Genomic DNA, 57,064 nt, shown 5'->3' with positions numbered 1-57,064 from the left:
CGACTGGTTTCGGCGGGGCACCGGGCACAGTCCCGGTTTCGTCCGAGGCGCGAGGACGGCCTCCGACGGACCGTCACTCCTCGATCGTCAGACCCTTTCTGAGCCGCACCAGCGTGCGCGACAGCAGACGGGAGACATGCATCTGGGAGATGCCGAGCTCTTCGCCGATCTCGGACTGCGTCATCCCGGCGACGAAGCGCAGGGAGAGGATCTTCCGGTCGCGCGGCGGGAGTTCGGCGATGAGGGGCTTCAAGGAGGCGACGTACTCGATGCCCTCGATGCCGTTGTCCTCGTAGCCGATCCGGTCGGCCAGCGCGCCCTCGGCGTCGTCCTCCTCGGGCTGGGCGTCCAGCGAGGAGGCGGTGTAGGCGTTCGACGCGGCCATGCCCTCGACGACCTCGTCACGGCTGAGACCGAGACGCTCGGCGAGCTCGGCCACCGTGGGGGCGCGGTCGAGCTTCTGGGCGAGTTCGTCGCCGGCCTTGGCCAGGTCGAGCCGGAGCTCCTGCAGTCGGCGCGGGACGCGCACGGACCACGAGGTGTCCCGGAAGAAACGCTTGATCTCGCCGATGATGGTCGGCATCGCGAACGTGGGGAACTCCACGCCGCGGCTGAGCTCGAAGCGGTCGATCGCCTTGATCAGGCCGATCGTGCCGACCTGGATGATGTCCTCCATCGGCTCGCTGCGCGAGCGGAAGCGGGAGGCGGCGAACTTGACCAGGGCGAGGTTCAGTTCGACCAGCGTGTTGCGGACGTACGCGTGGTCGTGGGTCCCTTCCTCCAGCGACTCCAGCCGCTCGAAGAGGGTCTTCGACAACGCCCGCGCGTCCACGGGTCCCACCTCGGCGTACGGGGGGATGTCCGGGAGGTCGGCGAGTACGTCGTCCGGGGCGAAGTCGTGAGCGAGGTCCTGGCCGAGGGCCAGTTCGGCGGGTACGTCGCCGCGCTCGATGGGATCCAGATGTTCCGGTCGGGGTGCCGACGTCGCGACATGGGTATGCGATGCGTCGAGCCGGGGTGACATGATGTCCTCCATCGTTCTCGGCATATGGCTGCCGAAGCCTTTGCGTGCACTGCGGTGTGCGGCGCCTCCAAAGCCGGCCGAGTCGGTTGCGTGTCTCTACTAGCCCTATCGGCTTTCCGGAGCCCACCGCAAGTGCGCTCTGTTCTGAAATGTCCGTTTGTGGGTGGATGTTCGGGTGTTGGAGGGCGTAGGGAAGGCGTAGTGTTCGACAGCGTCAGTCAGCAGCCACGACGTCGGGAGTGAGAGACGGCATGGACCGCGGGACGGTCGGCAGCGCACAGTCTGGCCGACTTCTGGTGGAGGTTCGCGAAGAGGGCTCCAGTGCCGTCGTGACCCCGGTGGGTGAGTTGGACCACCACACAGCCGATTTGTTGCGTGAGCCACTCGAGGAGTGCCTCACGAAGGGCTTCAGCCGGCTGGTGGTCGACTGCTCCCGGTTGGAGTTCTGCGACTCCACGGGTCTGAACGTCCTGCTCGGGGCGCGCCTGAAGGCGGAGGCCGCCGGCGGTGGCGTGCACCTGGCCGGGATGCAGCCCGTTGTCGCGCGCGTGTTCGAGATCACAGGTGCCGAGGCGGTCTTCACGGTCCACGACACCCTCGAGGACGCCCTCGCGGACGGGTCCGCCGGCTCCGGCTGACCCCGTATGTCGCCGGCGCAACGGACGTCACATCATTCGGCCGAAGAGAAGGGGTGTTCCCCCGCCCGGGTCGGGCAGGAGACATCCTGGAACAGTCGGCTGTGACGTCGGCCACCTGCGCTGGAGCGGTGACCGGGCGCCCCGGGCGAGGATCGTGTACTGGTGTACTGACTCTGCGTGCAGACCAAGAAGAGTGAACGTTGAACTGGTGAATCGGTGAGGTGAAGCGCTGATGAGCACCACCCGGCCTTTCTCGCCGGGCGACCGCGGCCCAGAGCCCAGCGGCGCTTCCGGGGTGTCCGGGGCCGCCGCTCCGGCGCCGGAGGGCTCCTCGGGGGGCTCGGCGGCCGCGGAGGCGTCCACGGGGGGCTCCGCGCCGCCCCTGGCGCCCGTGGAGCCCGCACAGCCGTCCGGTGGGCGTCAGGTCCGCACCCTGGACTTCGCGGACCAGAGCGGCGTCGTCCCGCTCGCCCGTGACTTCGCCCGTCAGGCGCTGTACGCCTGGGGCTGGCTGCCCGCCGCCTCCGCCGACAAGCGGGCGGCCGCCGAGGACGTCCTGCTGGTCGTCTCCGAGCTCGTCACCAACGCCTGCCTGCACGCCGAGGGCCCCGACCGGCTGCTGATCGCCTGGGACAACAAGGTCATCCGCGTCGAGGTGGCCGACAAGGGCACCGGCCAGCCCGCCCCGCGCACCCCGCACCGCGCGGGCCGCCCCGGCGGACACGGCATGTTCATCGTGCAGCGGCTGTGCCTGGACTGGGGCGTGCAGCGCACGCCGGGGCAGGTCGGCAAGACCGTGTGGGCGGAGCTGGGCGCACCCGCCTAGCCCTGTGAGGCCGCGGGAAGAATCGGTTCCTCCCGCGGACGGCGGCCGGCCTCCGCCCTCGCCTCCATTCTCCGACCGGACCCCCCGGCTTCCCTCTCCCGAAAAACACCCCCCTTCTTCGACCCCGCGTTACCCGGGGTCACCCCCTTCATCCGGCGCACCCAGGATCGCCACAACTCCGGTGTGCGCCGTGTCTTCCTTCCTCACGGCCCCGGGCGTACCTTGACGGCCGATCTGATACGCCGTCAGGAATGAGGGGACCGTGTCGAAGCAGAAGCGAACCGCCGCGCTCGCGACGGCCGCGGCCCTGGCCGGCTCGGCGGTGCTGCTGGCCGCCCCCGCGGCCCGGGCCGAGGTCGTCGACGTCGACTACGCCTGCAAGACGCCGATCGGCGACAAGAGCGCCGTCTCACCCATCGACATCAAGGGTGTCCGCAGCGGCTCCGGTTACCGGATCACCATGTCGTGGCAGAAGGGCGTCTCCTCCAGCCCGGTGGAGCTCGGCAAGGGCGCGATGAGCCCGAGCGCGACCATCAAGGTGGGCGGCGCGGACAGCGGCACCCTGAAGGTGACCGGCCCGGCCAACCAGGAGGCCATCCCGGCCAACACCCCCATCAAGATCAACGACCTGACGGGCACCTACACGCCCGGCAAGAGCGGCAAGGTCACGTTCACCGCGGGCGTGCTCACCATCAAGGCGCTCGGCACGACCACCACCTGCACGCCCACCAACAACCCCGGGCCCTCGCTCACGCTCGACGTGAAGGCGGCGGGCGGCGGGGGAGCGGGCGCCACCTCCGGGGGCACCTCGTCCGGCGGCTCCTCGTCCGGCGGCGACAGCGCGGCCGGGCTGCCGCGCACCGGCCCGGAGGACTCGGCGATCGCCCTCGGCACGCTCGGCGCCACCGTCCTGCTGACGGGCGCGGCGGGCGCCCTGTGGCTGACGCGGCGGCACCGGCCCGCCGGCCGCTGACCGGCTCGCCCGAGAGGCCCGGAGCCCCCGATGCCGTCAGCCGTCCGCGTCCTGTGCCTGTCCCTGCTCGCGCTGACGGCGGCCACCCCGCCGGCCGCCGCCGACACGTCCTGGTCGGTCGCGCCCTCCGGCGGCGGACGGCCCTCCTTCTACGCCGAGGGCGCGCCCGGCACGGTCCTGGAGGACACGGTGTCGGTGACCAACCGGGGCGGCCGGCCGCTCACCGTCCGGCTGGCCGGCGACGGTGTCCCGCTCGCGTTCGCCGGGCGGACGGTACGCATCCCGGCCCGCACTCGCGCCGACGTCCCGTTCACCGTCACGGTCCCGGCCTCCGCCGCTCCCGGTGTCCGCTCCGGCGCGGTCGTCGCCCGCGACCCGGACGGCCGTACCCGGACCGTCCCGCTCCGGCTGCGTACCACGGGCCCGGAACTGACCGCGCTGACCGTCGAGCGCGTGACGGTGGACCGCGACGGCATCACGTACGACCTGGTCAACCGGGGAACCGTCCCCCTCGCGCCCCGCCTGGCGATCCACGCCGACGGCGTCTTCGGCCCCCTCCTCGACCGCCCCGCACGCCCCGTCGACACCACGTTGCCCCCGGCGAGCCGCACCCGCCTCACCGAGCCGTGGCCCGACCGCCCTGCTCTCGACGCGGTCGACGTGCGGCTGACGGTGACGGCGGAGGACGGGACGGCCGACACGGCGAGCGCGTCCGCCCGGTTCGTGCCGTGGGGCGCGGTGACGGGGGTGGCGGGGGCGCTGACGGCGGGGCTCGCTCTGGGGGTCGTACGTCTGCGGGGGCGCGGGTGGGCGAGGCTGAGGGGAGTGAGGGGATGAGCGGCACAGGGCGGTGGGCCTCGGTCGTGGTGGTGCTCGCGCTGCTGCTCGGGCCGATGGTGGGGGCGGTTTCGGCGGCCGACCCGCCCACCGTGCGGCTCTCCGCGTCGCAGGCCGGCACCGGTGGATCCGTCACCGTCACCGGCAGCGGGTGGCGGCCGCGCACCCTGTTGATGCTCCTCGTGTGCGGGCAGGCCGTGCCGTCGACCGGGGTGCGGGGCGGCACCAACTCCTGTGCCAACGCCGACGGCAGGGCCGTCACGACGGACGCCGAGGGGCGCTTCCGGCGCAAACTGCCGGTGGCCGAGCCACCGGTGCCGTGCCCCTGTGTGGTGCACGTGGCCACGGCGACCGGGCCGAAGGCCGAGGCCGACGCCGTCTTCCAGGTCGCCGGGCACGCCGTGGAACCGCTGCCCGCCGAACCGCTCGGCGGGCGTCTGTCCGTGCTCACCGACACCCGTCTCGACGGCTCGGACGGGCTGCTGACCTGGTTCGGCGCCCCGGCGCAGCGCACGCTGGTCTTCACCGTCGGCAACGTGGGCACCACGCCCGTGCGCGACCCGGTCTTCCAAGTGGGCACCTCCCACGGGGTGTTCGCCCCGCAGTGGGAGGAGCAGCGGTGGCGCGGCACGATCCGGCCCGGCGCCAAGGCCCGGATCGAACTGCCCGTGGAACTCGCCGCCGGGGCGCACGGCGCCTACACCGTCTCCCTGAAGTACGGCGGCCGGGTGCTGGCCGAACATCCCTGGGACGTGGGCCGCCCCTGGGGCGTGACCCTCTTCTGGATCCTCACCGCGATCGTCGTACCGGCCGCGCTGTTCCGGGCCGGGATGGCCGTCGTGGACCGGGTCCGGCCGCGGCGGACCACCCGCCGGCCCCAACTCGCCCTCCACCTGCCAGTGTTCCGGCCGCGCGCACAGGCGCGGCACTCCTCGCATCCGTCCTCGGCCCTGCCGTGGTTCACCCCGGACCGCGATCCGGGCACGGCCGGCCGGCGGCTCTCCGCACCGCGCGACGACAGCCCGACGAGTCCTGCGACTCCCACCAGGAAGGGACCCCCGTGAGCAAGCCGAGGAGAGTCACACCGGCCCGGCCCCGAAGAGCGGGCGCGGCGGGCGCCGCCCTGATGCTCGGCGGCGCCGGCCTGCTGCTGGGCGTGTCCGCCGCCCCCGCACAGGCGGCCGAGGTGTCCTACGCGACCGAGTGCGTCCCGCCTCCGATCTCGGGGCTGCCGCCGGTCCAGGGCACCACGACCGTGGCGATCAGCGCGCCCGCGCAGGCGAGGACCGGGGACGAGGTCGAGATCGTCTGGACGTTCGTCAGGGCGGCGTCGAAGAACCCGGACATCCTCGACCTGGGCGAGGACACCGTCCAGCCGACGGGCACCCTGAAGGCGGCCGGCGCGCAGACCGCGGACGTCGTCCTGCGCGGGCCCCGGGAGAACCCGCCGATCCCCAAGGGCGGCGAGATGAAGCTGTCCGCGATGAAGGGCACGCTGAAGCTGACGTCGCCCGGTGAGGTCACGCTGACCCCGGGCGCGTACACGATCAACGTGAACAAGCCGATCTCGACGGACACCGAGTGCGCGCCGAAGGAGGTCGTACGGCCCGCGGCGACGATCGCCGTGACCGACGGCGGCGACCCCACGGACGACCCGACCGACCCGACCGACGAGCCCACGGACGAGCCGACCGATCCCACCGACCCGACGGGCGAGCCCACCTCGACACCCAGCGAAAGCACACCGGACGCGGTCACCGGCAAAGAGGTGCGGGTCCCCTACGCCTGCAGGACGCCCATCGGGGACAAGAACGCCACCTCGCCGGTCCGCATCGACGCCAGGCGGGACGGCGGCGGCTTCGCCCTCACGGTCCGGTTCCGCGGATCGGTGATGGACAGCCCCGCCGACATCCCCAAGGGCTCGGTGAAGCCGTCGATGCAGGTGGTTCTGGGCGGCGCGGACCGGGGCACGGTCCGGGTGGAGGGGCCCGCCAACGCCGAGGACATCAAGGCCGGCGACCCGATCGAGATCCCCGACCTGACGGGCGTGTACCGGCCGGGCGCGAGCGGGCGGTCGACGCTGTCGCCGGGTGTGCTGACGGTGGAGGCGCTCGGCACGACGACGACCTGCACGCCGGAGAAGTCCGAGGTCTCCCTGACCCTCGACACCACGCAGCAGGAGGGCGGCGCCTCCGGCGGCGGCTCGGCCGGGGGCACCGCGGGCGGAGCGGGCGGTGCCGGGGCGGCCGGCGGTCTCGCCGCGACCGGCGCCGACGACCACGGCACCCTGAAGGCCCTCGGCCTGGTCGCGGGCACGGCCCTGCTCCTGGGCGGCGCGGTGTTCACGTTCCTGCCGGGACGCCCGCGCTGAGCCGGGCGTTCCGGAAACGCCGGAGGGCCACCGCACGCGATGCGCGCGGTGGCCCTCCGGGCGGACTCGGGGACGGGCGTCAGTTGACGCTGCCCATGAGCTCCTTGACCTTCCGGCGGTACATCCAGACCGCGAAGCCCGCGACCACGGCGAGCATGGCCTCCAGGGCGACGATGCCGGTCTTGTTCAGGTCGACACCCGCGATGGAGAGCAGACCGGTGGTGGCGTCACCCGCGGTGACGGCCAGGAACCAGACACCCATCATCTGGGAGGCGTACTTGGCCGGGGCCATCTTCGTGGTGACCGACAGGCCCACCGGAGAGACCATCAGCTCACCGACGGTCTGCACGAAGTAGATGCCCGCCAGCCACAGCGCGGCCGCCTTGTGACCGCCGTCGGCGATCGACAGCGGGGCCAGGAAGAGGAAGAAGGACGCGCCGACCAGGATCAGGCCCATGGCGAACTTCGTCGCGGTGCTCGGCTCCTTGCCCCGGCGGGCCAGCGCGAGCCACGCCCAGGCGAAGACCGGGGCCAGTGCCATGATCATGACCGGGTTGACCGACTGGTACCAGGAGACCGGGAACTCCCAGCCGAAGACCGAGTTGTCGGCCGAGGACTCCGCGAACAGGGAGACCGTGGAGCCACCCTGGTCGTAGATCATCCAGAAAACGGCGGCGGCGACGAAGAACCAGATGTACGCGGTCAGCTTCGACTGCTCGCCGCGGTCGAGCTGCTTGTCGCGCTTCATCCGGCCGATGACCACGACCGGGATGATCAGACCGGCGACGGTGATCGGGACCAGCAGCCAGTTCAGCGTGTAGACACCGGAGAACCCGACGATCGCGTAGAACACGGCGGCGACGGCGGCCCAGAAGAACGCCTTGCGCAGCGTCGTGGCCTTCTGCTCGGCGGTCAGCGGCGTGGGGACGACGTCCGACTGGGGGCTCAGGTGACGGCTGCCCAGCAGGAACTGCGCCAGACCCAGGGCCATGCCGAGCGCTGCGAGCGCGAAGCCCAGGTGCCAGTTGACGTTCTCACCGATGGTGCCGATGACCAGCGGGGCGGCGAAGGCACCGAGGTTGATCCCGATGTAGAAGATCGTGAAGCCACCGTCGCGGCGCGGGTCCTCGGGGCCCTTGTAGAGGTGCCCGACCATCGTCGAGATGTTCGCCTTGAGCAGGCCGGACCCGATCGCCACCAGGCCGAGGCCGGCGAAGAAGCTGCCGGACCAGGGGAGGGCCAGCGTCAGGTGGCCGAGCATGATGACGGCACCGGCCACGGCCACCGTCTTGCGCGGGCCGAGTACACGGTCCGCGAACCAGCCGCCCGGCAGGGCGAGCAGGTAGACGAGCGAGAGGTAGACCGAGTAGATCGCCGTGGCCGTCGTGGCACTGAGGCCCAGGCCGGCGGGGGCGACGAGGTACAGCGGGAGCAGAGCCCTCATGCCGTAGTAGGAGAAACGCTCCCACATCTCGGTCATGAAGAGAGTGGCCAGTCCGCGGGGGTGGCCGAAGAAGGAGCGCTCGGAACCGGGGATTCCGGTGGGGGCCGAGTCCTTCGTCAGGCTGGACGCCATGGTCGTTCCTTGCTGTCGGGACGCGCATGCGACATGGAGGGGTCACGCGCCCGGTGGGGGGCGGCCGGCACCGGCGGACGAGACCGTCGCCCCCACGCCCTCGGGGGGTCCGCCCTGATGCGGAGCGGAAGACGGCGACCGCCGGGATCCACGCCCCCGCCTTCGGAGGCCCGGCCACAGGTCATCGTTGCTGCGGGGCCTGAGCGGCCCCGACGCAAGAGAGACCCCCGGCGTCAAGTGGCCGGAGGTCCCGCAGTGCTAATGCGTGGATTCACCATACGTCACGACACCGCCCCATATGGAAGGACTTGAGACGCGAATCACAGGTTTCACTGCAACCGGACAGCGGTTTCGAAGGTCTCTCAAGAGTCGCACCCCTATAGACGTGGTCTGTACCACGCCCCCGGGAAGGTAAGAAGTGCGACGGAGAACGGTAAGAACCCAAGGGGTCGATCCCGCACCGGCGCCCGACGCGGGCGGACTACCATCAGCTCATGACCCGAGTACTGCTCGCCGAGGACGACGCGTCCATTTCGGAGCCGCTGGCCCGCGCACTGCGCCGGGAAGGGTACGAGGTCGAGGTCCGTGAGGACGGGCCCACCGCCCTCGACGCCGGGATGCAGGGCGGCATCGACCTCGTCGTGCTGGACCTCGGGCTCCCCGGCATGGACGGCCTCGAGGTCGCCCGCCGGCTGCGGGCCGACGGTCACGCCGTGCCCATCCTGATCCTCACCGCGCGCGCCGACGAGGTCGACACCGTGGTGGGCCTCGACGCGGGCGCCGACGACTACGTCACCAAGCCGTTCCGGCTCGCCGAGCTGCTCGCGCGCGTCCGGGCCCTGCTGCGGCGCGGCTCCGCCGAGCCCCAGCAGCCGCCGGCCACGCACGGCGTGCGGATCGACGTCGAGTCCCACCGGGCCTGGATGGGCGACGAGGAACTCCAGCTCACCGCCAAGGAGTTCGACCTGCTGCGGGTGCTGGTGCGCGACGCCGGCCGGGTGGTCACCCGCGACCAGCTGATGCGCGAGGTCTGGGACACCACGTGGTGGTCCTCCACCAAGACCCTCGACATGCACATCTCCTGGCTGCGTAAGAAGTTGGGCGACGACGCGGCCAACCCGCGCTACATCGCGACGGTGCGGGGCGTGGGCTTCCGCTTCGAGAAGAGCTGAGCCACGGGCCCGTACCGGTTCCCGAGCCCGACAGGTGAGTAACACGCCATGCGCCGCCGACTGATCCAGTCCACCCTCGCCGTCGTCCTCGTCGTGATCGCCGTGTTCGGTGTGTCACTGGTGATCGTGGAGACGCGGACGATCACCAGCACCGCGCAGGAGCGGGTGGACACCGAGGCGGTGCGGCTGGCCAGCATCGTCGACAGCCGGCTGCTCGGCGACGAGACCGTCGACGCCTCCGTGCTGCGCGAGCAGATCCAGGGCGACCGCTACGCGGAGATCCGCATCCCCGGCAAGCCCGTGATCCACGTCGGCGACAAGCCCGACGGCGACGTCATCAGCGCCCGGGAGCGGGGCGAGGAGGGCGAGACCGTCACCGTCCAGGAGCCCCGCTCCTCCGTGACCCGTGAGGTCGGCCGGACGCTGATGATCATCGCCGCGGTGGCCCTGCTCGCCGTGATCGCGGCCGTCCTGCTCGCGGTGCGCCAGGCCAACCGGCTGGCCTCGCCGCTCACCGACCTCGCCGAGACGGCGGAACGCCTCGGCTCCGGCGACCCCCGCCCCCGGCACAAGCGCTACGGCGTCCCCGAGCTGGACCGGGTCGCGGACGTGCTGGACGCCTCCGCCGAGCGGATCGCACGGATGCTGACGGCCGAGCGCCGCCTGGCCGCCGACGCCTCGCACCAGCTGCGCACCCCGCTGACCGCGCTGTCCATGCGGCTGGAGGAGATCACCCTCACCGACGACCCGGACACGGTGAAGGAGGAGGCGACCATCGCGCTGACGCAGGTGGAGCGGCTGACGGACGTGGTGGAGCGGCTGCTGACCAACTCCCGAGACCCCCGCAGCGGCTCCGCCGTCACCTTCGACCTCGACGAGGTGATCCAGCAGCAGCTGGCGGAGTGGCGCCCGGCGTACCGCAGCGCGGGCCGGGCCATCGTCAGCTCGGGCAAGCGGCATCTGACGGCGGTCGGCACCCCGGGCGCGGTCGCGCAGGTGCTGGCCGCCCTGATCGAGAACTCGCTCATGCACGGCGGGGGCACGGTGGCGCTGCGCACCCGCGTCACCGGCAACCAGGCGGTCATCGAGGTCACGGACGAGGGGCCGGGCATCCCGGCGGACCTGGGCGCCCGGATCTTCGAGCGGGCCATCAGCGGCCGCAACTCCACCGGCATCGGTCTCGCCGTCGCCCGCGACCTCGCCGAGGCGGACGGGGGACGGCTGGAGATGCTGCAGACGAACCCGCCGGTCTTCGCGCTGTTCCTGTCCCGCACGGCCCCGCCGAAGAAGTCCGGAGGGGACTCGGGGTCGACGGTCCGGTAGCGGGCCGCGGGGGAGGGCCGGTCACCCGACGGTCCGGGCGCGTCGTCCCTCAGCGCCGGGGCCGGTCAGCCGACGCGCTGGCGGGCCGCCTTGTCCGCGCCGCGCCGGGTCTTCAGGAACGATTCCCCACCGGCCACGGGGTCCTCCCGCACCGGCAGGGCGCGGAACACCCAGGTGCGGTAGGACCAGAAGCGGAACAGCGTCGCGATGCCGATGCCGAGGAACTTGAAGATGTTGCTCTGCAGCGGGCTGTCCCAGCCGAACCCGTACGTCGCCGTGTAGAGCACGCCGTTCTCGATGACCAGGCCCGCCGCGCTGAACAGCAGGAAGAGGGTCATCTCCTTGGTGCGCCGGCTCTTGTCGCGGTCGCGGTAGGTGAAGTACCGGAAGCCGATGTAGTTGAAGATGATCGCGACGACGGTCGCGATGACGCTCGCCCGCACCACCTGCAGATCGGTGACCTGCCGTACGAGGTTGAACGCGAGCAGGTTGACCAGCAGCCCCGCCCCGCCGACCGCGCCGAACTTGGCGACCTCGCGGGCGAGGCGGTCCAGACGCTGCCGCACCGAACCGCGCGCAGCGGGCGCCTCCTGAAGCCCCGAGGAACCACGTTCCATGGTCGTGAAGGCTCCTGTCGGTCGGTGGTCGTCAACTCAGCCATGCTAACCACCCCCCTCCGTGATCGCCCGTGCGTGACGTCCCGGGTCGGGAAGAGCCCCGGAAAAGTCCGGTAAGAGGGGTCACCCCGAGCGGCCGATACCCTAGGGGCGTGACGTTCCCGGTAGTCGGCATGGTCGGCGGGGGTCAGCTCGCTCGTATGACACACGAGGCGGGCATCCCGCTCGGCATCAGATTCAAGCTCCTCAGTGACACCCCGCAGGATTCCGCGGCGCAGGTCGTCGGTGATGTCGTCGTCGGCGACTACCGCGATCTGGACACGCTGCGCGAGTTCGCGCGCGGGTGCGATGTGATCACCTTCGATCACGAACACGTACCCACCGAGCACCTCAGGGCCCTGGAGGCGGACGGCATCCCCGTGCGCCCCGGCCCCGACGCGCTCGTGCACGCCCAGGACAAGGGCGTGATGCGGGCGAGGCTCGACGCGATCGGGGTCCCCTGCCCCCGGCACCGCATCGTGAGCGACCCGCAGGACGTCGCCGCGTTCGCCGCCGAGGGGGACGGCTTCCCCGTTGTCCTGAAGACGGTCCGCGGCGGCTACGACGGCAAGGGCGTCTGGGTCGTCGACTCCGCCGAGGAGGCCGCCGAGCCGTTCCGCGCCGGCGTCCCCGTCCTCGCCGAGGAGAAGGTCGACTACGTCCGCGAGCTCGCCGCCAACGTGGTCCGCTCCCCGCACGGCCAGGCCGTCGCCTACCCGGTCGTCGAGTCGCGGCAGGTGAACGGCGTCTGCGACACCGTCATCGCCCCGGCCCCCGGCCTGGACGAGGGCCTCGCCCTGCACGCCGAGGAGATGGCGCTGCGGATCGCGAAGGAGCTCGGTGTCGTCGGGCACCTCGCGGTCGAGCTGTTCCAGACCCGCGACGGCCGCGTCCTCGTCAACGAGCTCGCGATGCGCCCGCACAACTCCGGCCACTGGAGCCAGGACGGCGCGATCACCAGCCAGTTCGCCAACCACGTCCGGGCCGTCCTCGACCTCCCGCTCGGCGACCCGCGCCCCCGTGCCAAGTGGACCGTCATGGTCAACGTCCTCGGCGGCGACTACCCCGACATGTACTCCGCGTACCTGCACTGCATGGCCCGCGACCCCCAGCTGAAGATCCACATGTACGGCAAGGACGTGAAGCCCGGCCGCAAGGTCGGTCACGTGAACACCTACGGCGACGACCTCGACGACGTGCTGGAGCGCGCCCGTCACGCTGCCGGCTATCTGAGAGGCACGATCACCGAATGAGCCCTGTTGTTGGCATCGTCATGGGGTCGGACAGCGACTGGCCCGTCATGGAGGCCGCCGCCAAGGCCCTCGACGAGTTCGAGATCGCCTACGAGGTCGACGTCGTCTCCGCGCACCGTATGCCGCGCGAGATGATCACCTACGGCGAGCGGGCGGCCGGGCGCGGACTCAAGGTGATCATCGCGGGCGCCGGCGGCGCCGCCCATCTGCCGGGCATGCTCGCCTCCGTCACCCCGCTGCCCGTCATCGGCGTCCCCGTCCCGCTGAAGTACCTGGACGGCATGGACTCCCTGCTGTCCATCGTGCAGATGCCGGCCGGTGTGCCCGTGGCCACTGTGTCGGTCGCCGGGGCCCGCAACGCCGGTCTGCTCGCCGCCCGCATCCTCGCCGCGCACGACGAGGAGCTGCTGCAGCGGATGAGCGAGTTCCAGCAGGAGCTGAACGACCAGGCCACCGAGAAGGGCAAGCGTCTGCGCTCCAAGGTCGAGGGCGCGGCCGGCTTCGGCTTCGGCTCCGGGAAGTGACGCCGATGAGCTCCCTGGAGACCGCCCGGGACCTGCTGCGCGAGTTCCCCGTCGTCGACGGCCACAACGACCTGCCGTGGGCGCTGCGCGAACAGGTCCGCTACGACCTGGCGGCCCGCGACATAGCCGCCGACCAGAGCGCCCATCTGCACACCGACATCCCGCGCCTGCGCGCCGGCGGTGTGGGCGCCCAGTTCTGGTCGGTGTACGTCCGCTCGGACTACGCCGGCGACCAGGCGGTCAGCGCCACCCTGGAGCAGATCGACTGCGTACGGCAGCTGCTCGCCCGCCACCCGGCCGATCTGCGCCCGGCGCTGACGGCCGCGGACATGGAGGCGGCCCGCGCGGAGGGCCGTATCGCCTCCCTGATGGGCGCCGAGGGCGGCCACTCCATAGCCGACTCCCTGGCCACCCTGCGGGCGCTGTACGCGCTCGGCGTCCGCTACATGACGCTGACGCACAACGACAACATCGCCTGGGCCGACTCGGCGACCGACGAGCCCGGCGTGGGCGGCCTGTCCGCCTTCGGGCGCGAGGTCGTGCGGGAGATGAACCGAGAGGGCATGCTGGTCGACCTCTCGCACGTGGCGGCCACGACGATGCGCGACGCGCTCGACACCACGGCCGCCCCGGTGATCTTCTCGCACTCCTCGTCCCGCGCGGTCTGCGACCACCCGCGCAACATCCCGGACGACGTCCTGGAGCGCCTGCCCGCCAACGGCGGCGTCGCCATGGTGACGTTCGTCCCGAAGTTCGTCCTCCAGGCGGCCGTCGACTGGACCGCCGCGGCCGACGAGAACATGCGGGCGCACGGCTTCCACCACCTCGACACCACCGCCGAGGCGATGAAGGTGCACCGCGCCTTCGAGGAGAGCAACCCGCGCCCGGTCGCCACCGTGTCCACGGTCGCCGACCACCTCGACCACATGCGCGAGGTCGCCGGGATCGACCATCTCGGCATCGGCGGCGACTACGACGGCACCGCGTTCACCCCCGACGGCCTGAACGACGTCACCGGCTACCCGAACCTGATCGCCGAGCTGCTGGACCGCGGCTGGTCCCGGGCCGACCTGGCCAAGCTGACCTGGCGCAACGCCGTCCGGGTGCTCGGCGCCGCCGAGGACGTGGCCCGCGACCTGCGGTCCACCCGCGGACCGTCCAACGCCACCCTCGCGGACCTGGACGCCTGAGCACGGGAGGGCGGGGCCGGCCGGCCCCGCCCGCTACCCCCGAACGCCCGCCCCACCAGGAAGCCCCCGCGCCCCCGTGCGACGGTGACCGTACTGCTGATCAGGACGCCGATCACCTACGGAGACCGCCATGGCAGAGCTCAAGTACGACGCCGGTGCCGGGGCCGCCGCGACGGACGATCTGCCCGCGCCCCTCACCGGGGACGGCCCCGCGCCCGCCCCCGGACCGGTCCACGACCCCGCCGCGGCCGACCTGCTGGCACGCGCCCGCACCCTGCTCGACGCCCACCCCGTCGCCGACGGCTACAGCGGCCTGCCATGGGCACTGCGGCACCTGTCCTGGTTCGATCTGGACCTCGGCGAGAGCGCCGTCGACACCGATGTGCCGCGGCTGCGCGAGGGCCGCGTCGGCGCGCTGTTCTGGGCGCTGCACCTGCCGGAGGGCCTGACCGGCGACCGGGCCGTCGGCGCCACCCTCGAGCAGCTGGACCTCGTCAGGACCGTCGTCCGCGCCCACCCGGACGGGCTGCGCCTGGCCTGCGACCCCGGGCCGATCACCGACGTCCACCACAGCGGCCGGATCGCCGTCCTGCCCGGACCCGCCGGAGCCGTCGCCCTCGGCGACTCCCTCGGCATCCTGCGCTCCCTGCACGGGCTCGGGCTGCGCGCCCTGACGCTCACCGGCGTGTCCTGGGCCGGTGAGACCGGCCTCACCCGGTTCGGCGAGGAGGTGCTGCGCGAGATGAACCGGCTCGGTGTGCTCGCCGACCTCTCCGGCGCCGGCGCCGAGACGGTCCGCCGGGCCTGCGCGGTCTCCAAGGCACCCGTGCTGTGCACACGCTCCGCGGCCCGCGCCCTGCGGCCGCACCCCGCCAACCTCCCCGACGACCTGCTGGCCGCGCTCGGCGCCGCCAAGGGGCTGTGCATGGTGCCGCTCACCGCCGAGCAGACCGGCCCGTCCGTCCGGGACGTCGCCGACCACCTCGACCATGTGCGCGCGGTGGCCGGGGCGGACTGCGTCGGCCTCTCCGGCACCTACGACACAGGACCCGCCCACCCCCAGGACCTGCCCGACGTCTCCGGCTACCCCCGGCTGATCGCCGAACTGCTGCGCCGCGACTGGTCCGAGGCCGATATCGCCCTGCTGACCTGGGGCAACGCCCAGCGGGTGCTGCGCGAGGCCGACTTCGCCGCCCGTGAGGCGCAGCGCCGCAGGGAGCCGTCGACGGCGACGATCACCGACCTGGACGGCTGACCGCCGGCCGGCTCAGCCCTGGATGCCTCTAGGTCGTGTCCGCAAAGTCCCGTCGTTCGCCCGTAGGGCGGGCGCCGGGCGGCAGGCGGGACTTTGCGGACACGACCTAGTCGATCCGGCACAGGCAGAAGGGGTGGCCCACCGGGTCGGCGTACACCCGGAAGCCCTCCTCGTCCTGGGCCTGGAGCAGCCGCGCGCCCAGCCCCAGCACCTTCTCCTGGGCCGCGTCGACCTCCTCCCAGGTCGCCCCGGCGTCGAAGTCGAGGTGGAACTGCTGGGAGTCGTGGTCGGCCCGCGGCCAGTCAGGCGGGGCGTACCCCGGCGCCCGCTGGAAGGCCAGCCGCGGCCCGTCCGGGAGCCGCAGCACGACCCAGTCCGGGTCCTCGTCCTCGGGGGTGCCGCCGCCGACGCCCGCGTAGAAGCGGGCGAGAGCCCGCGGGTCGGGGCAGTCGACGACGACGGAGCGCAGACGTGCCGCGGGTGCCATGAGGTCCTCCTCGCTCAGCAGGCGCACAGGCAGAACGGGTGCCCCGCCGGGTCCGCGTAAACCCGGAAGGTCCGCTCGCGGTCGTCGGTCTCCAGCGGGCGTGCGCCCAGCTCCAGCACCGCCTTCTCGGCCGCGTCCAGGTCCTCGACCGTCAGGTCCAGATGGAACTGCTGCGAGTGCTCCGCCGACGGCCACCGCGGCGGCACATGGCCGGGCGCCGCCTGGAAGGCCAGCGTCGGCCCGCCCGGCACCTTCAGGTCCACCCACTCGCCCTCGTCCACGATCGTGCCGTCCAGGACCTGGGCGTAGAACTCCGCGAGCGCGCGCGGGTCGGGACAGTCCAGGACGACGGAGCCCACTTCGGCGATGGCCATGACTTCCTCCTCGAAGCCTCGAGTTACCCGCAGACCGTGTTTACCGGTAACTGCGTTACCCCATGCTTGCCTATAGGAGGTAACGTCGCAAGGGGATATGCGGAAGCGGGGATAGCGTGCAGCCATGAGTGACAGATCGCCCGCGCCCGGGGCCCTGGAACTGGTCCAGGCCCTGGTCAACACGGTGGACCTGGAGTCCGGCGCCGACGCGCTCGACACGGCCGAGGGCAGGGCGCGCTTCGGGCTGGCCGAGGCCGACCTGGCGGGCGCGCGCGAACTGCGGGAGTCCCTGCGGGCGGTCCTCCTGGCGCACGCCGGGCACCCTCCGCACCGCGCGGTCACCCCGCTCGGCGAGCTGCTCGCCGCCGCCCCGCTCGTGGTCGCCGTCGACAGCGCCGACGGCTCGGCCGCCCTCACCGCCGCCGGGGACGGGCCCCTGGCCTCCCGCGTGGCCGCCGCCGTCGCCCAGGGCCTCGTCGACGGCACCTGGATGCGCCTCAAGGCCTGCGAGGCGGCCGACTGCCACTGGGCGTACTACGACCGCAGCCCGGCGGGCCGTGGCCGCTGGTGCTCGATGCAGGTGTGCGGAGCGCGCGCCAAGATGCGCCGTTACCGCGCGAGATGAGCCACCCGGCGCACCTTTTAGCAAGGTTGTTGAAGATTCATTCGGCAATGCGCGGTCGTGTGCGGCAGAATGCGAAGGACGCCGTTTCGGCCGACTGAGCCTCGGCCGAAACGGCGTCCTTCGTCTCCAGGTCGTGAAGGGTCAGGCCGTCGGCCGGCCCATCGCCCGGTACGTCCAGCCCGCGCCCCGCCACAGCTCCGGGTCCAGCGCGTTGCGGCCGTCCAGGATCAGCCGGGTCGCCGCGACCTCGCCGAGCTCCCGCGGGTCCAGCTCGCGGAACTCGCGCCACTCCGTCAGATGCAGCACCACGTCCGCGCCGCGCACCGCCTCGATCGCGGTGTCCGCGTACCCGAGCGTCGGGAACAGCCGGCGGGCGTTGGTCATGCCCTTCGGGTCGTACACCGTCACCTGGCCGCCCTGCAGATGGATCTGCCCGGCGACGTTCAGCGCCGGCGAGTCCCGGACGTCGTCCGAGTCGGGCTTGAACGTGGCGCCGAGCACCGCGACCCGCTTGCCCAGGAAGGGCCCGCCGCCCAGCGCCTCGCGGGCCAGCTCGACCATCTGGCCGCGCTGGCGCATGTTGATCGAGTCGATCTCGCGCAGGAACGTCAGCGCCTGGTCCGCACCCAGCTCGCCCGCGCGCGCCATGAACGCCCGGATGTCCTTGGGCAGGCAGCCGCCGCCGAAGCCGATGCCGGCCCGCAGGAACTTCTTGCCGATCCGGTCGTCGTGTCCGATGGCCTCCGCCAGCTTCGCCACATCACCGCCGGCCGCCTCGCAGACCTCCGCCATCGCGTTGATGAAGGAGATCTTCGTGGCCAGGAAGGAGTTCGCCGAGGTCTTCACCAGCTCGGCCGTCGGGAAGTCCGTCACGACGAAGGGGGAGCCGGCCGCGACCGGCGTCGCGTACACCTCGCGCAGCAGCTTCTCGGCCCGCTCGCTGCGCACGCCCACCACGATCCGGTCCGGGTGCAGGGTGTCCTGCACGGCGAAGCCCTCCCGCAGGAACTCCGGGTTCCAGGCCAGCTCGACCTCGGCCCCGCCCGGAGCCAGCTCCAGCAGCCGCGCAGCGAGGCGGTCCGCGCTGCCCACCGGCACCGTCGACTTGCCGACGACCAGGCACGGCCGGCTCAGATGCTTGGCGAGCGACTCGACGGCCGCGTCGACGTAGCTCATGTCGCAGGCGTACTCGCCGTGCTTCTGCGGGGTGTTCACGCAGACGAAGTGCACATCGCCGAACTCGGCGACCTCCGCCCAGTCCATCGTGAACCGCAGCCGCCCCGTCGAGCCCTCGATCCCGGCGACATGCTTGCGCAGCAGGTCCTCCAGGCCCGGCTCGAACATCGGCACCTCGCCGCGGCCCAGCATCTCGATCTTCTCGGGCACCACGTCCAGGCCCAGCACCTCGAACCCGAGCTCGGCCATGGCCGCGGCGTGCGTGGCGCCGAGATAGCCGGTGCCGATCACGGTGATCTTGAGGGCCATGGGGGACTCCGTAAGTGAGGACGGGCGATGCGCGCCCGAGCATAGTCAACGGGCCCGGCGGGCAGATTCCCCGCTGTCGCCAAGCTCACGTATCAGTCCTCGGGGGCGACCTCTAAAATTTGAGTTACTTAACGGTAATTAGCGTCGGCATCACCCTTGCCAACACGAGCGTCCCTGGAGCGTGAGAGACCTTGGCCGGATCGGCTGACTTCGACCTGTACCGCCCGACCGAGGAGCACGACATGCTCCGCGACGCGATCCGCTCGCTGGCCGAGGCGAAGATCGCGCCGTACGCCACGGCGGTGGACGAGGAGGCGCGCTTCCCGCAGGAGGCGCACGACGCCCTCGTGGCCAACGACCTGCACGCCGTGCACGTCCCCGAGGAGTACGGCGGCGCGGGCGCCGACGCCCTCGCCACGGTCATCGTGATCGAGGAGGTGGCCCGCGTCTGCGCGTCCTCCTCCCTCATCCCGGCCGTGAACAAGCTCGGCTCGCTGCCGGTCATCCTCTCCGGCTCCGAGGAGCTGAAGAAGAAGTACATGGCCCCGCTCGCCAAGGGCGACGGCATGTTCTCCTACTGCCTGTCCGAGCCCGACGCGGGCTCCGACGCGGCCGGCATGAAGACCAAGGCCGTCCGCGACGGCGACCACTGGGTCCTCAACGGCGTGAAGCGCTGGATCACCAACGCCGGCGTCTCCGAGTTCTACACGGTCATGGCCGTGACCGACCCGAGCAAGCGCTCCAAGGGCATCTCCGCCTTCGTGGTCGAGAAGGGCGACGAGGGCGTCTCCTTCGGCGCCCCGGAGAAGAAGCTCGGCATCAAGGGCTCCCCGACCCGCGAGGTCTACCTGGACAACGTCCGGATCCCCGCCGACCGCATGATCGGCGAGGAGGGCACCGGCTTCGCCACCGCGATGAAGACGCTGGACCACACCCGTATCACCATCGCCGCCCAGGCCCTCGGCATCGCCCAGGGCGCCCTCGACTACGCCAAGGGCTACGTCCAGGAGCGCAAGCAGTTCGGCAAGCCGATCGCCGACTTCCAGGGCATCCAGTTCATGCTCGCCGACATGGCGATGAAGATCTCGGCGGCCCGCGCCCTGACGTACCAGGCCGCCGCCGCCTCCGAGCGCGGCGACGCCGACCTCACCTACCTCGGCGCCGCGGCCAAGTGCTTCGCCTCCGACGTCGCCATGGAGGTCACCACCGACGCCGTCCAGCTCCTCGGTGGCTACGGCTACACCCGTGACTACCCGGTGGAGCGCATGATGCGCGACGCCAAGATCACCCAGATCTACGAGGGCACCAACCAGGTCCAGCGCATCGTGATGGCGCGCAACCTGCCGTAACCCCACGGGATTTGACGAGGAAGGGCGTCCGGGTGCTCCGGGCGCCCTTCACTCGTTCGGACCCAGAGGGACAGGGATGGCGGAATGGGGGAGTGTGCACCCTGTGCGCGTTCTGTCGGGAATTGATGGGGTCCGCCCGATGGCGCCCCGCTCCGGGCGGGCGTAGGACAGAAGGGCACGGGGCCCGCCCCGGGCTCCCGCGTACCCAGGAGGAGTCATGACCCAGCCCGGAACCATGCCCGCCATGACCAAGGAGATGCAGGACTGCGTCGACGCCTGCATGACGTGCCACAGCGTCTGCGAGGAGACCATGAGCTCCCTCATGCAGATGGGCGGCCAGGGCCAGATGCAGGTCATGCGGGCGCTGATGGACTGCGCCGAGACGACCCGCATGTGCGCCGACATGATGATGCGCCGCTCGCCGATGTCGGCCGAGATGTGCGCGATGTGCGCCAAGGCGTCCGAGATGTGCGCGGAGGCGTGTATGTCCATGCCGGACGATCCGCAGATGATGCGGTGCGCCGAGGCGTGTCGCCGCTGCGCCACGACCTGTCGCGCGATGGCCGGCGCCACCATGTGACACCGCCCGGCACACGTACGAGGGCACCCCGGCCGGGGTGCCCTCGCTCGCGTGCGGGTGCGCTACTTGCTCTTGACGGTCACCGTCTCGTCGTTCTTCAGCTCCTCCACCAGCTGCTTCACCTTGGCGGTGTCCCACTGGAGGTTGCCGTTCGCGGCGTTGCCCGAGATCGGCATGTTCATCGAGGTGCCGTCGCCGCCGCTGACGCCCTTCATCGCCCAGAACATGGACGCCAGGTCCCACAGGCCCATGTCCTCGTCGACGATCAGGGAGTCCAGGCCGGCGCCCATCGTCGGGTAGAGCTTGAAGGGGTTCAGGACCGTGCCCGGCGTCGCCACCTGGTTCGCCAGGGCCGACAGGAACTTCTGCTGGTTCTTGGTGCGGTCCAGGTCGGAGCCGGGCAGCGCGTACCGGGTGCGGACGAAGGCCAGGGCCTCCTCGCCGTTCAGGGTCTGCTTGCCCTTCTTGAAGTCGGCGCCGGACTTGGTGTCCTTGATGTCCCGGGGGATGTCGATCTCGACGCCGCCGACCGAGTCCACGATGTTCGCGAAGCCCGCGAAGCCGATCTCGACGTAGTGGTCGATGTGCAGCCCGGTGTTGGCCTCGACGGTGCGGACCAGCAGCTCCGGGCCGTCCTCGGCGTAGGCCGCGTTCAGCTTCGTCTGCCGTCCGGTGCCCTGGTAGAGCTTCCCGGAGTCCGAGCCCTTGTACGAGGGGATCGTGACGTTGGAGTCACGCGGCAGCGATATCAGCGTGGGGCTGCCGCTGCCGGTGTGCAGGATCATCATCGAGTCCGTGCGCTTGCCCTCGGCGGAGCCGGTGTGCAGGTTCTTCTTCTGCTCGTCGGTCATGCCCTCACGGCTGTCGGAGCCGACGATGAGGTAGTTGGTGCCCTCGCCCGCCTCCGGCCGGTCGATGACCTTGGACAGGTCGACGTCGCGGTTCAGCTTGGAGTCGGCCCAGAAGTACGTGGCGACGCTCGTCACGACCAGCAGTGTGACCAGGGTGATCGAGGTCACCTTGATCCGGCGCCGCCAGTTCGGCGCGGGCCGCCCACCGCGGGGTCCGCCGCCGTCCCCGGCGCCGCCTCCGCCGCCGTACACCTGTCCGGTGTTGTAGCCGCTGACGTATCCGTCGTCATAGCCGCCGTGGCCGCCGTGGCCCTGTCCGTCCACGTACGAGGGCTGGCGCGGCACACCGCCGTAGCCCTGGCCGGGCGGCGCCCCCTGGCCGCGGCGGACCTGCCGCATCACGCGGGCGCTCTCCGGCTGCGCGCTCGCGCTGCCACGCCCGTACCGGGTGCCGCGGTCGTCGTCGGACCATCGCTGGGGCCAGTCATTCATGCGCCCAAGTGTGCAGGGCGCGACCGGGTCCCCCACAAGGTTCGAAGGAAAATAGAGGCACGGCTGTTGCGAACCCAACACAAAGTCCGCGATTTCCACCTCGGCATAAGGTGGAGGACATGACAGACCAGGCCACCACCGCGGAAGCGGGCACCGAGGAGATCCCGGGCAAGCCGATCTCCGCGTCCCGCACCACCCTCAGCCACATCATGACCCACAGCGACACCAACCTTCTGGGGACCGTGCACGGTGGCGTGATCATGAAACTGGTGGACGACGCCGCGGGCGCGGTGGCCGGCCGGCACAGCGGCGGTCCCGCCGTCACCGCCTCGATGGACGAGATGGTCTTCCTGGAGCCGGTCCGCGTCGGCGACCTGGTCCATGTGAAGGCGCAGGTCAACTGGACGGGCCGGACCTCGATGGAGGTCGGCGTACGGGTCCTGGCCGAGCGCTGGAACGAGTCGACGCCGCCCACCCAGGTGGGCTCCGCCTACCTCGTCTTCGCCGCGGTCGACGCCGACGGCAAGCCGCGCCGCGTCCCGCCGGTGATACCCGAGACGGACCGCGACCGGCGCCGCAACCAGGAGGCGCAGATCCGCCGCACCCACCGCCTGGCCCGCCGCCGGGCCATCATGGAGCTGCGCGCCAAGCGGGCGGCGGAGGGCTTCGACGACTGACCCCCGGCCGGGCCCGGCTCAGGCGCAGCCGGCCTCGTCGCCCCTGAGGACCACGGTGTCCCGGGTGGGGTCGGCGGCCCGCACCTTGCGGACCGTGCCGAAGTCCGTGCCGACGATCACCTTCAGGGTCGGGCCCAGCCCCTTGACCGCCCGCAGTTCGCTTCCGGGCAGGGCGGCGGCGAGCGACTTCGCGGAGCGGTCCCAGCCGGGGTCGTGGGCGACGACCGTCCGCTTCACCGAGCGGTCGGCCGCGTCCACCGGCTGTCGCGTCGTACGGAACCCGACGGCCGCGAGGGCCGTGTCGGCGCGCTTGCCGAGGCCGGTGCGGTGGGTGCCGTTCTCCACCTGGACGCGGATCTGCTGGGGGGCGACCTCGACGGTGACGGCCTTGCGCTTCGTGCGGTGCGCGGCCAGCGGACGGTCCTCGCGCAGCGCGCGGAACAGGCGCTCGGCACGTGCGGTGTCCCACTTCACGGTGGAGCCGAGGCCCTTCACCAGATGGCCGAGCTGCCCGATGGGCACGGTGGCGAACTCCGACGACGACGGGGAGAAGTTCCGCATCGCCCGCCCCAGGTCCAGCAGCTCGCCGGTGCCGAAGCCCTTGTCGGCGCGGACCGAGCCCAGCACGGCCCGGGTCACGTCACGGAAGCGGATCGGGTTCAGCAGGATGCCGGAGGACGTGGCCCGCTCGATCAGGGCCGCCATGAAGCGCTGCTGGCGCTGGACCCGGCCCAGGTCGGCGTCGCCGTCGATGTGCCGGGCGCGCACGAACTGCAGCGCCTCGCCGCCCCTCAGCTCGTGGTCGCCGGCGGGCAGGTCGAGGCCCGTGTAGGAGTCCTTCAGCGGGGTGGAGGTGCAGATCCGCACTCCGCCGAGCACGTCGACCGTCTTCATGAAGCTGGTGAAGTCGACCTCCAGATAGTGGTCGATCTTGACGTGGGTCATGTGCTCGACCGTGCGCACGGTCAGTCGGGGGCCGCCCTCCGCGTACGCCGCGTTGAGCTTGATGGGGTGGGCGGGCCGGCCGTCGGCGGCGGGCACCTCGGCGTAGGAGTCGCGGGGCAGGCTCACCACGCTCGCCCGCTCCCGGTCCTCCGAGATGTGCACGAGCATGATCGTGTCGGTGCAGTGGCAGGGGGCGCCGCCCAGCCGGTACTTGCGCCGCTCCTGCGGGGTGATGCGGTCGCGGCCGTCGGTGCCGACCAGCAGGACGTTCATGCCGTGCCCGCCCTGCGGCCGGTTCTTCATGTCCTTGAACGGGTCCACCCGCGCGATCTTCGCGTCCAGGCTGGTCACCACCGCGTGCCCGATCCCGGCGGAGGCCAGGACGACGACGGAGAGCGTGGTCACCGCCCGCATGGCCCAGCGGGGCCGCCTGCGCCGAACGGGCGCGACCGGCCGCGCCCCGCCGCGGGACGGCTGCGGGCTGCGCTGCGGGGAGCCGGAGGAGCGGCGGGGCGGCGTGGGCATGAAGGGATACCTCCGCTGGGGCGTGCCCTGGGGGCCGTACGTGGGATCCGTGAGCACCGTAGGCCCATACGATCTGCTGCCCGGTGCACCGGACACGGCGGGGCGCACCCGTGTCCCCCGTTCGCGGTAACGTGAGCCCCCTATGAACGCCAATCCCGACGTGCAGCTCCCCGCCGTGTCCGTCATCATGCCCGTCCTCAACGAGGAGCGGCATCTGCGCGGAGCCGTCCAAGCGATCCTCGCGCAGGAGTACGCCGGCGAGATGGAGGTCGTGATCGCCCTCGGTCCGTCCACGGACCGCACGGACGAGATCGCCGCCGAGCTCGTGGCCGAAGACCCGCGCGTTCACACCGTCCCGAACCCGACCGGCCGGACGCCCGCCGCCCTGAACGCGGCGATCAAGGCGTCCCGCCACCCGATCGTCGTCCGCGTCGACGGCCACGGCATGCTCTCGCCGAACTACATCGCGACCGCCGTACGGCTCCTGGAGGAGACCGGCGCGCAGAACGTCGGCGGCATCATGCACGCCGAGGGCGAGAACGCCTGGGAGCAGGCCGTCGCCGCCGCGATGACGTCGAAGATCGGCGTCGGCAACGCCGCCTTCCACACGGGCGGCGAGGCGCAGGCCGCGGAGACCGTCTACCTGGGTGTCTTCCGGCGCGAGGCGCTGGAGCAGCAGGGCGGCTACAACGAGGAGTTCATCCGCGCCCAGGACTGGGAGCTGAACTTCCGGATCCGCGAGGCGGGCGGCCTGATCTGGTTCTCGCCCGAGCTGAAGGTCTCGTACCGCCCCCGTCCGTCGGTGAAGGCCCTCGCCAAGCAGTACAAGGACTACGGCCGCTGGCGCCATGTCGTCGCGCGCTACCACGCCGGCTCCATCAACCTGCGCTATCTGGCCCCGCCGACGGCGGTCTGCGCGATCGCGGCGGGCCTGGTGCTCGGCGCCGCGGTGACCCCGTGGGCGCTGGTCGTCCCCGGCGGCTACCTCGCGGCCATCACCGCGGGCTCGCTGCCGGCCGGCAAGGGCCTGCCGCTGAAGGCCCGGCTCCAGATCCCGGTCGCCCTGGCCACCATGCACATGTCCTGGGGCTACGGCTTCCTGACCAGCCCGCGCTCCCTGGCCCGCAAGGTCATAGCCTCCCGCCGCCCGGCGGTCCACAACGCCGAAGCGACCTCCTGACCCAACGGCTCCGATACGAACGAGGGTTGCCGCAGCACCACCGCGGCAACCCTCGTGCGCATACGGACGTCAGCCGCAGTGGAACCAGCCCGACGGCGGGACGTGGTCCTGCAGGAAGTTGGCGCCGCCGTTGGGACGCCACATGTCCAGCTCGAAGTTGATACAGGTGTTCTTGCCGTTGACCTTCACGGGTCCGGCCTCGTAGCTGAAGTAGCCGTTGTCGTTGTCGTGCCCGCCGGCCTTGGTCCACAGGTCCAGGTTCATCCGGGAGCTGACGCCGTAGTAGGAGCCCGCCTTGACGGACCGCGCGCAGTTGTAGGTGCCGTCCCAGTAGAGGTAGGTCGTGGCGACGTGCGGGTGTGAACTGGTCGTGTAGTCGTAGTGCTTGATCTGGTCGATCAGGGTTCCGCTGCAGCCGGCGGTGGCCGCGGCCTGCGCCGCGGGCGCGGTGGCCAGCGGGACCCCGACGCCCAGGCCGAGGACCATGGCCCCGGTGGTGATCCAGCGGGTGGCTCTGAACTTCACGCTTTTCTGCATCAGTTCCAGACCTCTCACTTGCGCGACGGATCGGACGCCTCGTGCCGGGTCTCGTGAACCCCGCGAACGGCCCCAAGATCGTGGCATGTTCCGGTCATTGAGTGATCGTCAGTGCTCGCCGATGACTGAAGATCGCTGTCGATTGGCCATAAAAAACGGGACCGCCCTCGTGGTGAGGGCGGTCCCGTGAGGTGGCTGCGGTGGCCGGTGGCTACCAGCGGTACGGTGCGTAGACCTCCATGCACTGGTCCTCGTCCGAGCCGTTGATGGCGTCGGAGTTCTCCGGGAGGCTGCCCGCCGACGGCTTGGACTCCTTCGGGTACGCCGTGCCCGTACGCCAGTCGGAGCCGACGACGACCGTGACGCCCGAGACGTCGGTGGTCCGGCGTACCGAACTCTCCGGGATGCCCAGCGCCTTGGCGACCTGCAGGGCCTCGCCCCTGAGGTCCTCGCTCGGGTAACGGACCACCGTGCGCTCCACGGAGACCGCCGGTGACGAGTCCTGCAGCGCCTGGGTGAACCCCTTGCCGACCAGATGCCGGGCGATCGCGTGGGCGCGGCCGGAGACGGGGGCGAGGGTGGCGGTCCGGGTGCCGTTCACCACCGAGACGCCGATGCTCTCCGGGGCGGACGTGGGGGCGGCGGAGGCATCCTTCTCCTCGTCGGAGTCCTTGCCGCCGCTCTTGCCGTCCTTGCCCTTGCCGTTCTTGTCGAAGGCCACGTCCTCGCGGAGCATCTGCCACATCTTGTCGGCACCCGACCCCGGGACCAGATGGTTGGCGTTCTGCGGATCCTGGACGTTGGGCATCGTCGTCATGGTGATCCGGTCCGTCGGCACCGACTTGAGCTGCATGCCGAGGTCGTACAGCTTCTTGACGGTGCCGATCTCCTCGGACACCGTCAGCGACTTCGTCGCCGCCTCGGCCAGGTCCATCAGGCGCCCGGTGTCGGTGAAGACGTTCTGCTTCTTCAGCGTGCGGATCATCGAGTTCATGTACATGTGCTGGGCGCGCGCCCGCAGCGGGTCGCTGCCCCACGCGTGCCGGGTGCGCAGCCACTGCAGCGCCTGCTTGCCCTCGACGTCCTTGCGGCCGGCCTTCATCTTCAGCCCGGAGCCGCCGGGCACGCCCGGCAGCGGGCGGTCCCACACGTTCTGCTCCACACAGACCTCGACGCCGCCGATGGCGTCCGCCATGCTCACCACGCCTGCGAAGTCGATCGTCATCCAGTGGTCGATGTAGACCCCGGTGAGGTTCTCCCAGGTGGCCAGGGTGCAGCCGGCGCCGCCCCGGGCCAGCGACGAGTTGATGATGTCGTTGGTCGCCGGGTACTTCTTGCCCGTCTGAGGGTCGGTGCACTCGGGGATGTCCACGCGGGTGTCCCGCGGGATGCTCACCACCGCGGCGCTCTCGCGGTCCGCGGACAGATGGATGAGCATGTGCACGTCGCCCAGCGGCGGATTGCCCCGGTTGTCCCGGCTGCCGCCCAGCGCGACGTTCGCGTCGGAGTTACGGCTGTCCGAGCCGATCAGCAGGATGTTCAACGGGGTCTGGCCGGCCGCGTTGGGCTCGGCCTTCTTCGCCTTGGAGTCGCCGCTGGTCCGCTCGCCCTTCTCGATGTTGGCGTTCAGATGCCGGTAGTACAGATACCCGGCACCGGCCGTCCCGAGTATGACGACCGCCAGGATCGTCGCCGACCAGCGCAGCGCACGCCGCTTGCGGCGCCCGTCGCCGGGCCGCCCCGAGCCGTCTCCACGTCCCCCGCCGTGCCGCCCGCCGCCCGGGCCGTCCGGTTCGGCCGGCGTGCCCTGACCGGGCTGCCGGGTGAGCGACATCGTGTCGTCCACAGCGGGGACCTCCCCCCGCACACCGCTCTGCGCCAACTCTCTGCCCTTCCCCACCCCTGGCCCGCACACCGTCGCTCCGCGCCGGACCTCCCTGTCCGCGGCGGAGCGAACCCCTGCATCGAGCCAACCTGTCCGACATCCGGTCCGCGAACTGTCAGACCGCTCGGGGCCCGATCAGGGTTCGCCATGTGTCGGCAAAATCACGTCCGGCACGGCCGCACGGCATGCCGGGCGACACCGCCCGGCACACCACGTCCTGTGTCAGACCAACGAGAGCCCGGCACAGTTGCGTTCCCGGCCGGAAACCGTGGCTACTTCGCGCACTGCACCTGGTCCGCGGTGGACTTCTCCACGTCCGGCGCCTTGGCCGGAGCCGTCAGGGGGACCCCCGCCCCCTTGAAGTCCTTGCCCAGCGTCAGCGTCATCGTGGGCAGGCCCTGGGAGTTCTCCACGCTCTCGCCGGGCTTCATCGCCGACCCGGAGAGCCCCATGATGGCGGCGAGCCGGCGGGCCTGGTCGGCCTGGTCCGGCGCGTACTCCAGCGTCGTCTTCTTCAGCTCCGCCGGGGCGTTGCCCGCGTTCTCCGACTTGGTCACGTTCTCCTCGGTCTGCAGCCAGGAGAGCGTCTCCTGGGCGCTGCCCGCGGGGGCACCGCCGTTGAAGATGCGGACCCGGACCTCGGAGGCGTCGGCCTTGGAGCCCTTGAGCCGGGCCGCCACCGCGGACGCCTCCTTCTTCTGCTGCTGCTTGATGTCGGAGAAGGAGACGTCGTTCTGGATCGCCTGGAAGACCTCCGGCGCCTTCGTCGGGTTCAGGACGACGGTCACCTTGACCTTCTCGGCCGGGTTGTCGATGACCGGGACCGTCGTGAACGTCAGGTTCTTGACGTTGAGCTTGCCCAGCTCCAGACCGAGGTCCTTCAGCTTGTCGATGCTGTCGAGCTGCGAGTCGACGGTGAGCGCCTTGGTGCCCGCCTCGGCCAGCTTGAACATCTTCGTCGGGCTCGTGAGCGTGTCGTTCGACTTCAGCTGGCGCATCAGCGCGCTCAGGAACTGCTGCTGGAGCCCGATCCGGCTCAGGTCGCCGCCGAGGCCGACGGAGTGCCGGGTGCGGACGAAGGCCAGCGCCTGCTCGCCCTCGATGATGTGCTTGCCCTTCGGCAGATCCAGGTGCGAGTCCGGGTCGTCGATGTCCTTGGCCAGGCACACCTCGACACCGCCCACGGCCGACGTCAGCGTCTTCACCGCGTTGAAGTCGGCCACCATGAAGTTGTCCGGCTTGATCCCGGTCAGCTCCGTCACCGTGCGCATCGTGCAGCTGGGCGTACGGCCCGACTGGCCGAGGCTCTTGTTGAAGCGGGCGCCGGTCTCGCCCTTGATGACCTTCTGGCTGCCGTCCTCCTGCTCCGTGGGGCAGTCGGGGATGTCGACGATCAGGTCGCGCGGGATGCTCAGCGCGGTCGCGTTCGAGCGGTCCTTGGAGACGTGCAGCAGGATCGTGGTGTCGGCATGGCCGGCGCTGCCGGAGTCGCCGTACTTGTCGTTGCCCGCCCCGGTGCGCTTGTCCGTGCCGATCAGCAGGATGTTGATGGCCTTGTCCTTGCTGAAGCCACCGGTGGACGCGCCGTCGTCGGAGACGGACTGGATGTTGTCGTTGAGGTGCTCGAGATAGAGGTAGGCCCCGGCCGCGGCGGCGACCACCACGAACGCCATCACGCCACCGGTCCACAGCACGGCCTTCTTGGCCCGGCTCTTCTTCTTCACCGGCCGCCGCGAACGGCGTCCCGGCGGCGGCTCCTCCGGTTCGCCCCGGCGCCTGCGCTGGACCGGGACCTCACGGCCCGGCGCCGGGCGCGGCTCGGGCGCGGCCGCGCGGTCACGGACGGCACCCCCCGGCCGCCCGCCGCCGGGGCCCGCGGGCCCTCCGGCGCGCGAGGCAGGCCTGCGCGGCCCCGGGACCGGTGATTGCGGTCCGGAAGGGGTCAGTCGCAGTTCGTATTCACCGGTGTTCGGATTGAGCACCCACTGGTCTGCGGGGTCGATGTCGTCCGCCCGCCCACGGCCTTGCGCGTCCACGGTTGTCTGAATCCTCCGTCGGGGCCACGCGGCGCCTACCCCTCCAAGGCGCTCGGGTCTCTCGGTCAAGCAGTGCGCAAGCCTAAGTACGGCAGGGTGCACCGGATCGCTCACACTATCCGCCCAGTTCAGCGTCGAGCGAGAACGGTGACAAATTCCACGTCCCTACAACTGGGCAATTCCGCCCAATCCCCTGGACAGGCCGCCTTGACTTGGGAAGCGCTTTACTCGCAGGAGTTCTCGGCGGCCGTGTTGCCGCGGAACGTGGGGGCCGGGGAAGCGTGTCCGGCGGGTTCGTCCGGGCGCCCCGGAACGGCTTTCGCGTCGCCGTCCGCGGAACTCCCATGGGCGGATTCGCCCCGGGAAGCCGGGGATTTCCCGCGTGAATCCGCGACCGCCACCGGCAGATCGAGACGCAGCCGCTCGAAGAGGCGCTGCGCCTCGGGTTCCACCAGCTGGTCACGATTGGCGTTGTAGACGTAGGACTCGCGCGGGACGGTGAGGAATTGCACGCGTTCGGTGGGGATGTCACGCACGCTGCGCACGAGATCGTACAAACCGCGCAAACTGGCCAGTGCCGGGTCGGTGGTGAGGGAGGACGTCGCCGCGTCCAGCACCGGATAGAGCCGCACCGGGTTCAGCAGGACGTCGTTGCCGCGCACCTTGTGGACCAGCGCGGCGAGGAAGCGCTGCTGACGCTCCATGCGGTCGGTGTCGCTGCCGTCGCCGAGGGACTTGCGGGCGCGGACGTAGCCGAGGGCCTGCTCGCCGTCGAGCGTCACCTTCCCGGCAGGGAGGCGGAGCTTGGCCGCCTTGTCGCGGATCGGCTTCGTCAGGCAGATCTCCACGCCGTCGACGGCGTCCACCATCTCCTTGAAGCCGTGGAAGTCCACGACCATGTGGTGGTCCACCCGGATGTTGGTCATCCGTTCCACCGTGCGGATCGTGCAGGCCGAACCGCCCACCTGGAAGGCGTAGTTGAACATCGCGAACATGGGCCGGCTGCGCCCGCCCTCCGTCCGCCGGCAGCCGGGGACGTCGACCATCAGGTCCCGGGGTATCGACACGGCGGTCGCGCTGCGGTGGTCGGCGGACAGATGCAGCAGGATCGTGGTGTCGGACCGCTCGGTGCCCGAGTCGCGGCCGTAGCGCCGGTTGCCGTCGCCGGCCCGTGAGTCCGAACCGATGACGAGGATGTTCTGCGCCCCCCGCACGGCCGCGCTCGGCCGCTCCTTCTCGTACCGGGCGAGTTCGGCGGCGGCGGCCTCGTCCGGGGTGATGTTCCCGTCGAGCTTCGCGTACACCAGCCATCCGGTACCGGCGGCGGCCAGGAGCAGCACTCCGGCCCCGACGGCCCCGCGCCGCACCCACGTCCTCCTGGCCGACGCCCCCCGGCGCGAGCCTGCGGTCTCGGTCACGGCTGGGTCCACCCCTCATGACATGGCGCGTGCGGTGTGGGCTGCTCCTACGACCATGGCGCCGATGACGTCCGGGGGGCGGATGGTGCTGCGCCGAACGGGTGACGGGAGGGGGTGACTCCGCCGGGCTTTCAGGTGGCGGGGGCCGCTTGTGGCGGGGCCGCTGGTGATGGGGCTTTGAGTGGCTGGGCCCCTGGTGTCGGGGCCGTTGGGGGCCGACCCCGGCTCAGCGGGCGGTGGTGGTCACCCGTTCCGCCTCGATCCGCCGGGCCAGCGCCTCCTCGTCCAGCGATGCGGCGTTGCGGCAGAGCACGACCGAGCCGCCTGTCGCCAGCGCCGCGTACAGCCCGGCGTCGAGACCCTCCCAGGTGTCGTACGGCAGCGTCGACAGGATGCGCGAGCCCGGTCCGGTCAGCCCCAGGCCCGGTGCCTCGGCGCGGGCCCGCTCCACCACCTCGGCGGCGCTGAACTCCCGCCCGGCCACGATCAGCGCCGGCTCGTCGGGGTCCACCGGCGCGAACGGCGCGAAGCGGTCGCCCTGGCTCGGCACCTCCACCGCGTAGTCGGCGAAGCCCTCCGGGGGCTGCGGGAAACGGCCGCCGAGCGGCCGCAGCGCCAGCGCCACCCGCTCGCCCCGGCAGGCCCGCGCCGTCTCCAGCGTGTCCGGGCCGCTGACCACCACGTCGGCCGCCGCCGGGTCCCCGCCCACGTCCGCGATCGCGCCCACCGACGAACAGGCCAGCAGCCACACGGCGGTCTGCCAGTGCGCGGGCAGCAGCAGCGTGACCCGGTCGCCCGGGCCGGCGTTCAGATGGCCCTGGAGCAGGTTCGCCGTCTTGGACACCCAATTGGCGAAGGTGGCCACGGACAATTCGACGCGCTCCCCGGTGGCGTCGTCGTAGAAGGTCACCAGGGGACGTCCGGGATCCGCGGCGAGCGCGGAACGCAGCAGGTCGGCAGGGGTGCGGTCGGTGGCGTTCACCCGCGCAAGCCTACGCGGGCGCCCCGGCCCGCACCCCCACCGGCACCAACGCCCGGCCACCGGTTCGGGCGAACCCCCGCAGACGCCCCGTCAAGTCCTCGATGGACAGGTTTGTATGACTATGTTCAACATCAGGGGTATGCGTGGATTCCTTGCTTCCTCGATCGGTGTCACGTGCGCGGCCGCTCTCGCTCTCCCGCTCACCCCACCCGCCGTGGCCGCGACCGCGAGACCGGCGCCCGGTGCGGAAGCGGCCACGAGCGCGGCCCTGTCGGCCGGCCCGTCGGCGCGCCGGGAGAGCACCGCCGGCAGCACCCAGTCCCTGCCCCTCGTCCCCCTCACCCGTGACCGTGCCGTGGACGGCCCCGCCGCACAGGGGCTGTCCCGCCGGACCGTACGTCCCTTCTCCCTCGTCGGCGTCGTCTGGGACGACCCGGCCGCCGAACTCCACGGCCGGGTGCAGATCCGCACCCGGGAGGTGGCCACCGGCGTCTGGTCCGACTGGCAGGACGTGGAGACCCACAACGCCGACCACGCGGCCGACCCGGACACCGAGGAGGGTGCCGACGGGCGGCTGCGCGGCGCGACGGCCCCTCTCTGGGTCGGAGCGTCGAACGGCGTCGAACTACGGGTCGTCCCGGAGGGCGCGGAACCCGTCCCGGAGGGCACCGGAACCGCCCCCCAGGGCACCCAACCCGCCCCGACCGGCGCCGACCCCGCCCCGGACAAGACCCCGGCCGACGGCACCGCAACCCCGGCCGACGGCACGCCGGCCGCCGCCCCCGCAGCCGCCGCCCCCCTGCCCACCGGCCTGCGCCTCGAACTCGTCGACCCCGGCGAGGCCGCCCCCCAGGACGACACGCTCGGCGCGGCCCGGCCCGGGGCCTTGCAGCCGGAGACCGCCGACGCCGTCGCCGGCTCCACCGTCAACGCCGACGTCGCCGCCCTGAGCGCCGCCGAGATCCCCGCCCTCGGCCGGGCAGAGACCGAACGGGAGCTGCTGACCCTGCGCGGCAGCGAACTGACGGCGGCCCAGAAGGCGAAGCCGTACATCGGGCCGCGACCGCGCATCGTCACCCGGCGCGGCTGGGGCGCGAACGAGCGCTGGCGGGAGAGCCGGTTCGTCTACACGAGCAAGGTGAAGGCGGCCTTCGTCCACCACACGGCGACCGGCAGCAAGTACACCTGCGCGCAGGCCCCTTCCGTCATCCGCGGTATCTACCGCTACCACGTCGTGAGCATGGGCTGGCGCGACATCGGCTACAACTTCCTCGTCGACAAGTGCGGAAACATCTACGAGGGCCGGGCCGGGGGCGTCGCGAAGGCCGTCCTGGGCGCCCACACCCGTGGTTTCAACACGAACAGCATGGGGATCGCCGTCCTCGGCAGCTACGGCTCCACCAAGCCGTCCAAGTCCGCCCTGAAGGCCGTCGCCCGCCTCACCGCCTGGAAGCTCGGTCTCTACGGCGCCAATCCGCGCGGAAAGACATATCTGACGTCCGGCGGTGGCAATCTCTACCGAAAGGGAAAGAACGTACGACTGAATGTGATCTCCGGTCACCGGGACGGCTTCTCCACGGAGTGCCCGGGGCTCCAGCTCTACCGCAAGCTCGGCTCGGCCCGTTCGACGGCCGCCCGCTACCAGGGCCGCTGACCACGGGAGGAGCCGACGGGCAAGGACGTCCAGGGAACCCGTTCGGACCGGTAGGTGTCTGACAGGGGGCCCTGGACGTCGTCCGGTCGAAGGGGGACTCATGGGGGGCCATGGGGTCGCATTCACCGCCGTCGGGGGACGAGGGGCGGGACACGAGCCACCGCACTGCCGTCGAGGGCACCGCACAACGGTCTGCATACACTGGCCGGCCGAAATCCAGTTCGGGCCGGTCCCGGCAGGAAGCAGAGACGACAGGTGACAGAAGCGATCCTCCTGGTCGGCGGCAAGGGCACTCGGTTGCGTCCGCTCACCGTGCACACGCCGAAGCCCATGGTCCCGGCGGCCGGGGTCCCGTTCCTCACGCACCAGCTGGCGAGAGCGAGAGCGGCGGGCGTCGACCACATCGTGCTGGCGACGTCCTATCTGGCGGAGGTCTTCGAACCGTACTTCGGCGACGGCTCCGCGCTCGGACTGCACTTGGAGTACGTGACGGAGGAGGAGCCCCTCGGCACCGGCGGCGCGATCCGCAACGTCGCCTCCCGGCTGCGCTCCGCGCCCGACGACCCGGTCCTGATCTTCAACGGCGACATCCTCACGGGCCTGGACATCGCCGCCCTGGTCCGCACCCACGAGACCAGCGGCGCCGACGTCTCCCTGCATCTGACGAAGGTCACCGACCCGCGGGCGTACGGCCTCGTCCCCACCGACGACACCGGCCGGGTCACGGCGTTCCTGGAGAAGCCGCAGACCCCCGAGGAGATCGTCACCGACCAGATCAACGCGGGCGCCTACGTGTTCCGCCGCTCGGTCATCGACACCATCCCGGCGGGCCGCCCCGTCTCCGTGGAGCGCGAGACCTTCCCCGAACTGCTGTCGGCCGGCGCCCATCTGCAGGGCATGGTCGACTCCACCTACTGGCTCGATCTGGGCACGCCCGCGGCCTTCGTACGCGGCTCCGCCGACCTCGTCCTCGGCCGCGCCCCGTCGCCCGCGGTGCCCGGACGCTGCGGCGACCGGCTCGTCCTGCCCACGGCCACGGTGGCCGCCGACGCCAAGCTGACCGGCGGCACGGTGGTGGGCGAGGGCGCGTTCGTCGCCGAGGGCGCGCGTGTCTTCGGCAGCACGATCCTGCCGGGCGCCGTCATCGAGCCCGGCGCGGTCATCACCGACTCGCTCATCGGCACCCGCGCCCGGGTGGGCGAGCGCTCGGTCCTCACCGGCACGGTCATCGGGGACGGCGCGGTGGTCGGCGCGGACAACGAACTGCGCGAGGGCGCGCGGATCTGGTGCGACGCCCGTATCCCGGCGGGCGCGGTGCGCTTCTCACCGGACCTGTAACCGGCGCCGGGTGACGGTGGGCCCGGCCCGCCGTCACCAGCGGCCGATGTCCACCCGGGGCATCTTCGGCGCCCGCCGCTTGGGCACGCGCCCGCTCAGCAGGATCAGCCGGGCCGCCCGGTGCCGCTGCCCCGCGTACGGCTCCAGCAGCTCCAGCATCACGGCGTCGTCCGCGTCCCGGTCCCCGGCCAGCGCGAACCCCACGATGCCCGGCAGATGCACGTCCCCCACGGTGACCGAGTCCGCCGCGCCGTGACTGCGCTGCACGACCTCGGCCGACGTCCAGGGCCCGATCCCCGGCACCAGCTCCAGCCGGGCCTGCGCCTCGGCCGGGGCCATCCGGACCGCCTCCTCCATGCGCGCGGCGACCCGCACGGCCCGCAGGACCGCCGACGCCCGCTTGTTGTCCACGCCGGCCCGGTGCCACTCCCAGGACGGGATCAGCGCCCAGGTCCGCGGGTGGGGCATCACACACATCCGCTCGGGCGCGGGCCCGGGCGCCGGCTCGCCGTACGCGCGCACCAGCAGCCGCCAGGCCCGGTACGCCTCGTCCGTCGTGACCTTCTGCTCCAGGATCGACGGGATCAGCGACTCCATCACCAGACCGGTGCGGGTCAGCCGCAGTCCCGGCCGCCGGTGCCGGGCCTCCGCGACCACCCGGTGCCGGGGCACGAAGACGGACGGGTCGTCGGCGGCGCCGAGCATCTCCGGCAACTGCTCCAGCAGCCACTCGGCGCCCGGTCCCCAGGCCTCGCCGCGCACCTCGGCGCCGCGCGCGACGACCCGCAGCGTGCCGGGCCCGGCCGGGGTCAGCGCGGTCCGCCACACCGAACCGTCCGGCGTCGCGCGGAACGTCGGATCGCCCGGCCCCCGACGCAGCGGCCCCAGGACCAGCCCGAGATCGAGCGGCCCGTCCGGTACCCAGGTCCGCACCCGTCCCGGCGCCGTCGCCTGGCGCGGCACGCCTGCGGGCACGGCGACCTGCCCGCCGCGCACGGTCGTACGCGTGGGCCGCTGGGGGAATCGTCCTGCCACGGTGTCCTCGGGGTGGGGGAGGGGCGTGCGCCTTGAAGGAGGCGCCCTACGAGCGTAGGCGCTTCGCGCGCTGCGTCAGCGCACCTCGACGAAGGCCGCCGCCTCCCGCTCGGGCCGGGGCCGGGGCTCCCGCGCCGGATGCCCGACCGCCACGGCCCCCATCGGGTCCCAGTCGTCCGGCAGTCCGAGCACCTCGCGCACGACGTCCCGGCAGAACATCGTGGACGACACCCAGGCCGAGCCGAGCCGCTCACCGGCCAGGGCGACCAGGAAGTTCTGCACGCCGGCGCCGGTCGCGACGACGAACATCTCCCGCTCGGCGGCGTCCCGCCGCGCGTCGCCGTAGGTGTGCGCCCCGTCCATGACGAGACACGGCACCACCAGATACGGGGCGTGGCGCAGCACATCGCCGCGCCGCACCCGCTTGGCGATGGACTCCTCGCTCTTGCCGTCCCGGCGCAGATCGGCGATCCACGCCTCCTTCATGGCGTCGAGCAGCCGGGTGCGCGCCCCGGACGACTCCAGCAGCACGAACCGCCACGGCGTCGTGTGGTGCGGGGCAGGGGCGGTGACGGCCGCCGCGACCGCGCGGCGCACGGCCCCCGGGTCGACCGGCTCGTCCGTGAACGCCCGCACGGTCCTGCGCTGGGTGACGGCCTCCCGGACGGCCTCCGAGGTGCCGAGCCGGAACATGTCGTCCCGCGCCTCGCGCACCAGGGGCCGCGCGCCCGCCCCGTCGTCCTCGGTCACGGTGTGCGCGAGGCCGCGCACCACGGCGACGGGCAGTCCCTCGGCCTTGCCCTTCACGAGGTCGCCGGCGGCGGCGAGTTCGTCCGCGGTCGCCACGACGGTCGCGCTCAGCGGGTTGCCGTGGGCGTCCCGGCCGCCGCGCAGATCGTCGAGCACCCGGACACCGGCGGCGCCGATCGCGACGTCGGTGAGCCCGGTCCGCCAGGGCCGCCCGAAGGTGTCGGTGACGAGGACGCCGACGTCGACGCCGAGCGTGGCGCGCAGTCCCTCGCGGATCGCGCGCGCGGACGCGTCCGCGTCCTCGGGCAGCAGCAGCACGGTCCCGGGGCGGGTGTTGGAGGCGTCGACCCCGGCCGCGGCCATGACGAGCCCCTGGCGGTTCTCCACGATGCGCAGGGGGCCGCGGCGCGCCACGACCCGCACGGTCTCCGCGTCGATCGCGGCCTCCCGGTCGGCGGCCTCGACGATCCGGCCCTCGGCCTTGGACACGATCTTCGAGGTGACCAGCAGGACGTCCCCGTCGACGAGCCCGGGCTCTGCGGCGGCGATCAGCTTGGCGAGGTCGTCGCCCGGCCGGACCTCGGGCAGTCCCGGCACGGCCCAGACGCGGTACCCCTCGGCGGACGGCCCGCTCACGCGCCCCGCACCTCCTCCGCGAGCGCCAGCGCCTCGCGGGCCATCTGCGCGGCCGCGTCCGGGTCGGTCATCATCAGCGGGACGGCCCGGCAGCGGATCCCGGCCGCCTCCACCCGGTCCACGGCCTCGGCGTCCACGGTGTCGACGAGCCAGCCGTCCAGCAGCCCCGAGCCGTAGTGCTCGGCGACCGCCGCGGCCGTCGACTCCACGCCGACCGCCGCGAGCACCTTGTCGGCCATCCCGCGCACGGGCGCGCCGCCGACGATGGGGGAGAGGCCCACGACCGGCACGCCCGCGTCGGCGATGGCCTCGCGGATGCCGGGCACGGCCAGGATCGTGCCGACCGAGACGACCGGGTTGGACGGCGGGAACAGGACGACGTCCGCCTGCGCGATCGCCTCCAGGACGCCCGGCGCGGGCTTCGACTGCTCGGCGCCGACCGGGACGATCGCCTCGGCGGGCACCGAGGCGCGCAGCCGCACCCAGTACTCCTGGAAGTGGACGGCCTTGCGCTCGCCGTCGATCTCGACGGCCACATGCGTCTCGACGCGGTCGTCGGTCATGGGGATCAGCCGCACCCCGGGCTGCCAGCGGTCGCACAGCGCCTGCGTCACCGCGCTGAGCGGGTACCCGGCGCCGATCATCTGCGTCCGCACGATGTGCGTGGCGAAGTCCCGGTCGCCGAGGCCGAACCACTCCGGGCCCACTCCGTAGGCGGCGAGCTCCTCCTTCAGATGGAAGGTCTCGTCGGCCCGGCCCCAGCCCTGCTCCTCGTTGATGCCGCCGCCGAGCGTGTACATCACCGTGTCGAGGTCCGGGCAGACCTTCAGCCCGAAGAGGTGGATGTCGTCCCCGGTGTTGCCGATGACCGTGATGTCCGCGTCCGGCGCGGCCCGCTTCAGACCACGCAGGAACCGGGCACCGCCGATGCCGCCTGCCAGAACCACAATGCGCATGGCCCAAGTCTGGCAGGCGGGTACGACAACGCGTCAGGCGGACACCGGGCGCGCCTCGCAGGCCGCGGGCGCCGGGGCGGCGCGGAGCTGGGTGCGGGGGACCATCGGCATCTCGGTGAGGCCCGGGTAGTAGACGTGCAGGCTGACCGCGGGCTCCAGCGCGTCGTTGACCACGTCGTGGGTGTAGCCGGGCGCGAAGACCCGCTCGTCGCCGGGGCGCAGGACGTGCGTACCGCGCTCGGTGTGCTCGGTCAGGGTGCCGTCCAGCACCGTCAGCACGCCGGAGGACGGGCCGTGGTCGTGCGGGCCGCTGCCCTGTCCGGGCACCCAGGACAGCAGCCACACCTCGTAGCCGGGTCCGGTGCGCAGCCGGTGGTACCAGCGGGTCGTCGCGTCGTACTGGACCAGGTGCTCCCACTGCGACCGGTCGGCGGCGAGGGAGCGGGCCAGGCCGACGAACTCCGCCACTGTGGACGGGTGCTCGCGCGGGGCCTGGAGGAGGTGCGGGACTTCGAGGATGTCGCCGGCGATCTGGAGGTCGCTGTCGCTGTTCATGGGGTGCGGTGGTTCCTCAGTGAAGAAGGTCAGAGGGAACGGCAGCCGCGCCGGGTACGGCGCGGCCTTCAGCCGGAGCGGAAGAGGCTCAACAGCTGGGACAGCAACAGCTACAGAACGCGCGGGCGGCACCGAGGGACCCGGCGGTGCGGGTCGAGGTGAGTGCCGGATTCGCGAGCATGCCCACAAGGACAGCGGTTCATACGTATGCCTGTCAACTCGACGCCCGGTGATGTGGCACAGCTTTCACCCCATCCGGTTCATCTGTCTGGCGAAAGGTTTGTGCACGGGGTTGCCGGGACACATGGCGCACATCCGGGCGCACGGGCGTCGTTGTGATCCTGTGATCGGACTGTGATCCGGTTCGCATCCGCGCGCGTGTGCAACGAGATCGAACGACTGGGCGTCTTGTTCCGTACAGGCCTTGCGCGGGAGTGCGCTCCCGTTCGGGCCCTGTCCGGTTGTCAAGGTTTAGGACGATTTGAACACTTTCCGCTAGGCCTTGGTTCCGCAGAGTGAATAAGGGGCCCAATAGCAGATCTCGGCTTGACTCGCCCGGAGCAGCACACTTGTAATTTCACTCGTGTCGTTCAGCCGAAATCGGTAACGGCTACATCACGGGGACGCGAAAGACGGACGAGGGGCGCACATGACCGAGCTGGTGCAGCAACTGCTGGTCGACGACGCGGACGAGGAGCTCGGCTGGCAGGAGCGCGCGCTGTGCGCCCAGACCGACCCCGAGTCCTTCTTCCCCGAGAAGGGCGGCTCGACCCGGGAGGCCAAGAAGGTCTGCCTCGCCTGCGAGGTCCGCTCCGAGTGCCTCGAGTACGCCCTCGCCAACGACGAGCGGTTCGGCATCTGGGGCGGCCTGTCCGAGCGCGAGCGGCGCCGGCTGAAGAAGGCCGCCGTCTGACGGACCGCCGACGGCCCGGCCGCCACCGCCCGCCGCGGGACCGCGCGGCGGGGCGCGCGAGGGCGAATCCGTCCGTACCTCCGCATCTCCCAACGTCTCGAACAGATCTCGAACGGCCCGTCGCGGGTGGGTTGTCCACAGGCGGCGGGCCGCCGTGATGCCCAGCCAGTAGTGTGGGCGCTCGTCCGAGACGTCCCGCTGTCCCCCGGGGACACAGGCGTCCACCGCAGTCCATCGAACCGGGGCCTGTACCTCGATGTCCGTGCACAGCCACACGGCAGCGCAGCACGACGCCGCTGCCACACCTGAGTTCCCGCGTCATGTGGTGACCGCGGTCCTCGTCTCCCACGACGGCGCCCGCTGGCTGCCCGACGCGCTCGCCGGGCTGCTGAGCCAGGAGCGCCCGGTGCAGTCCGCCGTCGCGGCGGACACCGGCAGCGCCGACCAGTCCGCGCAGCTGCTCACCGACGCCCTCGGCGACGACCGCGTCCTGCACCTCGCCCGGCGCACCGGCTTCGGCCAGGCCGTCGAGGAGGCCAACCGCACGGCTCCCGTCCTCACCCCGGACGAGCTCACCTATCTCAAGCGCCCGAGCGGCTGGGACCCCGTCACCCGCACCTGGCGCGACGACGCCTACGACCTGCCCGAACTCCCCCACGGGGAGCCGGTGCAGTGGCTGTGGCTCCTGCACGACGACAGCGCCCCCGAGCCCGACGCCCTCGCCCAGCTGCTCCGCGTCGTGGAGACCGAACACGAGCTGGGCCGCGGCGACGACATCGCCGTGGTCGGCCCCAAGCTGCGCGGCTGGTACGACCGCCGCGCGCTCCTGGAGGTCGGCGTCACCATCGCCAACTCCGGCCGCCGCTGGACCGGTCTGGACCGCCGCGAGCAGGACCAGGGGCAGCACGACCATGTGCGCCCGGTCCTGTCCGTCTCCACCGCCGGCATGCTGGTCCGCCGCGACGTCTTCGAGGAGCTCGGCGGCTTCGACCGGCATCTGCCCCTGATGCGTGACGACGTCGACCTGTGCTGGCGCGCCACCGCCGCCGGCCACCGCGTCCTCATCGCCCCCGAGGCTGTCGTCCGGCACGCCGAGGCCGCCTCGCGCGAGCGCCGCGCCGTCGACTGCGTCGGCCGCACCGCCGCCTCCCCGCACAAGGTCGACAAGGCCGGCGCCGTCTACACCCTGCTCGTCAACACCCGCAGCGCCGTGCTGCCCTGGGTGCTGCTGCGCGTCGTCGTCGGCACCGTCCTGCGCACCCTCGCCTACCTCGTCGGCAAGGTCCCCGGCCAGGCCCTCGACGAGATCCGCGGTCTCATGGGCACCCTGCTGCGCCCCGAGCGGATCATCGCCGGCCGCCGCCGGCGCGGGGCCCCCGTCATCGACAAGGCCGAGCTGCGCGCCCTGTTCCCGCCGCCCGGTGCCACCGTGCGCGCCACCGTCGAGCAGGCCGCGAGCAGCCTCGTCGGCCGCTCCGACCCCGAAGTGGCCTCCGGCGCGGGCCGGCACGGCAGCGCGATCGAGTCCGGGCCCGGCGGCGACGACGCCGACTTCCTCGAGATCGAGCAGTTCGCGCGCCTCAAGCGCATCGCCCGCAAGCCGGCCCCGGTGCTCTTCCTCGTCCTGCTGCTCGTCTCGCTGATCGCCTGCCGGGAGCTCCTCGGCGGCGGCGCCCTCGCGGGCGGCGCGCTGCTGCCCGCCCCGGCCGACGTCGGCGAGCTGTGGTCGCACTATGTGGACGCCTGGCATCCCGTCGGCGCCGGCGGCACCGCGTCCGCGCCGCCGTACCTCGCGATCGTCGCGACCCTCGCCTCCCTGCTGCTCGGCTCCACGGGGCTCGCCGTCACCGTGCTGCTCGTCGGCTCGGTGCCGCTGGCCGGGCTCAGCGCGTACTTCGCGTCCCGCCCGCTCGTCGAGTCCCGTCTGCTGCGCGCGTGGGCGGCCGTCGTCTACGCCTTCCTGCCCGCCGCCACCGGAGCCCTCGCCGGCGGCCGGATCGGCACCGCCGTCCTCGCCGTGCTGCTGCCGCTGATCGCACGCGCCGGCATCGCGGCCAGCGGCCTGGCGAACGCCTCCGGCACCCGCGGCAGCTGGCGCGCCACCTGGGCCTACGTCCTGCTGCTGACCGTCACCACCGCCTTCACGCCGATCGTGTGGCCGATCGCGCTGGTCCTCGGCGTCGCCCTGCTGGCGTTGCGGCGCACCGACATCACCGCGTACGGCCTGCGTTTCCTCGCGCAGCTCGGCGTCCCCCTGCTGGTGCTCGCCCCCTGGTCGCTGACGCTGCTGCCGTTCGGCTTCTTCCAGGAGGCCGGCCTCGACTACGGCGCCTCGGCCGCGTCCGCCCTCGACCTGCTCAACGCCAGCCCCGGCGGCCCCGGCACCGTCGACGGACTCATGCTCGTCGGCATCGTCCTGGCCGCGCTGGCCGCCCTGCTGCGCTCCGAGCGGCAGCTGGGCATCAGGACGGCATGGGCGGCCGCCCTGCTGGGCCTCGTCTTCGCGGTCCTGTCCAACCGCTCGGCCTGGGCCGGGCCAGCGACCCTCGTCTACGGCCTCGCGCTGCTGGCCGCCGCCCTGCTCGGCGCCGACGGGGCACGCGCCCGCGTGGCCGAGCAGAGCTTCGGCTGGCGTCAGCCGGTCGCCGCGCTGGTCGCCTTCGCCGCCGCGGCGGGCCCGTTCCTGCTCGCCGCCGGCTGGATGATCCGCGGCGCCGACGGTCCCGTGGAGCGCCGCGACCCCGTGCAGGTGCCCGCGTTCGTCGCCGAGGAGAGCCGCACCAGCGACCAGGCCCGCACCCTCGTCCTCGACAGCGACTCCCCGGCCCGCGTCGGCTATGTGCTGGTCCGCGGCTCCGGCGCCCGCCTGGGCGACGCCGAACTCGCCCTGGCCGACGGCGAGAACACCCGGCTGGACAAGATCGTCGCGAACCTCGTGGCCGGCTCCGGCGCCGACCAGGCCGACCAGCTCGGCTCGTTCGCGGTCCGCTACGTCCTCGTCCGCAAGGGCGCCCCGCGCGAGGTCGCGCGCGTGCTGGACGCCACACCCGGTCTGTCGCGGCTCAGCGAGCAGAAGGGCAGCGCGCTGTGGCGGATCGACCGGGAGGTGTCCCGCGCGGCGATCGTCGCCGAATCCGGTGCCGCGTCCGCCGCTCCGCAGCCCGTCGCCGCAGGACCCGTGGACATCCACACCACGATCGGGTCCGGCGCGGACGGCCGCGTCCTGCGGCTCGCCGACACCGCCGACGACGGCTGGACGGCCACCCTGGACGGCACGCCGCTCACCCCGACGACGGTCGACGGCTGGGCGCAGGGCTTCGAACTCCCCGCCTCCGGCGGCCGGCTGGACGTCACCTACGACGACCCCTTCACCCACACCGTCTGGCTCTGGGCACAGGGCTTCCTCGCCGTCGTCCTCGTCGTCATGGCCCTCCCGGGCCGCCGCCGCGACATCGACGACGACCTGCCCGAGGAGCAGCCCGTCCCCGCCGAGGCCATGGCCGGCGAGGGCCGGCGGGCCCGCCGGCTGCGCGCCCAGGCGGAGGCCGAGGCCGAGGCGGCCGGTCAGGGCACGGACGCCCCGGAGACACACGCCCCCGAGGACGACGGCTTCCCCCCGCCCCCACAGCCCCCGGCCGCCCCGGCGGACATCCCGCAGCAGGGCTCCTACGGCGAGTGGGACACCCCCGGCTACCAGAGCCCCGAGTACGGCGGCTACCAGGGCGAGCAGTACCAGGACGCCCAGCAGTACACGGGCGGTGGCTATGACCAGACGTACCAGGCCGACCCGTACCAGGGCGGCCGGTACGACCCGTACGCCTACGGCGGGCAGGACCAGACCGGGGCCTACGACGCCTCCTACGACCAGACCTACCAGCAGGGCTACGACCCCGCGTACGACCCGGCGCGGCAGGACCCGCACGGCAGCGGACGTTCCGACGGGAGCCAGCAGTGAACCGCACGACCCTGTCCCTGATCGCCGGTGCCACCGCCCTCGCCGCCGTGACCGGGTTCGCGGCCGTCGCCTCCCCGGACACGTCCGCGCCGGACGCCACGGCCACGGCCGCCGAACTGCCGGTGGAGCGCACGAGTTTGACCTGCCCGACGCCGAGCGTCTCGGACCTGGCGGAGACGACGTACACCTCGTTCACACCCGTCACCAAGGGCACCGGCGGCGACGGCAAGGCCGAACTGCGCCCGGCCGTCACCGAGTCGACGGACGAGAAGGACGGCAAGGCCGGCAAGGACGAGAAGAACGGCAAGGGCGACAAGGAAGCCAAGGCCTTCCTGACGGCCAAGGAGCCCGGCAAGCCCCTCGCCGAGGACGTCTCCGGATCGGACTCGCCGGCGCTCGTCGGCACCGCCGACGGGAAGTTCGCCCCCGGCTGGACCGTGCAGCAGACCACCGAGGTCGCCGCGGGCACCGGCCGCGGTCTGCTCGGCGCCGCCTGCACCGCGCCGGACACCGACTTCTGGTTCCCCGGCGCCAGCACGGCCGCCGACCGCACGGACTATGTGCACCTGGTGAACCCGGACGACTCGGCCGCCGTCGTCGACATCGAGCTGTACGGCAGGGACGGCGCCCTGGAGACCCCCACCGGCGAGGGGATCACGGTCGCGCCGCACTCCGACGACCCGGTCCTGCTGTCCACGCTGACCACCGAGAAGCTGGACAACGTCACCGTGCACGTCAGCGTGCGCAGCGGCCGGGTCGGCGCCTCGGTGCAGGCGCTGGACGACAAGCTCGGCGGTGACTGGCTGGGCGCGTCCGTCGACCCGGCGGGAAGCCTCGTGATACCCGGCATCCCGAAGGACGCCACGGCGGTGCGGCTCATCGCGTTCGCACCGGGTGAAGCCGACGCGGACCTGAAGGTGCGCCTCGCCTCGCCCTCCGGCCAGATCACCCCGGCCGGGAACGAGACGCTGCACCTGAAGGCGGGCATGACCGGCGCCGTCGACCTCGGCGACGTCATGCGCGGCGAACCAGGCTCACTGGTGCTGACCCCGACGGGCCGCTCCGTGCCCGTGGTCGCGGCCGTGCGCGTGGTGCGCGGCAAGGGCGCCGGACAGGAGACGGCGTTCATACCGGCGACCCGGCCGGTCGGCACCCGGGCGACCGTCGTGGACAACCGCGCGAAGGGCACGACGCTGTCGCTGACGGCGCCGTTCGGCGCGGCGGAGGTCAAGGTCACCGCGTCCGGGGGCAGCGGGGGCGGCACCCCGGCCACGAAGTCGTTCACGATCAAGGCCGGTACGACCCAGCAGGTCCAGGCGCCGGTGCCGAGCGGTCTGAAGGGCACGTACGCGCTGACGGTGGAGTCGGTGTCGGGCGGCGAGGTCCACGGCGCCCGGACGATCACGGACGGGCAGGACGGCGTCTCCGCCTTCACGGTGCAGACCCTGCCCGACGACCGCGGGACGGTGGCCGTGCCGAAGGCCGACCAGGACCTCTCGGTGCTGCAGCGGTAGCGGGCGGCCCCGGCCGCGGAGGTCAGTCCTCGCCGTAGCGGGGGTCCACCGTCTCCGGGGTCAGCCCCAGCACCTCGGCCACCTGTTCCACGACCACCTCGTGCACCAGGGCCGCGCGCTCGTCGCGGCCCTTGGTGCGGATCTCCACCGGCCTGCGGTAGACGACCACCCGGGCCGGCCGTCCGTCGCGGGCGGCGATGGTGCCGCCGAGCGGGACCGCCTCGTCGTTCCAGGTGCCGTCCAGGCGCGGCACCTCCAGGACGAGGAAATCGATGTCGGCGAGCTGCGGCCAGCGGCGTTCCAGGCGCTCCACGGAGTCCTGGACCAGGTCGGCGAAGGCGTCGGCGCGGCTGGCGGCCAGGGGGACCTGCGGCGGTGCGATCGGGCCGCGCATGCCCCGTCCGTGGCGATCACGGCGGCGGGGCCCGGGGCCGACGGCACGGGGCGGTACGGGGGTGTCCATCACTGACGAAGCGTAGTCCCCGTGGCCGCCGCCCGCCGGATCTCCGTGCGCCGGTCGGGGCGGTGTGCGCCGGGCCGTACCGCATGTCGCCAGATGACCATTCCAGCCAAGCTTGGGCTCGTTTCCGTATCTCTCCGAGACCGCCGACGTCGTGGTAATTGACGGGGTTTGTGGTGAGAGGTGACCACTTCCGGTCGGAGCCGGTTTCCGGGGCCGTCTCGTCCTCGCAGGTCACAGAGGTGGGGTGAAAGGGGCGTGTGGGGTGTTTCACACCACGACACGGTGGGGTGACCTGGGGGAGAGTCGTCGCGGCCCGCTCAAGAGTGCGGTACCGTCCAACGTCGTGAGCCCTGTACGTCGCTGTTCGCGCACCGCTTGCGGCCGTCCCGCCGTAGCGACGCTGACGTACGTCTACGCCGACTCGACCGCGGTCCTCGGCCCGCTCGCCACCTACGCCGAACCCCACTGCTACGACCTGTGCGCCGAGCACTCCGAGCGCCTCACCGCCCCGCGCGGGTGGGAGGTCGTACGGCTGCTGGACGGCTCCGCTCCGGCCCGCCCCAGCGGGGACGACCTGGAAGCGCTTGCCAACGCCGTGCGTGAGGCGGCCCGTCCGCAGGAGCGTGCCGCCCAGGCCGGCGGTGGCGGCGGACGGGGGGCCGACCCGATGGAGGTCGCGCGCCGGGGGCACCTGCGCGTCCTGCGGTCGCCCGACAACTGACGTCCGACTCCCCGGACGCCTTCCTTCCGCCTTTTCGTGATCTCCTCACGGCAAGTGCTGCACGCCCATTGACGCCAGCTTGTCGCGGACACGACCATTCCTAGGCCGGAACGAGAAATCGCTTTCCGTATGGCGGAATCCGGGGAGGCGTCGTGTACGTGCAGGAACTGGAGCCCGTCGGAGGCTCCCTCGGTCTGTCCGCCCTGGTGGCGGCACTGCCCCTCGTGATCGTCCTGGTCCTGCTGGGCGCGGTCCGTATGAAGGCGCATCTGGCCGGGCTCACGGGCCTCCTGGCAGCCGTTCTGGTCGCCTGGCTCGCCTACGGCATGCCGCTCGACCAGACGCTCTCCAGCGCCGCCCAGGGAGCCGTCTTCGGCCTCTTCCCCATCCTGTGGATCGTCGTCAACGCCCTGTGGGTGTACCGGATGACGGTCCGCACCCGGCACTTCGACATCCTGCGGCGGTCGTTCGGGCGTCTCTCCGACGACCCCCGCATCCAGGCGCTCGTCGTCGCCTTCTGCTTCGGCGCCCTGCTGGAGGCCCTCGCCGGATTCGGCGCCCCCGTCGCCATCTGCTCGGTCATGCTCGTGGCGCTCGGCTTCGACCCGGTGCGGGCGGCGGTCGTCGCGCTCGTCGCCAACACCGCGCCCGTCGCCTTCGGTGCCATGGGCACCCCCGTCGTCACCCTCGCCCAGGTCACCGGGCTTCCGCTGGACGACGTCGCCTCCGTGGTGGGCCGTCAGACACCGCTGCTGGCCCTCGTCGTGCCGCTCGTGCTGGTCGGCCTGGTGGACGGCCGGCGCGGTCTGCGCGAGACCTGGGTGCCCGCCCTGGTGTGCGGAGTAGCCTTCGCCGTCGCCCAGTTCGCCGCCTCCAACTACGTCTCCGCCCAACTCGCCGACATCGGCGCCGCGCTGGCGGGCGCCGGCGCCCTGGTCGCCGTACCGCACGCGCGCGTGCCCGCCACGGAGGCCGTACGCGCGTCCGTGCTGACCGGGACGCGCAGCGAGGAACTGGACGAGCACGACCCGCGCGGCGAGGTCGTCCGGGCCTACGCCCCCTACGCGCTGATCGTCGTGATCTTCTCCGTCGCCCAGATCCCGCCGGTCAAGGACTTCCTGGCCCGGGCCACCCGGACCTTCGACTGGCCCTTCCTGGACGTCGCCGACGCCGGCGGCGACCCGGTCGGCGCCAACGTCTACAGCTGGCCGATCGTCTCCACCGGCGGCACACTCGTGCTGCTCGCCGGGGTGTGCACGGCCGTCGTGCTCGGCGTGCACGCGCGCGTGGCCGTCAAGGAGTGGCTGGCGACCGTCCACGAGCTGCGGTACGCCATCCTGACCGTCACCTCGGTGCTGGCCCTCGCCTACGTCATGAACCTCTCCGGGCAGGCCGCCACCATCGGCCACTTCGTCGCCGCGGCCGGCGCCGGACTCGCCTTCCTCTCGCCGGTGCTGGGCTGGTTCGGCGTCGCAGTCTCGGGCTCCGACACCTCCGCCAACGCCCTGTTCGGCGCCCTGCAGGTCACCGCCGCCGGACAGTCGGGGCTGTCGCCGGAACTGCTGGCCGCCGCGAACAGCTCGGGCGGTGTGCTCGGCAAGATGATCTCGCCGCAGAACCTCACCATCGCGTGCGCGACCGTAGGGCTCGCGGGCCGCGAGGGCGACCTGCTGCGCAAGGTCCTGCCGTGGAGCCTGGGGCTCCTGCTGGTCATGTGTCTGATCGTGGTCGGCCAGAGTTCACCCGTGCTCGGCTGGATGCTGCCCTGACCCTTTGGCCGACCACCGGGTTACGACTGTGGGTCCACTCGGGACCGAGGCACCGTGCCGTCAGTGGCTACGGGTAGTTTGGGGTCCCGGTGAGGACTTTCAGGAGGGTTGCCCGTGGCTGCTGATCTGTCGCAGATCGTCAAGGCGTACGACGTGCGCGGAGTGGTCCCGGACCAGTGGGACGAGCCGCTGGCCGAGCTGTTCGGCGCGGCCTTCGCCCGGGTGACCGGCGCGAGCGCGATCGTGATCGGCCACGACATGCGGCCCTCGTCCCCGGGTCTGTCGGGCGCCTTCGCGCGCGGGGCGGCCCGGCTCGGCGTGGACGTCACCGAGATCGGCCTGTGCTCCACCGACCAGCTGTACTACGCGTCGGGCGCCCTGGACCTGCCCGGCGCCATGTTCACGGCCTCGCACAACCCGGCGCAGTACAACGGCATCAAGATGTGCCGCGCCGGCGCCGCCCCCGTCGGCCAGGACACCGGCCTCGCCGACATCCGCGCCCTGGTCGAGGAGTGGACCGCGTCCGGCGCCCCGGCCCCGGCCGCCACGACCGGCTCCATCACCCGGCGCGACACCCTGGACGACTACGCGGCGCATCTGCGCTCCCTCGTCGACCTCACCTCGATCCGCCCCCTGAAGGTCGTCGTCGACGCGGGCAACGGCATGGGCGGCCACACCGTCCCGACCGTGTTCGCGGGGCTCCCGCTGGACGTCGTCCCGATGTACTTCGAGCTGGACGGCACCTTCCCGAACCACGAGGCCAACCCGCTGGACCCGGCGAACATCGTGGACCTGCAGAAGCGGGTCCGCGAGGAGGGCGCCGACCTCGGCATCGCCTTCGACGGCGACGCGGACCGCTGCTTCGTCGTCGACGAGCGCGGCGAGCCCGTCTCGCCGTCCGCCGTCACCGCCCTGGTCGCCGCCCGCGAACTCGCCCGCTACGGCGGGCAGGGCACCGTCATCCACAACCTGATCACCTCGTGGTCCGTCCCCGAGGTCGTCCGGGAGCACGGCGGCACCCCCGTGCGCACCCGCGTCGGGCACTCCTTCATCAAGGCCGAGATGGCGACGTCCGGGGCGATCTTCGGCGGCGAGCACTCCGCGCACTACTACTTCAAGGACTTCTGGAACGCCGACACCGGCATGCTGGCCGCCCTGCACGTCCTCGCGGCGCTCGGCGGCCAGGACGGCACCCTGTCCCGGCTGGTCGCCCAGTACGACCGCTACGCCGGCTCCGGCGAGATCAACTCCACGGTCGCCGACCAGGCCGGCCGCCTCGCCGCGATCCGCGCCGCCTACGAGGGCCGGGACGGCGTCACCTTGGACGAGCTCGACGGCCTCACGGTGACGTCCGCCGACTGGTGGTTCAACGTCCGCCCGTCCAACACCGAGCCCCTCCTGCGGCTCAACGCCGAGGCCCGCGACGAGGCCACGATGGCGAAGGTGCGGGACGAGGCCCTGGCCATCATCAGAGCCTGAGCCCCGCGCGCGGGGCGGCCCGGCGCACCTGTGGGGCAGCGCCCGCGAGCCGCCCCCACCGGCGGTACGCTGACCAGGCACATCCGCACACGCACACGGACCACCGACACCCGCTCCGAAGGGACCCGCCATGCCGCTGGAAGCCGGCCTCCTGGAGATCCTCGCCTGCCCGGCCTGCCACGCCCCTCTGGAGGAGCAGGACACCGAGCTGGTCTGCACCGGTCAGGACTGCGGCCTGGCGTACCCCGTCCGCGACGGCATCCCCGTCCTCCTCGTGGACGAGGCCCGCCGCCCCGCCTAGGACCGCACGGCCGGGCCCCCGCCGGGCCACGGTCTGCCCCCGGCGGGCGCGGGCCCGGCCCGCACCGCACGACGTAAACGCACGAAGCACCCGCACCGACGCACGGCACGACAGAGCCGCCAGAGGACCCGGCGATCGGAGGCCTTCCGCCCATGCTCGACGAATCGCTGCTCGACGCGCCGGAAGCGCTCGCGGAGGCCGACCGCCGTGCCCTGCTCCGCGGCGCGGCGGAAGCAGGCGCCCGCGTCCGCACCGCGGCCCGGCACGCCACCGAGGCAGGCGTCCACGACCTCAAGCCCGACGGCCGCCCCCGCGCCATCCTGATCGCCGGACCCGGCGCCGCCGCCATCTGTGTCGCCGACCTCCTCGGCACCCTCGCCGGCGCCACCAGCCCCGTCACCCGGCTCGCGCCGACCGGCGTCGCACCGGCCGGCGGCGCCCTGCGCTGGGAGCTGCCCGGCTGGGCCGGCTCCGTGGACCTGCTGCTGATCGCCACCCCCGACGGCACCGAGCCCGGCCTGTCGCTCCTCGCCGAGCAGGCCTACCGGCGCGGCTGCACCGTCGTCGCCGTCGGCCCGGCCGGCTCCCCGCTCACCGAGGCCGTGCACAACAACCACGGCCTGTTCGTCCCGATGGCGACCGCCCCCTACGACGAGGACATCCCGCTCGCCGCCTCCGCGCCCGGCGTGCTGTGGGCGCTGCTCACCCCCCTGCTCGCGCTCCTCGACCGGACCGGCGTCCTCGCGGCCCCGCCGGACGCCGTGCAGAAGGTCGCCGACCGCCTCGACCACATCGCCGAGCGCTGCGGCCCGGCCGTCGCGACCTACAGCAACCCGGCCAAGACGCTCGCCGCCGAACTCGCCGACGCGTTGCCGCTGGTCTGGACGGAGGGCGTGTCCGCGGGCCCGGCCGGCCGCCGGTTCGCCGCCGCGCTCGCCGAACTCTCCGGCCACCCCTCGCTCGTCGCCGAACTGCCCGAGGCCCTCTCCGCGCACAGCGCCCTGCTCGCCGGCCGGCTCGCGGCCAGCGCCGACCCCGAGGACTTCTTCCGCGACCGCGTCGAGGAGCCGGCCGCCCTGCACGCGCGCGTGGTGCTGCTGCGCGACCGGCCCATCGGCGGCCTCACCGCCGCGCCCGCCGCCCGCGACCTGGCCCTCAGCCACGACACGCCGATCAGCGAGCTGGAGCCCGAACCGGGCGGCGAGCTGGAGACCCTCGCGGAACTGATCGCGGTCACGGACTTCGCCGCCGTCTATCTGGCGCTCGCCTCCCGCGCCTGAGCCGTCCCCGGGCGCCCGCGCGCGAACCGCCGTACCCGCCGCCGTTGTTCGACGGGCGCCCCCGTCCCACCGAAGAAGACCCGCGCTCGTACGCGCCGGCACGCACGCACAGAGAGCAGGCAGAACCCGCATGGACCGCCTCGACAACACCGTCCGCCCCTACGCCTGGGGTTCCACCACCGCCATCCCGCGGCTCCTCGACGTCGAGCCGACCGGCGAACCGCAGGCGGAGATGTGGATGGGCGCCCACCCCGGCGCCCCCTCGCGCACGGCCCGCGGCACACTCGCCGAGGTGATCGAGGCCGACCCCGAGCGGGAGCTCGGCGCGGCCACCGTCGCCAAGTTCGGCCCCCGCCTGCCCTTCCTGCTCAAGCTCCTCGCCGCCGGCGCCCCGCTCTCCCTCCAGGTCCACCCCGACCTCACCCAGGCCCGGCAGGGCTACGAGGACGAGGAGCGCCGCGGCATCCCCGTCGACGCCGGCCACCGCAACTACAAGGACGCCAACCACAAGCCCGAACTCATCTGCGCGCTCACCGAGTTCGACGGCCTGTGCGGTTTCCGCGACCCCGTTCAGGCCGCCGGTCTGCTCGACGCCCTCGGCGTCGACTCCCTGAAGCCGTACGTCGACCTGCTGCACGCCCGCCCCGAGGAGGCGGCCCTGCGCGAGGTGCTCACGGCGATCCTCACCGCCGACCGCGACGCCATGGCCCACACCGTCGCCGAGGCCGCGGCCGCCTGCACCCGCCTCGGCGGCGAACACGCCCCGTACGCCGGCATCGCCCACCACTACCCCGGCGACCCCGGCGTCATCGCCGCCATGCTCCTCAACCACGTCCGGCTCCAGCCCGGCGAGGCCCTGTTCCTCGGCGCCGGCATCCCGCACGCCTACCTCTCCGGCCTCGGCGTCGAGATCATGGCCAATTCCGACAACGTCCTGCGCTGCGGCCTCACCCCCAAGCACGTCGACGTCCCCGAACTCCTGCGCATCGTCCGCTTCGAGGCGGGCGACCCCGGCGTGCTGCGCCCGGAGGCCGCACCCGACGGCGAGGAGGTCTACGAGACCCCGATCGACGAGTTCCGGCTGTCCCGGTACGTCCTTCCGGAGGGCACCACCGCCCACGACCTCACCCGCGCGACCCCGCAGATCCTGCTCTGCACATCGGGTTCCGTCCGCGCCGGGGAACACGACCTGACGCCGGGCCGGTCGGTCTTCGTACCGGCGGGCGACAAGGCCGAAGTGTCCGGTGCCGGCACGGTGTTCCGGGCCACGGTCGTCGTCTGACCGAGGCATTCGGCGCCCCGGGGCACCGGGCTCCGGCCGGGCTGCGACAATGGCCCACCGGCAAAGGCCGGGCAAAGCCGGACGGGGGTCGCGCGCCCCCGCCGACGAGGCCCGGCCGTCGTACGTACGAAGGCTCCGAAGGTGAAGGGACAACGCGACACATGAGCGCGTCAGGCGGGACCAAGGCGATCGTGGCGGCACTCGCCGCCAACCTCGCAATCGCGGTATCGAAGTTCGTGGCGTTCCTGTTCAGCGGCTCGTCCTCGATGCTCGCCGAATCGGTGCACTCGCTCGCCGACTCCGGCAACCAGGCCCTGCTGCTGGTCGGCGGCAAGAAGGCCCAACGCGAGGCGACCCCGCAACACCCCTTCGGCTACGGCCGCGAGCGCTACATCTACGCCTTCCTCGTCTCGATCATCCTGTTCTCGGTCGGCGGCATGTTCGCCCTCTACGAGGGCTACGAGAAGATCAAGCACCCCCACGAGATCGACCACTGGTACTGGCCGGTCGGCGTCCTCGTCTTCGCGATCATCGCCGAGAGCTTCTCCTTCCGGACCGCCATCAAGGAGTCCAACACCCTGCGCGGCAAGAAGTCCTGGAAGGAGTTCATCCGCCACGCCAAGGCCCCGGAGCTGCCCGTCGTCCTCCTCGAGGACCTCGGCGCGCTGGTCGGTCTGATCCTGGCCCTCGGCGGCGTCGGCCTCGCCCTGCTCACCGGCGACGGCGTCTGGGACGGCGTCGGCACCATCTGCATCGGCGTCCTGCTCGTCCTGATCGCGGTCGTCCTCGCCATCGAGACGAAGTCGCTGCTGCTCGGCGAGTCCGCAGGCACCGAGGAGACCAAGCGGATCGAGGCCGCGATCGTCGACGGCGACACCGTCACCGGCATCATCCACATGCGTACGCTCCACCTCGGCCCCGAGGAGCTGCTCGTCGCCGCCAAGATCGCCGTCCAGCACGACGACACGGCCGCCGAGATCGCCGGCGCGATCAACGCCGCCGAGGGCCGCATCCGCGACGCCGTGCCGATCGCCCGTGTGATCTACCTCGAGCCCGACATCTACAGCGAGGCCGAGGCGGCCAAGGGCGCCGACCCCGAGGCCACCCCGGGCGGCCCCACCCAGCACGACCCCGCCCACTGACACCCGCTCACCCCGAGGGGCCCGCCGGAGCACTTCCGGCGGGCCCCTCGGCACGTGATCCCCTGCTAACCGACCTCGCGCAGCACCTCCACGACGGCCGCCTCGTCCGGCGCGGCCAGCAGCCGCTCCCGGAACCCCGCGTCCATCAGCCTGCGCGACAGCAGTGACAGGATCCGCAGATGCTCGTCCCCGGCGGCCGCCTCCGGTACGGCGATCATGAACACCAGCCGGGCCTTCGTCCCGTCCGGGGAGTCCCACTCGACGCCCTCGTCGGACCGCGCGAACCCGACGACCGGCGCGCTCACCGCGTCCGTCTTGGCGTGCGGGATCGCGATCTCCTCCCCGAGCCCGGTCGTGCCCTGCTCCTCCCGCCGCAGCGCAGCCGCCACCAGCTCGTCCGCGTCCACGACCCGGCCGCCGCGCGCCAGCAGGCCGGCCATCTCCCGGATCGCGGCCTCCTTGTCCACGGCTTCCAGCCGCACCCGCACGGTCCGCTCGGTCAGATGCCCGGACAGCACCTCCCCGGCCTCCCCGGCCTCCCCGGACGACCCGACGCCGGCCACCGACTTCGCCGATTCCATGGCCCCACCGACCCCCGCTCCGACCGGCACGGGCTCCGACACGGCCGCACCCGCCCCGGCGAGGGCCGGCGCACCGCGCCGCCGGCTCACGTCGACGAGGGCGACCGTCGTCAGCGCGGTCACGACCGAACCGATCACCACGGCCACGAAGAACATCGGCACCCCGCTCACCGCGCCCAGCACGGCCACGATCGGCCCGCCGTGCGGCACCGCGTCCTCGACACCGGCGACCCCGGCGATCGCACCGGCGACCGCGCCGCCCAGCATGTTGGCCGGGATGACCTGCGCCGGTCGGGCCGCCGCGAACGGGATCGCGCCCTCGGAGATGCCGAAGCACCCCATGAACAGCGCGGCGAACCCCGTCTCCCGCTCCTGCTCGGAGTACAGCCGCCTGCGCAGCAGCGTCGCCAGGCCCTGGCCCAGCGGCATGACCGGGATCGCGGTCGCGCACATGCCCATGACCGTCTGGTTGCCGGTCGCGATGAGCCCGGCGCCGAACAGGAACGCCGTCTTGTTGACCGGCCCGCCCATGTCGAACGCGATCATCAGGCCCAGGATCGCGCCGAGCAGGACCGCGCTGGTCCCCGTCATCCCGCCCAGCCAGTCGGTCAGGTGCTCGAACACCCAGGAGATCGGCCGGCCGATGACGTAGATGAAGAACAGCCCGAGCGCCGTGGTCGCCACGATCGGGATCACGATGATCGGCATGATCGGCTGCACGAACTTCGGGACCTCGACCTTCTTGATCCACAGCACCAGATACCCGGCGAGGAACCCGGTCACGATGGCCCCGATGAACCCGGCCCCCGCCTTGGAGTCGTACAGCTCCCCGGTGTTCGCGATCCAGCCGCCGATCATGCCCGGCACGAGCGCGGGCCGGTCGCCGATGGCATAGGCGATATAGCCGGACAGGATCGGCACCATCAGTGTGAAGCCGATGACGCCGATGTTGTTCACGTCCATCCAGAAGGAGTCCTTCGGGATGACCAGGCCGCCCGACGGGTCCGTGTGCCCGCCCAGCGACAGCGATATCGCGATCAGCAGCCCGCCGACCACGACGAACGGGATCATGTAGCTGACCCCGTTCATCAGCGCCCTGTACCCGGCGCTCCGCTCCTTGCCGCCGCCGGACGCGGGGGCGGTGGGGGCGCCTCCGCCCGTGTGCACGGGTGCCGACAGCACCCGCTCGATCAGCCGCTCGGGGTGCCGGATGCCCTCCGCCACCCCCACGGTCAGGACCCGCTTGCCGGCGAAACGGCTCAGGTCCACGTCCTTGTCGGCGGCGACGATCACCCCGTCCGCCTGCCTGACATCGTTGTCGTCGAGGACGTTCTCCGCCCCGATGGAGCCCTGCGTCTCCACCTTCATGTCGATGCCGCGGCTCTCGGCGGCCTGGGAGAGCTTCTCGGCCGCCATATACGTGTGCGCGATGCCGGTCGGGCAGGCGGTCACCGCGAGCAACCTCACACGCCGCTGCTCGTCACCGCCGCCCGTGGGGGGAGGGCCGGCTGGACTGGTCACGTCGATCTCCTTACGCCACTGCCCCGCGCCCACCGTCCCGGGTGCCGCGCGGGCCCGTCTGGGTCCCGGTCTGCCGGGCATCCTGCACCACCGCACGGCCGGCTCAAAGGGCCGGCCGCCCCTCGCCGAAGTCCCGCCCCCGCCCTCCGCAAGGCCTTCACCCGCTGCGCGCAGCCGCCCCGGGATGGCGCGAACCGTTCGGAGGCGGGCTGGGGACTGCGGGGCATCCCGGTGTAGCTTGGAGGAGAGCCAGACGTCGCTGCTGATGGCGGTCGGGCGGTCCCGACACGGACCGGCCGAGGGAGAGAGGGCCTCCGACGACTGCGCTGCGCGCACGCGGGCATGCCTGTGCCCTCTTCGGGGCACCCCGGTGTCCGCCGCCGCGCAGAACAGCCGTACCCACCCTCGCCCCGATACCGAGGAGCAGCCCGTAATGACGACTGTCGACAACCGACAGGACTTCAAGGTCGCCGACCTCTCCCTGGCCGAGTTCGGCCGCAAGGAGATCACCCTCGCCGAGCACGAGATGCCCGGCCTGATGGCGATCCGCAAGGAGTACGCCGAGGCGCAGCCGCTGGCCGGCGCCCGCATCACCGGCTCGCTGCACATGACCGTGCAGACCGCCGTCCTCATCGAGACGCTGGCCGCGCTCGGCGCCCAGGTCCGCTGGGCCTCCTGCAACATCTTCTCCACCCAGGACCACGCCGCCGCCGCGATCGCCGTCGGCCCGAACGGCACGCCCGACAACCCGCAGGGCATCCCGGTCTTCGCCTGGAAGGGCGAGACGCTGGAGGAGTACTGGTGGTGCACCGAGCAGGCGCTGACCTGGCCGGACAGCCCCACCGGCGGCCCGAACATGATCCTCGACGACGGCGGTGACGCCACCCTCCTCGTCCACAAGGGCGTCGAGTACGAGAAGGACGGCAAGGTCCCGGACGTCGACACCGCCGAGTCCGACGAGCACCGCGTCATCCTCGAGCTCCTGCACCGCACCATCACGGACGGCTCGCAGAAGTGGACCCAGCTGGCCTCCGAGATCCGCGGCGTGACCGAGGAGACCACGACCGGCGTCCACCGCCTGTACGAGATGCAGCGCGACGGCGCCCTCCTGTTCCCGGCGATCAACGTCAACGACGCGGTCACCAAGTCGAAGTTCGACAACAAGTACGGCTG

At 72.3% G+C, this 57,064-nt stretch carries 49 protein-coding genes (1 of these 49 only partly in view); 30 read left to right on the top strand and 19 right to left on the bottom strand.

Annotated features, from left to right (window positions below; genetic code table 11):
- Nucleotides 1-73: 73 nt before the first annotated feature.
- Nucleotides 74-1,036, bottom strand: coding sequence for an RNA polymerase sigma factor SigF (locus DC008_RS13840; protein ID WP_164492308.1), 963 nt, complete (start codon nt 1,034-1,036; stop codon nt 74-76).
- Nucleotides 1,037-1,275: 239 nt separating this feature from the next.
- Between DC008_RS13840 and DC008_RS13835 the strand changes: the two genes are divergently transcribed.
- The 6 genes from DC008_RS13835 to DC008_RS13810 all read left to right on the top strand — a co-directional run bounded on the left by DC008_RS13835 (nt 1,276) and on the right by DC008_RS13810 (nt 6,669).
- Nucleotides 1,276-1,662, top strand: coding sequence for an STAS domain-containing protein (locus tag DC008_RS13835; protein WP_055624236.1), 387 nt, complete (start codon nt 1,276-1,278; stop codon nt 1,660-1,662).
- Nucleotides 1,663-1,894: 232 nt separating this feature from the next.
- A complete protein-coding gene (locus tag DC008_RS13830; RefSeq protein ID WP_108707241.1) occupies nt 1,895-2,488 on the top strand; it encodes an ATP-binding protein in 594 nt (197 codons plus the stop codon).
- 262 nt (nt 2,489-2,750) lie between these two features.
- Complete coding sequence (locus DC008_RS13825; protein WP_108707240.1) at nt 2,751-3,461, top strand: peptidase; 711 nt, start codon at nt 2,751-2,753, stop codon at nt 3,459-3,461.
- A gap of 30 nt (nt 3,462-3,491) precedes the next feature.
- Entirely contained in the window at nt 3,492-4,298 is an 807-nt protein-coding gene (locus DC008_RS13820; RefSeq protein WP_108707239.1) for a COG1470 family protein, read from the top strand.
- Entirely contained in the window at nt 4,295-5,362 is a 1,068-nt protein-coding gene (locus tag DC008_RS13815; protein WP_108707238.1) for a hypothetical protein, read from the top strand. The genes DC008_RS13820 and DC008_RS13815 overlap by 4 nt, the downstream gene beginning before the upstream one ends.
- Nucleotides 5,363-5,424: 62 nt before the next feature.
- On the top strand, nt 5,425-6,669 hold the full coding sequence (locus tag DC008_RS13810; RefSeq protein ID WP_108707237.1) for a hypothetical protein: 1,245 nt from the start codon (nt 5,425-5,427) through the stop codon (nt 6,667-6,669).
- A 79-nt stretch (nt 6,670-6,748) separates the two neighbouring features.
- Here DC008_RS13810 and DC008_RS13805 read toward each other — a convergent pair whose 3' ends face one another.
- Nucleotides 6,749-8,245: an oligopeptide:H+ symporter gene (locus DC008_RS13805; protein ID WP_108707236.1), complete on the bottom strand. Its 1,497-nt coding sequence runs from the start codon at nt 8,243-8,245 to the stop codon at nt 6,749-6,751.
- A 494-nt stretch (nt 8,246-8,739) separates the two neighbouring features.
- On the opposite strand from DC008_RS13805, the gene DC008_RS13800 reads away from it, so the two are divergent.
- Both DC008_RS13800 and DC008_RS13795 read left to right on the top strand, forming a co-directional pair.
- The gene (locus DC008_RS13800) at nt 8,740-9,417 is read left to right on the top strand and encodes a response regulator transcription factor (protein WP_055624243.1); all 678 of its coding nucleotides are present in this window, start codon (nt 8,740-8,742) and stop codon (nt 9,415-9,417) included.
- Nucleotides 9,418-9,465: 48 nt separating this feature from the next.
- Complete coding sequence (locus tag DC008_RS13795; RefSeq protein WP_108707235.1) at nt 9,466-10,740, top strand: ATP-binding protein; 1,275 nt, start codon at nt 9,466-9,468, stop codon at nt 10,738-10,740.
- Nucleotides 10,741-10,805: 65 nt separating this feature from the next.
- On the opposite strand, the gene DC008_RS13790 is transcribed toward DC008_RS13795, so the two are convergent.
- Nucleotides 10,806-11,357, bottom strand: a complete 552-nt coding sequence (locus DC008_RS13790; protein WP_108707234.1) for a GtrA family protein — start codon at nt 11,355-11,357, stop codon at nt 10,806-10,808.
- A gap of 152 nt (nt 11,358-11,509) precedes the next feature.
- Here DC008_RS13790 and DC008_RS13785 point away from each other — a divergent pair, with 152 nt between their 5' ends.
- The 4 genes from DC008_RS13785 to DC008_RS13770 all read left to right on the top strand — a co-directional run bounded on the left by DC008_RS13785 (nt 11,510) and on the right by DC008_RS13770 (nt 15,618).
- Nucleotides 11,510-12,649 carry a 5-(carboxyamino)imidazole ribonucleotide synthase gene (locus tag DC008_RS13785; protein ID WP_108707233.1) on the top strand — a complete coding sequence of 380 codons (1,140 nt, stop codon included), beginning with the start codon at nt 11,510-11,512 and terminating at the stop codon, nt 12,647-12,649.
- Nucleotides 12,646-13,173, top strand: coding sequence for a 5-(carboxyamino)imidazole ribonucleotide mutase (gene purE / locus DC008_RS13780; protein ID WP_079033826.1), 528 nt, complete (start codon nt 12,646-12,648; stop codon nt 13,171-13,173). The genes DC008_RS13785 and purE overlap by 4 nt, the downstream gene beginning before the upstream one ends.
- 5 nt (nt 13,174-13,178) lie before the next feature.
- Nucleotides 13,179-14,363, top strand: coding sequence for a dipeptidase (locus tag DC008_RS13775; protein ID WP_108707232.1), 1,185 nt, complete (start codon nt 13,179-13,181; stop codon nt 14,361-14,363).
- A 130-nt stretch (nt 14,364-14,493) separates the two neighbouring features.
- The gene (locus DC008_RS13770; protein WP_108707231.1) at nt 14,494-15,618 is read left to right on the top strand and encodes a dipeptidase; all 1,125 of its coding nucleotides are present in this window, start codon (nt 14,494-14,496) and stop codon (nt 15,616-15,618) included.
- Nucleotides 15,619-15,724: 106 nt separating this feature from the next.
- Here DC008_RS13770 and DC008_RS13765 read toward each other — a convergent pair whose 3' ends face one another.
- Complete coding sequence (locus DC008_RS13765; RefSeq protein ID WP_108710684.1) at nt 15,725-16,105, bottom strand: VOC family protein; 381 nt, start codon at nt 16,103-16,105, stop codon at nt 15,725-15,727.
- Between the two features lie 14 nt (nt 16,106-16,119).
- Nucleotides 16,120-16,479 carry a VOC family protein gene (locus tag DC008_RS13760; RefSeq protein ID WP_055624251.1) on the bottom strand — a complete coding sequence of 120 codons (360 nt, stop codon included), beginning with the start codon at nt 16,477-16,479 and terminating at the stop codon, nt 16,120-16,122.
- A gap of 124 nt (nt 16,480-16,603) precedes the next feature.
- On the opposite strand from DC008_RS13760, the gene DC008_RS13755 reads away from it, so the two are divergent.
- Nucleotides 16,604-17,104, top strand: coding sequence for a CGNR zinc finger domain-containing protein (locus tag DC008_RS13755; protein ID WP_108707230.1), 501 nt, complete (start codon nt 16,604-16,606; stop codon nt 17,102-17,104).
- Between the two features lie 141 nt (nt 17,105-17,245).
- On the opposite strand, the gene DC008_RS13750 is transcribed toward DC008_RS13755, so the two are convergent.
- Nucleotides 17,246-18,589 (bottom strand): UDP-glucose dehydrogenase family protein, encoded by a 1,344-nt coding sequence (locus DC008_RS13750; protein ID WP_108707229.1) that lies wholly within the window; start codon nt 18,587-18,589, stop codon nt 17,246-17,248.
- Nucleotides 18,590-18,780: 191 nt separating this feature from the next.
- On the opposite strand from DC008_RS13750, the gene DC008_RS13745 reads away from it, so the two are divergent.
- Together DC008_RS13745 and DC008_RS13740 are read left to right on the top strand one after the other, a co-directional pair.
- Nucleotides 18,781-19,938: an acyl-CoA dehydrogenase gene (locus tag DC008_RS13745; protein WP_108707228.1), complete on the top strand. Its 1,158-nt coding sequence runs from the start codon at nt 18,781-18,783 to the stop codon at nt 19,936-19,938.
- A 217-nt stretch (nt 19,939-20,155) separates the two neighbouring features.
- A complete protein-coding gene (locus DC008_RS13740) occupies nt 20,156-20,518 on the top strand; it encodes a four-helix bundle copper-binding protein (RefSeq protein ID WP_108707227.1) in 363 nt (120 codons plus the stop codon).
- 62 nt (nt 20,519-20,580) lie between these two features.
- Here DC008_RS13740 and DC008_RS13735 read toward each other — a convergent pair whose 3' ends face one another.
- The gene (locus DC008_RS13735) at nt 20,581-21,861 is read right to left on the bottom strand and encodes an LCP family protein (RefSeq protein ID WP_108707226.1); all 1,281 of its coding nucleotides are present in this window, start codon (nt 21,859-21,861) and stop codon (nt 20,581-20,583) included.
- 119 nt (nt 21,862-21,980) lie between these two features.
- Between DC008_RS13735 and DC008_RS13730 the strand changes: the two genes are divergently transcribed.
- Complete coding sequence (locus tag DC008_RS13730; RefSeq protein ID WP_108707225.1) at nt 21,981-22,538, top strand: acyl-CoA thioesterase; 558 nt, start codon at nt 21,981-21,983, stop codon at nt 22,536-22,538.
- Between the two features lie 18 nt (nt 22,539-22,556).
- Here the strand turns inward: DC008_RS13730 and DC008_RS13725 are convergent, their stop codons facing one another.
- Nucleotides 22,557-24,008, bottom strand: coding sequence for an LCP family protein (locus DC008_RS13725; RefSeq protein ID WP_164492307.1), 1,452 nt, complete (start codon nt 24,006-24,008; stop codon nt 22,557-22,559).
- Between the two features lie 142 nt (nt 24,009-24,150).
- Here DC008_RS13725 and DC008_RS13720 point away from each other — a divergent pair, with 142 nt between their 5' ends.
- Nucleotides 24,151-25,188, top strand: a complete 1,038-nt coding sequence (locus DC008_RS13720; protein WP_108707223.1) for a glycosyltransferase family 2 protein — start codon at nt 24,151-24,153, stop codon at nt 25,186-25,188.
- Between the two features lie 69 nt (nt 25,189-25,257).
- Here the strand turns inward: DC008_RS13720 and DC008_RS13715 are convergent, their stop codons facing one another.
- The 5 genes from DC008_RS13715 to DC008_RS13695 form a co-directional block, all read right to left on the bottom strand.
- Nucleotides 25,258-25,713 (bottom strand): hypothetical protein, encoded by a 456-nt coding sequence (locus DC008_RS13715; RefSeq protein WP_123954004.1) that lies wholly within the window; start codon nt 25,711-25,713, stop codon nt 25,258-25,260.
- Between the two features lie 223 nt (nt 25,714-25,936).
- Entirely contained in the window at nt 25,937-27,559 is a 1,623-nt protein-coding gene (locus tag DC008_RS13710; protein WP_164492446.1) for an LCP family protein, read from the bottom strand.
- A 323-nt stretch (nt 27,560-27,882) separates the two neighbouring features.
- On the bottom strand, nt 27,883-29,646 hold the full coding sequence (locus DC008_RS13705) for an LCP family protein (RefSeq protein WP_108707221.1): 1,764 nt from the start codon (nt 29,644-29,646) through the stop codon (nt 27,883-27,885).
- A gap of 224 nt (nt 29,647-29,870) precedes the next feature.
- The gene (locus tag DC008_RS13700; RefSeq protein WP_425276540.1) at nt 29,871-31,064 is read right to left on the bottom strand and encodes an LCP family protein; all 1,194 of its coding nucleotides are present in this window, start codon (nt 31,062-31,064) and stop codon (nt 29,871-29,873) included.
- A gap of 226 nt (nt 31,065-31,290) precedes the next feature.
- Complete coding sequence (locus DC008_RS13695) at nt 31,291-32,046, bottom strand: TIGR03089 family protein (RefSeq protein WP_108707219.1); 756 nt, start codon at nt 32,044-32,046, stop codon at nt 31,291-31,293.
- Nucleotides 32,047-32,185: 139 nt separating this feature from the next.
- Between DC008_RS13695 and DC008_RS13690 the strand changes: the two genes are divergently transcribed.
- Entirely contained in the window at nt 32,186-33,700 is a 1,515-nt protein-coding gene (locus DC008_RS13690) for an N-acetylmuramoyl-L-alanine amidase (RefSeq protein WP_108710682.1), read from the top strand.
- A 255-nt stretch (nt 33,701-33,955) separates the two neighbouring features.
- On the top strand, nt 33,956-35,038 hold the full coding sequence (manB, locus tag DC008_RS13685) for a mannose-1-phosphate guanylyltransferase (protein WP_108707218.1): 1,083 nt from the start codon (nt 33,956-33,958) through the stop codon (nt 35,036-35,038).
- Between the two features lie 33 nt (nt 35,039-35,071).
- Here manB and DC008_RS13680 read toward each other — a convergent pair whose 3' ends face one another.
- The 4 genes from DC008_RS13680 to DC008_RS13665 all read right to left on the bottom strand — a co-directional run bounded on the left by DC008_RS13680 (nt 35,072) and on the right by DC008_RS13665 (nt 38,970).
- On the bottom strand, nt 35,072-36,073 hold the full coding sequence (locus DC008_RS13680; RefSeq protein ID WP_108707217.1) for a DNA-3-methyladenine glycosylase family protein: 1,002 nt from the start codon (nt 36,071-36,073) through the stop codon (nt 35,072-35,074).
- Nucleotides 36,074-36,148: 75 nt separating this feature from the next.
- Nucleotides 36,149-37,459 (bottom strand): coenzyme F420-0:L-glutamate ligase, encoded by a 1,311-nt coding sequence (locus DC008_RS13675; protein WP_108707216.1) that lies wholly within the window; start codon nt 37,457-37,459, stop codon nt 36,149-36,151.
- A complete protein-coding gene (gene cofD, locus DC008_RS13670) occupies nt 37,456-38,415 on the bottom strand; it encodes a 2-phospho-L-lactate transferase (protein ID WP_108707215.1) in 960 nt (319 codons plus the stop codon). The genes DC008_RS13675 and cofD overlap by 4 nt, the downstream gene beginning before the upstream one ends.
- A 33-nt stretch (nt 38,416-38,448) precedes the next feature.
- Nucleotides 38,449-38,970, bottom strand: coding sequence for a cysteine dioxygenase (locus DC008_RS13665; RefSeq protein ID WP_108707214.1), 522 nt, complete (start codon nt 38,968-38,970; stop codon nt 38,449-38,451).
- Nucleotides 38,971-39,619: 649 nt separating this feature from the next.
- Here DC008_RS13665 and DC008_RS13655 point away from each other — a divergent pair.
- From DC008_RS13655 to DC008_RS13645, 3 genes are all read left to right on the top strand, one after another.
- Nucleotides 39,620-39,883: a WhiB family transcriptional regulator gene (locus DC008_RS13655; RefSeq protein ID WP_003975777.1), complete on the top strand. Its 264-nt coding sequence runs from the start codon at nt 39,620-39,622 to the stop codon at nt 39,881-39,883.
- Nucleotides 39,884-40,139: 256 nt separating this feature from the next.
- Nucleotides 40,140-43,838, top strand: coding sequence for a glycosyltransferase (locus DC008_RS13650; protein WP_108707213.1), 3,699 nt, complete (start codon nt 40,140-40,142; stop codon nt 43,836-43,838).
- A complete protein-coding gene (locus DC008_RS13645; RefSeq protein WP_108707212.1) occupies nt 43,835-45,352 on the top strand; it encodes a DUF5719 family protein in 1,518 nt (505 codons plus the stop codon). The genes DC008_RS13650 and DC008_RS13645 overlap by 4 nt, the downstream gene beginning before the upstream one ends.
- A 22-nt stretch (nt 45,353-45,374) precedes the next feature.
- Here the strand turns inward: DC008_RS13645 and DC008_RS13640 are convergent, their stop codons facing one another.
- Nucleotides 45,375-45,815 carry a metallopeptidase family protein gene (locus DC008_RS13640; protein WP_108707211.1) on the bottom strand — a complete coding sequence of 147 codons (441 nt, stop codon included), beginning with the start codon at nt 45,813-45,815 and terminating at the stop codon, nt 45,375-45,377.
- A gap of 343 nt (nt 45,816-46,158) precedes the next feature.
- Here DC008_RS13640 and DC008_RS13635 point away from each other — a divergent pair, with 343 nt between their 5' ends.
- From DC008_RS13635 to DC008_RS13605, 7 genes are all read left to right on the top strand, one after another.
- The gene (locus DC008_RS13635) at nt 46,159-46,536 is read left to right on the top strand and encodes a DUF3499 domain-containing protein (RefSeq protein ID WP_030053098.1); all 378 of its coding nucleotides are present in this window, start codon (nt 46,159-46,161) and stop codon (nt 46,534-46,536) included.
- Between the two features lie 152 nt (nt 46,537-46,688).
- Entirely contained in the window at nt 46,689-48,305 is a 1,617-nt protein-coding gene (locus tag DC008_RS13630; RefSeq protein WP_108707210.1) for an L-lactate permease, read from the top strand.
- Between the two features lie 114 nt (nt 48,306-48,419).
- Entirely contained in the window at nt 48,420-49,784 is a 1,365-nt protein-coding gene (locus DC008_RS13625; RefSeq protein WP_108707209.1) for a phosphomannomutase/phosphoglucomutase, read from the top strand.
- Between the two features lie 130 nt (nt 49,785-49,914).
- Nucleotides 49,915-50,085 (top strand): Trm112 family protein, encoded by a 171-nt coding sequence (locus DC008_RS13620; protein ID WP_078883827.1) that lies wholly within the window; start codon nt 49,915-49,917, stop codon nt 50,083-50,085.
- 152 nt (nt 50,086-50,237) lie between these two features.
- Complete coding sequence (locus tag DC008_RS13615; protein ID WP_108707208.1) at nt 50,238-51,365, top strand: SIS domain-containing protein; 1,128 nt, start codon at nt 50,238-50,240, stop codon at nt 51,363-51,365.
- Between the two features lie 130 nt (nt 51,366-51,495).
- Nucleotides 51,496-52,647 carry a mannose-6-phosphate isomerase, class I gene (gene manA, locus DC008_RS13610; RefSeq protein ID WP_108707207.1) on the top strand — a complete coding sequence of 384 codons (1,152 nt, stop codon included), beginning with the start codon at nt 51,496-51,498 and terminating at the stop codon, nt 52,645-52,647.
- Between the two features lie 161 nt (nt 52,648-52,808).
- Complete coding sequence (locus DC008_RS13605; protein WP_108707206.1) at nt 52,809-53,789, top strand: cation diffusion facilitator family transporter; 981 nt, start codon at nt 52,809-52,811, stop codon at nt 53,787-53,789.
- A 65-nt stretch (nt 53,790-53,854) separates the two neighbouring features.
- Here DC008_RS13605 and DC008_RS13600 read toward each other — a convergent pair whose 3' ends face one another.
- Nucleotides 53,855-55,891, bottom strand: coding sequence for a fructose-specific PTS transporter subunit EIIC (locus tag DC008_RS13600; protein WP_279632326.1), 2,037 nt, complete (start codon nt 55,889-55,891; stop codon nt 53,855-53,857).
- A gap of 433 nt (nt 55,892-56,324) precedes the next feature.
- Here DC008_RS13600 and ahcY point away from each other — a divergent pair, with 433 nt between their 5' ends.
- Nucleotides 56,325-57,064 carry the 5' portion of an adenosylhomocysteinase gene (ahcY, locus tag DC008_RS13590; RefSeq protein ID WP_108707203.1) on the top strand. It continues 718 nt past the right edge of the window, so the window shows 740 of its 1,458 coding nt (coding positions 1-740); its start codon is at nt 56,325-56,327; its stop codon lies beyond the right edge, outside the window.

Source organism: Streptomyces nigra, assembly GCF_003074055.1.
GTDB lineage: Bacteria > Actinomycetota > Actinomycetes > Streptomycetales > Streptomycetaceae > Streptomyces > Streptomyces nigra.
The sequence above is the reverse complement of the archived record's forward strand: the minus strand, read 5'-3'. Positions and strand labels throughout refer to the sequence as shown.

Excerpts from the sequence above, each read along its gene's own strand:
- DC008_RS13720 (WP_108707223.1), top strand. The coding sequence starts at position 24,151 with ATGAACGCCAATCCCGACGTGCAGCTCCCCGCCGTGTCCGTCATCATG.
- DC008_RS13820 (WP_108707239.1), top strand. The coding sequence starts at position 3,492 with ATGCCGTCAGCCGTCCGCGTCCTGTGCCTGTCCCTGCTCGCGCTGACG.
- DC008_RS13640 (WP_108707211.1), bottom strand. The coding sequence starts at position 45,815 with ATGGACACCCCCGTACCGCCCCGTGCCGTCGGCCCCGGGCCCCGCCGC.
- DC008_RS13690 (WP_108710682.1), top strand. The coding sequence starts at position 32,186 with ATGCGTGGATTCCTTGCTTCCTCGATCGGTGTCACGTGCGCGGCCGCT.
- DC008_RS13605 (WP_108707206.1), top strand. The coding sequence starts at position 52,809 with ATGAGCGCGTCAGGCGGGACCAAGGCGATCGTGGCGGCACTCGCCGCC.
- DC008_RS13790 (WP_108707234.1), bottom strand. The coding sequence starts at position 11,357 with ATGGAACGTGGTTCCTCGGGGCTTCAGGAGGCGCCCGCTGCGCGCGGT.
- DC008_RS13750 (WP_108707229.1), bottom strand. The coding sequence starts at position 18,589 with ATGGCCCTCAAGATCACCGTGATCGGCACCGGCTATCTCGGCGCCACG.
- DC008_RS13760 (WP_055624251.1), bottom strand. The coding sequence starts at position 16,479 with ATGGCCATCGCCGAAGTGGGCTCCGTCGTCCTGGACTGTCCCGACCCG.
- DC008_RS13805 (WP_108707236.1), bottom strand. The coding sequence starts at position 8,245 with ATGGCGTCCAGCCTGACGAAGGACTCGGCCCCCACCGGAATCCCCGGT.
- DC008_RS13710 (WP_164492446.1), bottom strand. The coding sequence starts at position 27,559 with ATGTCGCTCACCCGGCAGCCCGGTCAGGGCACGCCGGCCGAACCGGAC.
- DC008_RS13620 (WP_078883827.1), top strand. The coding sequence starts at position 49,915 with ATGCCGCTGGAAGCCGGCCTCCTGGAGATCCTCGCCTGCCCGGCCTGC.
- DC008_RS13735 (WP_108707226.1), bottom strand. The coding sequence starts at position 21,861 with ATGAATGACTGGCCCCAGCGATGGTCCGACGACGACCGCGGCACCCGG.
- DC008_RS13650 (WP_108707213.1), top strand. The coding sequence starts at position 40,140 with ATGTCCGTGCACAGCCACACGGCAGCGCAGCACGACGCCGCTGCCACA.
- DC008_RS13795 (WP_108707235.1), top strand. The coding sequence starts at position 9,466 with ATGCGCCGCCGACTGATCCAGTCCACCCTCGCCGTCGTCCTCGTCGTG.
- DC008_RS13740 (WP_108707227.1), top strand. The coding sequence starts at position 20,156 with ATGACCCAGCCCGGAACCATGCCCGCCATGACCAAGGAGATGCAGGAC.
- DC008_RS13835 (WP_055624236.1), top strand. The coding sequence starts at position 1,276 with ATGGACCGCGGGACGGTCGGCAGCGCACAGTCTGGCCGACTTCTGGTG.
- DC008_RS13800 (WP_055624243.1), top strand. The coding sequence starts at position 8,740 with ATGACCCGAGTACTGCTCGCCGAGGACGACGCGTCCATTTCGGAGCCG.
- DC008_RS13655 (WP_003975777.1), top strand. The coding sequence starts at position 39,620 with ATGACCGAGCTGGTGCAGCAACTGCTGGTCGACGACGCGGACGAGGAG.
- DC008_RS13730 (WP_108707225.1), top strand. The coding sequence starts at position 21,981 with ATGACAGACCAGGCCACCACCGCGGAAGCGGGCACCGAGGAGATCCCG.
- manA (WP_108707207.1), top strand. The coding sequence starts at position 51,496 with ATGGACCGCCTCGACAACACCGTCCGCCCCTACGCCTGGGGTTCCACC.
- DC008_RS13830 (WP_108707241.1), top strand. The coding sequence starts at position 1,895 with ATGAGCACCACCCGGCCTTTCTCGCCGGGCGACCGCGGCCCAGAGCCC.
- purE (WP_079033826.1), top strand. The coding sequence starts at position 12,646 with ATGAGCCCTGTTGTTGGCATCGTCATGGGGTCGGACAGCGACTGGCCC.
- DC008_RS13665 (WP_108707214.1), bottom strand. The coding sequence starts at position 38,970 with ATGAACAGCGACAGCGACCTCCAGATCGCCGGCGACATCCTCGAAGTC.
- DC008_RS13770 (WP_108707231.1), top strand. The coding sequence starts at position 14,494 with ATGGCAGAGCTCAAGTACGACGCCGGTGCCGGGGCCGCCGCGACGGAC.
- DC008_RS13815 (WP_108707238.1), top strand. The coding sequence starts at position 4,295 with ATGAGCGGCACAGGGCGGTGGGCCTCGGTCGTGGTGGTGCTCGCGCTG.
- DC008_RS13725 (WP_164492307.1), bottom strand. The coding sequence starts at position 24,008 with ATGCCCACGCCGCCCCGCCGCTCCTCCGGCTCCCCGCAGCGCAGCCCG.
- cofD (WP_108707215.1), bottom strand. The coding sequence starts at position 38,415 with ATGCGCATTGTGGTTCTGGCAGGCGGCATCGGCGGTGCCCGGTTCCTG.
- DC008_RS13765 (WP_108710684.1), bottom strand. The coding sequence starts at position 16,105 with ATGGCACCCGCGGCACGTCTGCGCTCCGTCGTCGTCGACTGCCCCGAC.
- DC008_RS13840 (WP_164492308.1), bottom strand. The coding sequence starts at position 1,036 with ATGGAGGACATCATGTCACCCCGGCTCGACGCATCGCATACCCATGTC.
- DC008_RS13810 (WP_108707237.1), top strand. The coding sequence starts at position 5,425 with ATGCTCGGCGGCGCCGGCCTGCTGCTGGGCGTGTCCGCCGCCCCCGCA.
- DC008_RS13755 (WP_108707230.1), top strand. The coding sequence starts at position 16,604 with ATGAGTGACAGATCGCCCGCGCCCGGGGCCCTGGAACTGGTCCAGGCC.
- DC008_RS13775 (WP_108707232.1), top strand. The coding sequence starts at position 13,179 with ATGAGCTCCCTGGAGACCGCCCGGGACCTGCTGCGCGAGTTCCCCGTC.
- DC008_RS13615 (WP_108707208.1), top strand. The coding sequence starts at position 50,238 with ATGCTCGACGAATCGCTGCTCGACGCGCCGGAAGCGCTCGCGGAGGCC.